Origin of the sequence: Paenibacillus sp. YIM B09110 (assembly GCF_037167145.1) — a bacterium.
GTDB lineage: Bacteria > Bacillota > Bacilli > Paenibacillales > Paenibacillaceae > Pristimantibacillus.
The window spans coordinates 57,672-115,342 of the sequence record NZ_JBANSP010000007.1 but is presented as its reverse complement, the minus strand read 5'-3'; the positions used below and the strand labels follow the sequence as shown (position 1 = coordinate 115,342).

General features: G+C 50.2%; 50 protein-coding genes (2 of these 50 cut by a window edge). 19 read left to right on the top strand and 31 right to left on the bottom strand.

All coding sequences use genetic code 11. The features are described from left to right. A protein-coding gene (locus V8F51_RS12835; RefSeq protein ID WP_337100661.1) for a TetR/AcrR family transcriptional regulator crosses the window boundary here: on the top strand, positions 1–1,023 show its 3' portion. 153 nt of this gene lie to the left of the window's left edge; the window shows 1,023 of its 1,176 coding nt (coding positions 154–1,176); its start codon lies beyond the left edge, outside the window; its stop codon occupies positions 1,021–1,023. Between the two features lie 350 nt (positions 1,024–1,373). On the opposite strand, the gene V8F51_RS12830 is transcribed toward V8F51_RS12835, so the two are convergent. Next, on the bottom strand, positions 1,374–1,889 hold the full coding sequence (locus tag V8F51_RS12830) for a VOC family protein (protein ID WP_337100659.1): 516 nt from the start codon (positions 1,887–1,889) through the stop codon (positions 1,374–1,376). Positions 1,890–2,077: 188 nt separating this feature from the next. Here V8F51_RS12830 and V8F51_RS12825 point away from each other — a divergent pair, with 188 nt between their 5' ends. Then, positions 2,078–2,998 carry an aldo/keto reductase gene (locus V8F51_RS12825; RefSeq protein WP_337100657.1) on the top strand — a complete coding sequence of 307 codons (921 nt, stop codon included), beginning with the start codon at positions 2,078–2,080 and terminating at the stop codon, positions 2,996–2,998. Between the two features lie 77 nt (positions 2,999–3,075). Here the strand turns inward: V8F51_RS12825 and V8F51_RS12820 are convergent, their stop codons facing one another. The 5 genes from V8F51_RS12820 to V8F51_RS12800 form a co-directional block, all read right to left on the bottom strand. Beyond that, on the bottom strand, positions 3,076–3,618 hold the full coding sequence (locus tag V8F51_RS12820) for a GNAT family N-acetyltransferase (RefSeq protein WP_337100655.1): 543 nt from the start codon (positions 3,616–3,618) through the stop codon (positions 3,076–3,078). A 27-nt stretch (positions 3,619–3,645) separates the two neighbouring features. After that, on the bottom strand, positions 3,646–4,458 hold the full coding sequence (locus tag V8F51_RS12815) for an aminoglycoside N(3)-acetyltransferase (RefSeq protein ID WP_337100653.1): 813 nt from the start codon (positions 4,456–4,458) through the stop codon (positions 3,646–3,648). 241 nt (positions 4,459–4,699) lie between these two features. Then, positions 4,700–6,100, bottom strand: a complete 1,401-nt coding sequence (locus tag V8F51_RS12810; RefSeq protein ID WP_337100652.1) for a hypothetical protein — start codon at positions 6,098–6,100, stop codon at positions 4,700–4,702. 64 nt (positions 6,101–6,164) lie between these two features. Beyond that, positions 6,165–6,938: a DODA-type extradiol aromatic ring-opening family dioxygenase gene (locus tag V8F51_RS12805; protein ID WP_337100650.1), complete on the bottom strand. Its 774-nt coding sequence runs from the start codon at positions 6,936–6,938 to the stop codon at positions 6,165–6,167. 21 nt (positions 6,939–6,959) lie between these two features. Then, entirely contained in the window at positions 6,960–7,622 is a 663-nt protein-coding gene (locus V8F51_RS12800; RefSeq protein WP_337100649.1) for an alpha/beta hydrolase, read from the bottom strand. Positions 7,623–7,790: 168 nt separating this feature from the next. On the opposite strand from V8F51_RS12800, the gene V8F51_RS12795 reads away from it, so the two are divergent. Further along, complete coding sequence (locus V8F51_RS12795) at positions 7,791–8,339, top strand: helix-turn-helix domain-containing protein (protein WP_337100647.1); 549 nt, start codon at positions 7,791–7,793, stop codon at positions 8,337–8,339. A 66-nt stretch (positions 8,340–8,405) separates the two neighbouring features. Here the strand turns inward: V8F51_RS12795 and V8F51_RS12790 are convergent, their stop codons facing one another. Continuing rightward, entirely contained in the window at positions 8,406–9,167 is a 762-nt protein-coding gene (locus V8F51_RS12790) for an SDR family NAD(P)-dependent oxidoreductase (RefSeq protein ID WP_337100646.1), read from the bottom strand. A 204-nt stretch (positions 9,168–9,371) separates the two neighbouring features. Here V8F51_RS12790 and V8F51_RS12785 point away from each other — a divergent pair, with 204 nt between their 5' ends. Beyond that, positions 9,372–9,980, top strand: coding sequence for a TetR/AcrR family transcriptional regulator (locus V8F51_RS12785; protein WP_337100645.1), 609 nt, complete (start codon positions 9,372–9,374; stop codon positions 9,978–9,980). A gap of 65 nt (positions 9,981–10,045) precedes the next feature. Here V8F51_RS12785 and bglX read toward each other — a convergent pair whose 3' ends face one another. Both bglX and V8F51_RS12775 read right to left on the bottom strand, forming a co-directional pair. Next, entirely contained in the window at positions 10,046–12,256 is a 2,211-nt protein-coding gene (gene bglX / locus V8F51_RS12780; RefSeq protein ID WP_337100644.1) for a beta-glucosidase BglX, read from the bottom strand. A 17-nt stretch (positions 12,257–12,273) separates the two neighbouring features. Beyond that, a complete protein-coding gene (locus V8F51_RS12775) occupies positions 12,274–13,626 on the bottom strand; it encodes a glycoside hydrolase family 30 protein (RefSeq protein WP_337100642.1) in 1,353 nt (450 codons plus the stop codon). A 140-nt stretch (positions 13,627–13,766) separates the two neighbouring features. Between V8F51_RS12775 and V8F51_RS12770 the strand changes: the two genes are divergently transcribed. Continuing rightward, complete coding sequence (locus V8F51_RS12770) at positions 13,767–14,555, top strand: AraC family transcriptional regulator (RefSeq protein WP_337100641.1); 789 nt, start codon at positions 13,767–13,769, stop codon at positions 14,553–14,555. Between the two features lie 68 nt (positions 14,556–14,623). Here the strand turns inward: V8F51_RS12770 and V8F51_RS12765 are convergent, their stop codons facing one another. Beyond that, positions 14,624–14,980 carry a nucleotide excision repair endonuclease gene (locus V8F51_RS12765; RefSeq protein ID WP_337100640.1) on the bottom strand — a complete coding sequence of 119 codons (357 nt, stop codon included), beginning with the start codon at positions 14,978–14,980 and terminating at the stop codon, positions 14,624–14,626. A 160-nt stretch (positions 14,981–15,140) separates the two neighbouring features. On the opposite strand from V8F51_RS12765, the gene V8F51_RS12760 reads away from it, so the two are divergent. The 4 genes from V8F51_RS12760 (at position 15,141) to V8F51_RS12745 (ending at position 18,802) form a co-directional block, all read left to right on the top strand. Next, on the top strand, positions 15,141–15,596 hold the full coding sequence (locus tag V8F51_RS12760) for a MarR family winged helix-turn-helix transcriptional regulator (RefSeq protein WP_337100639.1): 456 nt from the start codon (positions 15,141–15,143) through the stop codon (positions 15,594–15,596). Between the two features lie 63 nt (positions 15,597–15,659). Further along, positions 15,660–16,733: a saccharopine dehydrogenase family protein gene (locus tag V8F51_RS12755; protein WP_337100638.1), complete on the top strand. Its 1,074-nt coding sequence runs from the start codon at positions 15,660–15,662 to the stop codon at positions 16,731–16,733. Positions 16,734–16,836: 103 nt separating this feature from the next. Further along, positions 16,837–17,115, top strand: coding sequence for a phasin family protein (locus V8F51_RS12750; RefSeq protein ID WP_337100637.1), 279 nt, complete (start codon positions 16,837–16,839; stop codon positions 17,113–17,115). After that, positions 17,108–18,802: an ABC1 kinase family protein gene (locus V8F51_RS12745; RefSeq protein WP_337100636.1), complete on the top strand. Its 1,695-nt coding sequence runs from the start codon at positions 17,108–17,110 to the stop codon at positions 18,800–18,802. The genes V8F51_RS12750 and V8F51_RS12745 overlap by 8 nt, the downstream gene beginning before the upstream one ends. Positions 18,803–18,833: 31 nt before the next feature. On the opposite strand, the gene V8F51_RS12740 is transcribed toward V8F51_RS12745, so the two are convergent. The 3 genes from V8F51_RS12740 to V8F51_RS12730 form a co-directional block, all read right to left on the bottom strand. Further along, positions 18,834–19,733 carry a 3-hydroxyacyl-CoA dehydrogenase gene (locus V8F51_RS12740; RefSeq protein WP_337100634.1) on the bottom strand — a complete coding sequence of 300 codons (900 nt, stop codon included), beginning with the start codon at positions 19,731–19,733 and terminating at the stop codon, positions 18,834–18,836. Positions 19,734–20,167: 434 nt separating this feature from the next. Beyond that, a complete protein-coding gene (locus V8F51_RS12735; RefSeq protein ID WP_337100633.1) occupies positions 20,168–21,649 on the bottom strand; it encodes a protein adenylyltransferase SelO in 1,482 nt (493 codons plus the stop codon). A 20-nt stretch (positions 21,650–21,669) separates the two neighbouring features. After that, on the bottom strand, positions 21,670–22,131 hold the full coding sequence (locus V8F51_RS12730) for an SRPBCC family protein (RefSeq protein WP_337100632.1): 462 nt from the start codon (positions 22,129–22,131) through the stop codon (positions 21,670–21,672). 192 nt (positions 22,132–22,323) lie between these two features. On the opposite strand from V8F51_RS12730, the gene V8F51_RS12725 reads away from it, so the two are divergent. Beyond that, complete coding sequence (locus tag V8F51_RS12725; RefSeq protein ID WP_337100630.1) at positions 22,324–23,769, top strand: DEAD/DEAH box helicase; 1,446 nt, start codon at positions 22,324–22,326, stop codon at positions 23,767–23,769. A gap of 442 nt (positions 23,770–24,211) precedes the next feature. Here the strand turns inward: V8F51_RS12725 and V8F51_RS12720 are convergent, their stop codons facing one another. The 3 genes from V8F51_RS12720 to V8F51_RS12710 are packed head-to-tail and all read right to left on the bottom strand — an operon-like array spanning position 24,212 to position 27,428. Beyond that, positions 24,212–25,978 (bottom strand): carbohydrate-binding domain-containing protein, encoded by a 1,767-nt coding sequence (locus tag V8F51_RS12720; RefSeq protein WP_337100629.1) that lies wholly within the window; start codon positions 25,976–25,978, stop codon positions 24,212–24,214. 29 nt (positions 25,979–26,007) lie between these two features. Beyond that, positions 26,008–26,685, bottom strand: a complete 678-nt coding sequence (locus V8F51_RS12715; RefSeq protein WP_337100627.1) for a DUF4956 domain-containing protein — start codon at positions 26,683–26,685, stop codon at positions 26,008–26,010. After that, a complete protein-coding gene (locus V8F51_RS12710; protein WP_337100625.1) occupies positions 26,682–27,428 on the bottom strand; it encodes a polyphosphate polymerase domain-containing protein in 747 nt (248 codons plus the stop codon). Before V8F51_RS12710 ends, V8F51_RS12715 begins: the two co-directional genes overlap by 4 nt. A gap of 202 nt (positions 27,429–27,630) precedes the next feature. Between V8F51_RS12710 and V8F51_RS12705 the strand changes: the two genes are divergently transcribed. Together V8F51_RS12705 and V8F51_RS12700 are read left to right on the top strand one after the other, a co-directional pair. Then, positions 27,631–28,308, top strand: coding sequence for a response regulator transcription factor (locus V8F51_RS12705; RefSeq protein WP_337100624.1), 678 nt, complete (start codon positions 27,631–27,633; stop codon positions 28,306–28,308). After that, positions 28,308–29,576 (top strand): sensor histidine kinase, encoded by a 1,269-nt coding sequence (locus V8F51_RS12700; protein WP_337100623.1) that lies wholly within the window; start codon positions 28,308–28,310, stop codon positions 29,574–29,576. Before V8F51_RS12705 ends, V8F51_RS12700 begins: the two co-directional genes overlap by 1 nt. Positions 29,577–29,629: 53 nt before the next feature. Here V8F51_RS12700 and V8F51_RS12695 read toward each other — a convergent pair whose 3' ends face one another. Next, entirely contained in the window at positions 29,630–30,481 is an 852-nt protein-coding gene (locus V8F51_RS12695; RefSeq protein ID WP_337100622.1) for a helix-turn-helix domain-containing protein, read from the bottom strand. A 180-nt stretch (positions 30,482–30,661) separates the two neighbouring features. On the opposite strand from V8F51_RS12695, the gene V8F51_RS12690 reads away from it, so the two are divergent. Continuing rightward, entirely contained in the window at positions 30,662–33,049 is a 2,388-nt protein-coding gene (locus V8F51_RS12690; RefSeq protein ID WP_337100620.1) for a glycoside hydrolase family 2 TIM barrel-domain containing protein, read from the top strand. 61 nt (positions 33,050–33,110) lie between these two features. Here V8F51_RS12690 and V8F51_RS12685 read toward each other — a convergent pair whose 3' ends face one another. Continuing rightward, the gene (locus V8F51_RS12685; protein WP_337100618.1) at positions 33,111–34,736 is read right to left on the bottom strand and encodes an S-layer homology domain-containing protein; all 1,626 of its coding nucleotides are present in this window, start codon (positions 34,734–34,736) and stop codon (positions 33,111–33,113) included. A gap of 70 nt (positions 34,737–34,806) precedes the next feature. After that, positions 34,807–35,523, bottom strand: a complete 717-nt coding sequence (locus tag V8F51_RS12680) for a tautomerase family protein (RefSeq protein WP_337100617.1) — start codon at positions 35,521–35,523, stop codon at positions 34,807–34,809. Positions 35,524–35,634: 111 nt separating this feature from the next. On the opposite strand from V8F51_RS12680, the gene V8F51_RS12675 reads away from it, so the two are divergent. Continuing rightward, complete coding sequence (locus V8F51_RS12675) at positions 35,635–36,510, top strand: LysR family transcriptional regulator (protein ID WP_337100616.1); 876 nt, start codon at positions 35,635–35,637, stop codon at positions 36,508–36,510. Here V8F51_RS12675 and V8F51_RS12670 read toward each other — a convergent pair. Beyond that, a complete protein-coding gene (locus tag V8F51_RS12670) occupies positions 36,502–37,110 on the bottom strand; it encodes a TetR/AcrR family transcriptional regulator (protein ID WP_337100615.1) in 609 nt (202 codons plus the stop codon). The genes V8F51_RS12675 and V8F51_RS12670 overlap by 9 nt on opposite strands. A 146-nt stretch (positions 37,111–37,256) precedes the next feature. On the opposite strand from V8F51_RS12670, the gene V8F51_RS12665 reads away from it, so the two are divergent. From V8F51_RS12665 to V8F51_RS12655, 3 genes are all read left to right on the top strand, one after another. Next, complete coding sequence (locus V8F51_RS12665) at positions 37,257–37,901, top strand: peroxiredoxin-like family protein (protein ID WP_337100614.1); 645 nt, start codon at positions 37,257–37,259, stop codon at positions 37,899–37,901. Positions 37,902–37,955: 54 nt separating this feature from the next. After that, on the top strand, positions 37,956–38,228 hold the full coding sequence (locus V8F51_RS12660; protein WP_442956425.1) for an alpha/beta-type small acid-soluble spore protein: 273 nt from the start codon (positions 37,956–37,958) through the stop codon (positions 38,226–38,228). 300 nt (positions 38,229–38,528) lie between these two features. Next, positions 38,529–39,887, top strand: coding sequence for a catalase (locus V8F51_RS12655; protein WP_337100612.1), 1,359 nt, complete (start codon positions 38,529–38,531; stop codon positions 39,885–39,887). Between the two features lie 52 nt (positions 39,888–39,939). On the opposite strand, the gene V8F51_RS12650 is transcribed toward V8F51_RS12655, so the two are convergent. Then, positions 39,940–41,115 carry an ATP-grasp domain-containing protein gene (locus tag V8F51_RS12650; protein ID WP_337100611.1) on the bottom strand — a complete coding sequence of 392 codons (1,176 nt, stop codon included), beginning with the start codon at positions 41,113–41,115 and terminating at the stop codon, positions 39,940–39,942. A 162-nt stretch (positions 41,116–41,277) separates the two neighbouring features. On the opposite strand from V8F51_RS12650, the gene V8F51_RS12645 reads away from it, so the two are divergent. Then, positions 41,278–42,027: a YheC/YheD family protein gene (locus tag V8F51_RS12645; RefSeq protein ID WP_337100609.1), complete on the top strand. Its 750-nt coding sequence runs from the start codon at positions 41,278–41,280 to the stop codon at positions 42,025–42,027. A gap of 49 nt (positions 42,028–42,076) precedes the next feature. Here the strand turns inward: V8F51_RS12645 and V8F51_RS12640 are convergent, their stop codons facing one another. The 10 genes from V8F51_RS12640 to helD all read right to left on the bottom strand — a co-directional run bounded on the left by V8F51_RS12640 (position 42,077) and on the right by helD (position 57,091). Beyond that, positions 42,077–42,577 (bottom strand): hypothetical protein, encoded by a 501-nt coding sequence (locus tag V8F51_RS12640; RefSeq protein WP_337100608.1) that lies wholly within the window; start codon positions 42,575–42,577, stop codon positions 42,077–42,079. After that, complete coding sequence (locus V8F51_RS12635; RefSeq protein ID WP_337100607.1) at positions 42,567–44,327, bottom strand: sensor histidine kinase; 1,761 nt, start codon at positions 44,325–44,327, stop codon at positions 42,567–42,569. Before V8F51_RS12635 ends, V8F51_RS12640 begins: the two co-directional genes overlap by 11 nt. After that, positions 44,324–45,004 carry a response regulator transcription factor gene (locus V8F51_RS12630; RefSeq protein ID WP_337100606.1) on the bottom strand — a complete coding sequence of 227 codons (681 nt, stop codon included), beginning with the start codon at positions 45,002–45,004 and terminating at the stop codon, positions 44,324–44,326. The genes V8F51_RS12635 and V8F51_RS12630 overlap by 4 nt, the downstream gene beginning before the upstream one ends. Positions 45,005–45,192: 188 nt before the next feature. Next, entirely contained in the window at positions 45,193–46,329 is a 1,137-nt protein-coding gene (locus V8F51_RS12625) for a response regulator (protein WP_337100605.1), read from the bottom strand. Beyond that, on the bottom strand, positions 46,326–48,128 hold the full coding sequence (locus tag V8F51_RS12620; protein ID WP_337100604.1) for a sensor histidine kinase: 1,803 nt from the start codon (positions 48,126–48,128) through the stop codon (positions 46,326–46,328). The genes V8F51_RS12625 and V8F51_RS12620 overlap by 4 nt, the downstream gene beginning before the upstream one ends. 129 nt (positions 48,129–48,257) lie before the next feature. Then, complete coding sequence (locus tag V8F51_RS12615; RefSeq protein WP_337100603.1) at positions 48,258–49,964, bottom strand: S-layer homology domain-containing protein; 1,707 nt, start codon at positions 49,962–49,964, stop codon at positions 48,258–48,260. Between the two features lie 22 nt (positions 49,965–49,986). After that, on the bottom strand, positions 49,987–52,428 hold the full coding sequence (locus V8F51_RS12610; protein WP_337100602.1) for a hemoblobin-interacting domain-containing protein: 2,442 nt from the start codon (positions 52,426–52,428) through the stop codon (positions 49,987–49,989). A gap of 190 nt (positions 52,429–52,618) precedes the next feature. Next, positions 52,619–54,169, bottom strand: coding sequence for a tetratricopeptide repeat protein (locus V8F51_RS12605; RefSeq protein WP_337100601.1), 1,551 nt, complete (start codon positions 54,167–54,169; stop codon positions 52,619–52,621). Between the two features lie 5 nt (positions 54,170–54,174). Continuing rightward, the gene (locus V8F51_RS12600) at positions 54,175–54,513 is read right to left on the bottom strand and encodes a transcriptional regulator (protein ID WP_337100599.1); all 339 of its coding nucleotides are present in this window, start codon (positions 54,511–54,513) and stop codon (positions 54,175–54,177) included. 154 nt (positions 54,514–54,667) lie between these two features. Further along, on the bottom strand, positions 54,668–57,091 hold the full coding sequence (gene helD / locus V8F51_RS12595; RefSeq protein ID WP_337100853.1) for an RNA polymerase recycling motor HelD: 2,424 nt from the start codon (positions 57,089–57,091) through the stop codon (positions 54,668–54,670). A 327-nt stretch (positions 57,092–57,418) separates the two neighbouring features. On the opposite strand from helD, the gene V8F51_RS12590 reads away from it, so the two are divergent. After that, on the top strand, positions 57,419–57,671 hold the 5' portion of the coding sequence (locus tag V8F51_RS12590) for a TetR/AcrR family transcriptional regulator (protein WP_337100598.1). It continues 335 nt past the right edge of the window; the window shows 253 of its 588 coding nt (coding positions 1–253); its start codon is at positions 57,419–57,421; its stop codon lies beyond the right edge, outside the window.

Here is a 57,671-nt window from a genome sequence, read left to right as displayed (position 1 = left end):
CTATTGCAGGATTTAATTGACGATATGCAGGACGGATTTCTGCATGCGGTCAAAGTTTCCTTCGACAAATCCAATCGCGTCGATTTCAGCGCCTATCCGTCTATGCTTCCCGTCTTTCATTTCGTAGAGGAGAACGCCGCTTTTTTCGATTACTTGTTCAGTCCGAATGCTAACCCGAAGGCTTTAATCGACTTCTACACCTTCCTGTCATCCAGCTATACGAGCGATATCCGCTTCACTCCCGAGACGAGCAATCGAATCGACGCTACCGATTCGGCTCAATATCTCGCTTTGGCGTCCCTGTCCTTTATTGGGTACTGGGTCAATAGCCGATACCGGCTCTCCGCCTCGGAGATGGACGAGCAACTACAGCGGCTGCATCGGGAAAAAGGAGCGGAGTGGTACTTCACGTTGTCTGCAACCGCTTCGGATAAGCAAGGCCGCCGTTCAGGTAACAGCAATCCTGAGGACCGCCGCATCGCGCGCACCCGGAGCGCAATTAAGGAAGGACTTCTTGGGCTGCTAAGAGACGGTATCGCCATCGAGAGTATAACCGTTAAGGAAATAACCGATCGCGCCAATATCCGTAGAGCCACCTTCTATGGCCATTATCGAAACAAGACGCATTTGGTGGAGCAGATGATCGACGATTTTGGCGGTCAGCTTATTGGGCGGCTGTTCTGCGGATCAAGCTCCGAGCCGCTGCAAAATGCCATCCAAGCCTGCGACCGGGCGTTCGATCAGATTTTTGAGAACAGTGTTTTTCTGCGCATACTGAATAACCCAAGATTCAGCTTGCTGTTTACGACACGAATGCTCCGTCTCCTGCGAAAGCATTACAGGGCATCGAGCGCTCCTATCTCCTTTGATCGGGAACTATACGTACACTACGTGTCCGGTGTCATGCTGGAGCTGGTTCTTACCAAGGCTGGCGTTATCGAGAAGCCCCCTACCGAGAGGCTGACCGCCGAGAAGCTGGTGCGGCTTATTAACCAGAAGGAATATCGTTTCACAATACTGTAACCGCTACGGCAGCGTGCGCAATATTATTTCAGAAGTGGCCAATCTCACTGGCCGGAGGAATCGCCTTTGTTCCGAATCATGGTCATTGTCGAGGTGATTGGATTTTATACAGGTTAATGAGCTAAATGACTTTTACAAAGCAGTTTGGGTGGATTTCCTGCAGGCAAATGAGGCAAATTGGGAGGAATCGTGCTAAAGCGACGAATTAGACTGTATGATTTCCACTCAAAGGCACTTGTTCCTTCTACAACAAGCTATTTGGTTGGACGAATTCCGTTCAAAATAATCAACGACTAGACTAAGGACCTCATACATTCCACTGTAAAGTGAAATGCAGAGGTCCTTAGCCCTTATTCGCGGCAGATCATCACTTTGTTACCGTCGGGATCCTTCACGACGAACCAATGGTCGTGCTCGATTTCCGTTACAAGCTCCACCCCAAGCTCCTTCATGAAGTCGAGCGAGCCTTGCAAGTCATCGGTCATGAGCATGAAAGCCGGCGTTTGAATCGAAGGAGCACCTTCAGGCTGGTCGCCTCCCCACATCGGCATCGTGTCGAGAATGACGCCGACGCCGTCCATCGGAAGCGGACACAGATGTCCGCCCATGATGGCGCAGTCTTCCTCACGCAGCCCCATAACGCGACAATACCAACTGCGAGACTTTTCGATATCACGTACAGGCACGAAAATCGATCCTACCTTGTTTTTGATCGGGCTCGTTGACGGATGGCTTTCAACGGTATGCTGTTGATCGGTCATTGTTTTCCCTCCATGGATCATTTTAAGCGCTTTCGGCGCTAGGAACGGTCGATAGCCTTCCGGCTTCTCGTCTGGCTGCTGGATAGGATTGGGCAATTGGCTCATGATCGTGGTTGTCCCTCCCCATTTCTCTTGTTACACCAATAATACCAAATCAAGCCTGCGAAGGAGCATATTTTCTTATCATGATTAACCGGCTTCATCCTGCCTAATAGGATTGAAACGTCCGTTGCCCTGTGCAACAATAGAGGGGATGGGCCTTGCGCCAGCCAAACCTATGGAGGTATATGAGCATGAAAACAATGAAGCTTGGAAGCAGCAACTTAGAAGTACCCGTTATCGCAGTAGGCTGCATGCGACTTCCGTCACTGGACAAGCAGCAGGCTGAACGTTTCGTACAAACTGCGCTTGATGAAGGCGCTAACTTCTTCGAGCACGCCGATATTTACGGTGCGGGCAAAGCCGAGGAGCTATTCGCAGAGGCGGTACATATGAGCCCGAGCGTTCGGGAGAAGCTTATTCTTCAATCGAAATGCGGCATCGTGCCGGGCGTCATGTTCGACTTTTCGAAAGAGCATATTTTGAACTCGGTTGACAACATTCTGCAGCGTCTCAATACGGATTACTTGGACACGCTGCTGCTGCACCGCCCGGATACGCTCGTCGAGCCGGAAGAGGTAGCGGAAGCGTTCGACCTGCTGGAGAGCTCCGGCAAGGTGCGCCACTTCGGCGTCTCCAACCAAAATCCGATGCAAATTCAACTGTTGAAAAAATACGTGAAGCAGCCGCTTATCGCGAACCAGCTCCAACTCAGCATCACGAATGCGACAATGATCTCCCAAGGCTTCAACGTCAATATGGAGAACGGCGCAGCAGTTAACCGCGACGGAAGCATTCTCGACTTCTGCAGATTGCACGACATTACGATTCAGCCTTGGTCTCCGTTCCAATACGGCTTCTTCGAAGGCGTATTCCTGGGCAACGAGAAGTTCCCTGAGCTGAACAAGAAGATTGACGAAGTCGCCGCCAAATACGAAGTTACGAACACGACGATCGCTGTCGCTTGGCTGCTTCGTCACCCGGCGAATATGCAACCGGTCATCGGCACGATGAATATCGATCGCCTTAAGGATTGCATCAAGGCGGCCGAGATCCGCCTTACTCGCGAAGAGTGGTACTCGATCTTCCTTGCGGCCGGCAATATCCTTCCTTAATACGAACGGAAGATATAACAAGGACACCCTTTGGCTGCAAAGGGTGTCCTTGTTGATTTATTTGTCAGCCACGCCTACTAACGTGTTTCATCCGACGTTATGGCGAACAAGTGATGATCCTCCCATACGCCGTTAATGTTAATATACCGCTCCGCCAACCCCTCAAGCCGAAAACCCGCCTTCTCCAGCACGCGCCTCGAGCGCATATTTCTAGGCATCACGCCGGCCTGCACACGGTGCAGACCGAGCTCATCGAACGCTTTGGCTACGCATAGAGATACCGCTAACGTCGCATACCCTTTGCCGTTATGACGCTGATCAATGAAGTAACCAACATTAGCATGCTGAGCTGGTCCGCGTGCAATGCCGGTTAATGCAATTCGTCCGACCAGCTCGTCCGTCTCTGCGGCGAATACGCCGTAAATGTAAGCCTTATCGTCGATAGCATCACGTATGTTGACTGCAATCTCGCTCTGCTGCCCTTCAAGCGTGAAGTGCTTTTCCTCTCTGATTGGCTCGAATGGCTGCAGAAAACTGCGGTTTCTCAATCTTAAATCATGTAACGAGGCGGCGTCCTCCGCCTTGATGTTTCTTAAGTAGATAGGATTGCTGTTGCTCATGTTGATCCGCGCCTTCCTCTCCGCTAATTAGTTCATAGCCCGATTATTCGCCAACCACTCTACCGCAAAGTCAACCGCTTCCTCCATGTCGAACAAGAAGCAATCGGCATTGCCCACTCTGCCAAACCTTTTAGCGCACTCCCTACCGAACTGCTTGCCAAGCTGATCGAAATCACCGGAATCATAAGCGAAGTCGGTGAACCACTTCCATGTCCGCTCGCCGTCCTCCATGATCGCCGTACCCATCTTCTTAGTTGGCATGTCCGGTATGATAGCTTCAGCCAGATGGAAGCTCGTGCACGAATCGTACCCCACGCCGAGCAGCAGTACCTTGGCGCCTCCGCGATACAGCTTCCCGAGCGGTGAATCCATCCCGAATTGCGGCGTCAGCGGGTGACCGTATACGATCTCCGCTGCCTGCCTCCCATTCGCACAGAAGGAAACCTGCGGATGCGTTGATCTCACTGTTCCAGGCACAGTTCGGAACAACTCGGCAATCCGCCCCATTCCCCTTGTCGGCGTAATACTCGGATCGAAAGCCGGCAACTCGTTATAGATAATCTCGATCCACTCCTCGGGCACTGGCGGGTTCCCCCACTCTGAGGGATCGCTCCAGTCTCCGCTCTGCGCCGGCATAATGAGCGTACCCCCTTCGCCAACCGCTTGAAGCAGCGCCTGCACGACCGCTTGCGCCCCGCCGCACACCCACCCCAAAGCAGATAACGAGGAATGGACGAGCAGCATATCTCCTTCGTGAACGCCAAGCATTCTCAATTGTTCCACAATCGTCTTTACCGTAATCGGCAGCTTCGTACGATCGATAATATTTTGTTCACTCATGGTGCATCACTCTTTTCATAGCCGTTACCGTAACGGCCTTCTAGGAATGCAAACATTATATCGCGTGGGTGAGGGGCGAGCAAACGAAGAACGCCTTAAGCGCCATTACGAATGAGGCAGGGTGCAAATGAGCAGCATGTTGCCTTCCGGATCGTAGACGCGGCGGCCGCGCATTGCCATCTTTCAAACAACAAACGGCTGGTCCGCCTTCGACAAGGCGGCACAGCCGTTCTTTCTAAGTCTAGATCCGTATCACAAGTATAAACAAAAGGAGCAGCACCGCCATGCAAGCGGCGTACTTGTAATTGGGCGAGGCCATCTCGAACACGGGTTTCTTGAACAATCCGGCCAATAAATTGTTGACCGCCGAGGCCGGAGAAATCGGGTTGGATAATGCCCAGCCGCCGAGCAGCAGGATGGCATAATCGTTCGCGCTCATCTGAATGGCCCCAGGGTCGATGCCTGTCGCGAATATCGTGACAAGCACGATTGGATGCAGACCGATAAGTGCGGAAATAATCATAAGAATGACGACCATAACCGAGAATGACAGCCAAATCGGAATCGGTATGCCAGCAAGCAGCTCAGGCAAAGAATCGCCTATCCCCGTCGCACCGATCGATCCGCTGAAGAAACCTGCCGCTAGAAATAACGTGATTTCCTTCTTCAACGATGGCAGCGTCACCTGCATATGGTTCACGAGGCCTTGCCGGTAAACGGAGCCTTGCCCTTGCGCCAAGCACCAGAGGAGCGGAACAACGACAGCTGTCATGCAAGTGATCAGAACCATCGGCAGATCAACGATCGATTCCAATATCAGAATGACCGCAATCGCCGTAGCGAGATATATCCCGAGCCCGATCGGGAATCCGCCGCCTCCTTGCCGATCTTCCGCCTCTGCTTCCGATATTACGGAACTTTCGCCAGGCTCGCCCTGTTGATCACTCAACGGAGCAGCCTCTTTCTTCACTTCGCGCTCCGGATCAAGCAGCTTCCGCAAGTCTATCCCCACGCTCACTAGAAAGCTAAGCAACGACAATACAATTAAGTACGGAAGCAGCTCCGACCACCGTACCCCAAGCGCCGAGGTGATTAGCGCCATCGCCGCAAAATAAGGCGACCAGACAATCGCCCCGGCAAATCCGCGATTCAGCGCATTCGCAAGCAGCTTCGAAATGCCGGCTGGCCGCGGCTTCACGAAAGCCAAATGATACACGACGGATATAGAGCCTACGTTGATAAATGCGCCCATGATCTGCGTCAGCAGCTGCGTCCCTGCATATAAGACGATACCGCTCTGCACCTTCGTCTCGTAGAAACGCCGCAGCGCCGCCACGTACTTCGGCAGCCTCACGGGAATACCGAATAACGGCGCGAACGCAAACAAAGTGACGATCGTCGCATTCATGCCGGCAGCGCTCCACCACATGCGGGCATCCGCCTTCTGAACGAGCATGAGCACAACACCGCCGACTACGAAGGCGGATGTCAGCAGAAGCGTGACTCCTTTTAAGCGTGGAAGCAGTATCGCAATTGCAACAAACACCAGAACGCCAAGCACGGCGGTAAGCATCTCCCAGCGCGTAAACTGCTGCAAGATGAAAACCGCCGCTAAAAGTAAAATAATCGATTGATCCAGCATGGTTCGGTAAGCAGATTTGATGCTAACCGCCTTCTTTCCTTATGTCTAATTCGTCTCCGAACCCTTAGCTGAACTGCCAGCAGCTTAAGCTAAGATTACCATATTGATAGCTGCGATGGAGCAATTTCGCCTCGCGCGCGCGATCTCCCGCCCCCATTGCCAGCAGCAGCGGAATGAAATGCTCGTTCGTCGGCACAGCCTCCTGCCCGTATGGCGCTAGCTCTCTATATCGGAACAGCGCTTCGGTATCCCAAGCCTCAAGCTTGTCTTGAAGCCAGTTATCGAAAGCTTCGGCCCAACTGTCCGCTGCCTCGGCGCCCCAATTGACTCTGCGCAAATTATGAACCGTTCCCCCGCTGCCAATAATAAGAACGTCCTGCTCGCGCAGCTCCGCTAATGCTTTGCCGATCTCGTATTGCTGCTCGTTGGTCAAATAACGGTTGACGGATAAAGCGACGACCGGAATGTCCGCATCCGGATACACCAGCTTCAGCACAGCCCAAGCGCCGTGATCGAGACCTCTTTGCTCATCCCGAACGCTGTCAATTCCGTGCTTGCGGAACAATGCTTGAATTTGCTCAGTTACAGCGTGATCCCCGCTGGCCGGATAAGTCATTTGGTACAGCTCAGGCTGGAAGCCGCCAAAGTCATAGATCGTGCTGTACGTGTTAACATCGCTTACCGTCTGCGTGTTCTCTTCCCAATGCGCCGAGAACAATACGATCGCTTTCGGTTTTACAGGCATGCTTTGGGCAAATTTTTTCAAGAAACGGGTGTAATCCACTTCATCAAGAACGAGGGACGGGGCGCCATGAGCCATAAAATAGGAAGGTATCATCTTGTCATTCACTCCTTATTATTATTGGATTGATCGCAGGTTCGCGTCTTCTAAAAGCCATTCCATAAAATCACGTTGGTTCTCTTCCATTACGCCATGGTCGGAAGGATACGTCTTGAACTTCAGCTTCGGCGTTAAGCTCTCGAAATAAGCCGATGTTTCATTCCCAATACGTATTGGGAAAACGGAGTCGAACTCGCCGTGAGAGACAAATACCGAGACGTCCTCCACGCTCTTCAGCGGATATTCCGTCTTTACGAATTCCGGTACATAGCCGTTCAGCGCGACGATTCCCTTCAGTTGATCGCCCATCGTGAGCGCCAGCGTCATCGACAAGATCGCGCCTTGGCTGAAGCCAAGCAAGTAACGTCTGTCCGGGTCGACTGCATATTTGTCAGTTGCGTAGTCGATGAACGACTCAAGCTGCCGTACGGCACGGTCGAACGTTTCGCGGAGCGGATTGCCGAGGCTTTTCAGCTCATAATATTGATAGCCTGCCCCCAGCAACAGATCGCCTCGAATGCCGATAATGATGAACGATTCCGATAAAGGAGCGACTAAACCGAGCATATTGTGCTCATTCGAGCCTTTGCCATGCAGAGTGAAGATCGTCGCGTATTTCTTGTTCGCATCAAAAGTAGGTGGAAAGTGAATGTCATACGCATAGGCTGGATTTGGATTCATCGTTGCACGCCTCCACTGAATTTATAGGGTTTTGATCTCTTTAGTTATTTGAAATAAGTATATAACTTTTGTATAGCTAATATTATTCCGAAAAGAGTAGCGTGTCAACTAGTTTATTGTTAATATGAATTTATATTCTGTATTACAAATATTTCGAGGTGAAATCGAATGGACATCGGTTCGAATATACGCGCTATCCGCAAGCGCAAAAACATTACGATCGCACAGATCTGCGAGGAAACAGGCTTGTCGCAAGGGTTCATGAGCCAAGTTGAGACGAACAAAACTTCGCCTTCGATCGCAACGCTGGAAAGCATTGCAGGCGCATTGAAAGTCCCGCTTGCCTACCTGCTTCTTAAGAAGGAAGACCGCATGCATATTGTGCGCAAGAACGATCGGAAAATAACGACAAGCGGAATACATCAGTTGAAGGTAGCGCATCTAAGCGCCACTAAAAACGTTCGCATGGTGCTTGTTGAGCTCCCTCCCGGAGCTTCCACAGGAGAAGCCCACGCGCATGAGGGCGAGGAAGTGCATGTCGTGCTCCAGGGCACGATATACGCCGAGCAAGGAGAGGATGCCGCCGAGTTCCATGAGGGAGACTCCTTCAGCTGGAACGCCTGTACGCCGCACTTGGTCAAGAACATTGGCGAGGAGCTGGCGATCGTGCTTATCTCTATCTATACAGAAACGGAGCATGCCCCGAACTATCAGTGAATGGAACAAAAAAAAGACACTTCCTCAACACAGGCGGTTGCAAGGAGTGTCTCTTCATTATTCGGATTACTTCGTAATAGCCCCGCCATCGATCACAAGCTCTTCGCCTGTTACGAACTTCGACTCATCGGAAGCCAAATATAGAACGCCGTATGCAATGTCCTCCGGATCACCGGCATGCGGAGGAAGCGGCACGGCATTTTTGTAAATATCGCCGGCGATCTTCGCGAATTCGCCCATAATCGGCGTCTTGATCGGACCCGGATGAATGGAATTTACACGAATATTGTCTTTTGCGAATGACTGCGCCGCATGCTTCGTCAAGGAGCGAACTGCGCCTTTGGAGGCGCTGTATGCCGCACCGTTACCGTCCGCGTTCTCTCCGCCGACAATGGCTGCGATGGATGAAATATTAACGATCGAGCCTTTGCCGTTTTTCTGCATTTCCGGAATAACCGATTTCATGCCGAGGAATACGCCCGTTGTATTAATCGCCATCACTTTGTTCCAATCGTCGATATCAGCCTCTAGAATCGTTTTGGCTATATGAATACCCGCATTGTTGACGAGAATATCGATTTTGCCATATTTCTCTACGGTAAGATCAACGACTTGCTTCCAGCCTTCCGGCGAGGAAACGTCCAGCTTTACCGCTACTGCGTCTCCGCCGTTGGCATTAATTGCGTCTACTCCTTGCTGCAGCAGTTCGAACTGTACGTCCGTTGCGACAACCTTCGCTCCTTCTTTGGCGAACAATTGCGCATCCGCCAAGCCCATTCCGCCAGCAGCTCCTGTAATGATCGCTACTTTGCCTAATAATCTACCCATATTTATCATCCCTTCGCTCATAGTTGTCACGCGTGAAGCGCTCTCACAAACAATGACCAAGAGCATGTCATACGCTCTACGAAGTAGTATAATCAGGGGAGATAGGGTCAACAATATTCAACCTTTCACGGTTTTGTTCATTATCCAACAGTCTAACAGCTGTATGTTCAATTACATTTCATTAATCAACAGAGGAGGACCACGATGCATAATGAGTCTTCTGATCGAAGAATTAAGAAGTCCAAGTCCGCCTTGAAGGACGCCTTGCTGACGCTGATGGAGCATAAGGAATTCGACGAGATTGCTATAACCGACATCGTCAAGCTGGCGGAGCTGAATCGCGGCACTTTCTATAAGCACTATCCTTACAAGGAAGAGCTGCTGGACGAGATCCTTGAGGATATTACGGCCGATCTGATCGCATCCTACAGAGCGCCTTATCAGCATCATCACACCTTCGAGGTCAAGAGCTTGCCTTCGGCAACCATTAAGCTGTTCGACCACGTCGAGCATTATGCGAAATTTTATAAGCTGCTGGTCAAGACGAACGCATTAGCCGATTTTCAAAATAAGCTGCATCTTGTGCTCAAAAAGCTGTTTCTCGATGATCTCACCGATATGACTCCCAACCCGCAGATTGATCAGGAGCTGCTGGCAGGCTATCGCGCTCACGGTCTTCTCGGCATGATCATCGACTGGATCAAGGGAGATTTCAAATATAGCTCGGCCTATATGGCTAAGCAATCGCTGGAATTCGTGCGCGCCAATCAAGAAAATAACGTATATATGTCGAATCTTACAAACAAAGATTAGCAAGGAGCTTTCATGAAAAAAACCTTATTAGACGCAGCGAGCGTTCATAAGGTTTTTTCGATTTTTTAAATGACTTTGATCGTTATCGTCTGCCCCGCGCTTGCATTCGGCCCGATCCATACGGTGAAGTCGCCTGGCTCCGTCGTGAGCTTCATGTCTTTGTCCAATATAGCGAGGGAATCGCCGTGCACGTTCAACGTTACGATTACCGATTCTCCGGGCTGCAGGCTAATCTTGCGGAAGCCGATCAGCTTCTTAAGCGGCTGAGTGACGCTCGCCACCTCGTCTCGGATATAGCACTGTACGACTTCTACGCCTTCGCGGTCTCCGGTATTCGTGACGGTCACGGTCAATTCAACATTTCCGTCCGCACTCATAGATGTTTGGTCTGCCGAAATGGAGCTGTACTCGAAGCTCGTATAGCTAAGTCCGTAGCCGAATGGATATAGCGGCTCTGTTGTCGAATCAATGTAGTAAGAAGAATAGACACCCGCAGGAGGGCGACCGGTCTTCTTGCGATAGTAGTAGATCGGCACCTGTCCGACGTTGTGCGGGAACGTAACCGACAGACGGCCGCTCGGGTTGTAGTCGCCGAACAGCACATCGGCGATCGCATGACCGCTTTGCACGCCGAGATGCCAAGCCTGGACGATCGCGGCAGCATGCTCTTGTAGCCAAGGCAGCGCAAGCGGTCTACCGCTCAGTACCACGGCTACGACTGGCTTGCCCAGCGCGGCGACGGCTTGCGCTAGCTTGCGCTGCGCGCCCGGCAGATCAAGCGATGTCCGGGAGCGCGATTCGCCGCTCATCTCAAGCGCTTCGCCCAGCGCCAGTACGACGACATCCGCTTGGCGCGCCGCTTCCAGCGCGGCTTCGAAGCCGTCTTCGCCGTCTGCGTCGATGGCGCAGCCTTCCGCATAATGGATGGCTGCCCCCGCTTCTGCGCTTGCCGCTTGGCGGATGCCCTCGAGCAGGCTGATCACGTCAGCCGGATGGCCGTCCATTGCCCAGCAGCCGAGCGGGTCTTTGCTATTGTCCGCAAGCGGCCCGATCACGGCGATTGATACGCCTTCCTTGCGCAGCGGCAGCACTTGCCCTTCGTTGCGCAGCAGAACGATCGATTCTCTCGCCGCCTCGCGAGCGAGCTCGGTGAAAGAAGCGCGTGCCTCGGCAGCCGCTTCGGCAGATGGAATGGCGACGTACGGCTGCTCGAACAAGCCCAGTTTAATCTTAACCGCGAGAATACGCAGCACGGATTCGTCGATAAGACGTTCCGGCACGCGGCCTTCGCGGACGAGCTTCGGCAGATGGCGCATATAGAAGCCGGAATGCATGTCCATGTCGCAGCCCGCTAGGATGCTGCGTTCAACCGCTTCTTCCTCACTGCCTGCGACGCCGTGCACGATGAGCTCTTGCAGCGCATTGTAATCGCTCGCTACAATGCCTTCGAAGCCCCATTCGTCGCGAAGAATCGTCTTCAATAAGTATGGATTGGCGCATACCGGTATGCCGTTCACTTCATTGAACGATGCCATGATGCTAAGTGCGCCTGCATCAACCGCTTCGCGGAACGGCGGCAGTATCACTTCGCGCAGCACGCGGTCGGACAGATCAACCGTGTTGTAATCGCGTCCCGCTTCCGCAAGTCCGTAACCGGCAAAATGCTTCGGACAGCTAGCTGTCGCCTGGCCTGCTCCATCATCAATCTGTGAGCCCTCTACCCATGCTTTGGCGTACTGCGATGTTAGCAGCGGATCTTCGCCGATGCTCTCGGCGATACGTCCCCACCTGGGATCGCGGCTCACGTCGATCATCGGCGCGAACACCCATGCGACGCCATCTGCAAGCGATTCGCGTGATGCGGCTTCCGCCGTGCGCCGCGCCAAGTCCGGATTCCATGCCGACGCCTGCGCCAGCGGAATCGGGAACACCGTCTTATAGCCGTGGATGACATCGCGGCCGATCAGCAATGGAATCTGCTGTGAGGTATGCTCTTGAATGACCCGTTGCAGCTCGTTCGCTTCCTCTGCGCCGGACAGGTTAAAGATCGAACCTACTCGCCCTTGGCGAATTTCCTCCAGCAGCAGATCGCGCTGAGATACGCCCGTCTCGGGGTTAATCGGGTTGAAGCCCCAGTCGTACTGTGTCATCTGGCCGACCTTGTCCTCAAGCGACATGCGGGACAACAGCTGTTCCGCCTGACGAACAATGTCCGGGGTCATCCATTTGCGCGGATTAGAGGTTTGTGATTTTATTGGCGTTAGTGGCTCTTTCATTTTCGAGATGCCTCCTCTTACAAGCTTGGGAAAATCAGCGTTTGGATAGAATGCGCCGGAATGCTGCCCTCGGCGATTTGTTCGCGGTTGCGAAGCACGTAAGGCAGTTGCTCGTCCGAACGGTTCAGGACAACGACAACGAGATCGCCATTCGTATTCTTGAACGCGGTCGTCTGCAACGCTTCCGTATACTTCGTGCAGCCGACGCGAATCGCACCCGGACGGATATATTTGCTGAAGTGGCCGATGTAATAATACGACGACTGGAACGTAAGCGAATCGGACTTCGTATCGGCAATGATCGGCGCGTCGCAGTAGTTGCCGACGTGGTTCGGGCCGCCTTGCTCGTCAAGCACGATGTTCCAGTCCGTCCAGCCGGACATGCCGTTGTTCAGATTGCCCATAATATCATGCGCGTAGCGCTCGCCGCTCTTCCACGAGCCGAGCTGAACGCCGCCTTCATGGCAGCCTTCCGTGAACATAAGCGCTTTGTCCGGGTAGCGGCGGGATACGGCATCAAGCGCCTCGAAGTGATCGCCGGAGTACCAATGGAAGCCAATGCCCCAGATATACTTGGAAGCTTCGGCGTCATCGAATGCCGTCTTCGCGCGATCATATACGCGCTCCTTGTTATGGTCCCAAATCATGACCTTCACGTCTTTGCGCCCAGCCTTGTGCAGCTCAGGTCCAAGATAATCGCGCACGAAGTCGCGTTCTTCCTCGGCCGTGTAAATGCAGGAATCCCAGACTTGGACAGCCTTCGCTTCGTTCTGAACGGTAAGCCCCCATACCGGCAATCCTTCCGCCTCGTAGGCCTCGATGAACTTCAAGTAATAACGCGCCCATACGTCGCGATATTCAGGCTTCAGCTTGCCGCCGTTGTTCATCTCCCCGTTCGTCTTCATCCATGCCGGAGGACTCCATGGGGATGCGTAAAAGGTGAAGCTATTCCCTGCAAGCTCTCTCGCCTGGCGAATATATGGAATGATGACTTCGCGGTCATGACTAATGTCGAAGGTGCTTAGCTCTGTATCGCCATCTTGCACGTAGGAGTAGTTGCCCAGCGCAAAGTCGCAGCTATTGATATGAGTGCGGCAGATCGTATAACCGATACCGTCTTTCTCGTCATAGTAAGCGTTCAGAATACGCTTGCTATTCTCGTCGCTCAGCTTCGCCGCCGTAACGGCCGACGCCTCGGTAATCGCGCCTCCGAAACCGATGATCGATTGATATTCGACATCCTCGTAAACATTAATGATCTGATTCTCTACGCCAGCTGTATCTTCGCGCAGCTCAAGCGGCGCGATCTCCGTCAATCGGTCTTGATTGCCTTGCGAGGTTTGGATTGTTCTAATCGTACGAGTAGACATATGGAGTTATACTCCCCTTTCGTAATTCTTAATGCTTTTATTATAATAGGAGTCAGACCCGCTCTTGAAGAAACAATATGGTCCAATATATCAACAATCTGATTGAATTTATCTCTATTCTCTGGAGAGGGGAGCAAACGATGAATGTGATTAACGTCCAATTAAGCGAATATTCCAAGCATGTAGAACCGTTCCGCCAAACTTACAGCAACGGTCTGGACACCTATATTATTCGGCTTCAAATTGAAGGAATATGTGAAGCGCTCATCGACGGACAGATGAGGGAAATACGCCCGGGCCATCTCATGCTGTGCAAGCCCGGCGATATCTACGATCTGCGCATAGGCTTCGGAGCAGGAGGAGCACAGCTGGCAAGCGACTACTATGTGATGGGCAACGGACCGGGCATGCACGAGTGGTGGGAACAGCGCATGCGTCCGACATTGTCCATGATCGCCGAGGACAGCAGACTGAAGGCGATCTGGCATCAGATCGTTCTCGAGAAACGTCGGCTGGACGGCGGACAACCGGACATTGTCGACTCTCTTGTCTGGTCGCTGCTTATGCTGATCGACCGCGCCCTCGACGAAGCGCCGGACATTCCGTCTCCGCTTGCCTCTCATGCGCTGCGCATGCGGCAATATATCGAGGAGCATACAGCCGAGGAAATTACCCTCGCGCAGGTCGCCCATCATACCGGACTTAGCGTGTCTCGCGCCGTCCATCTGTTCAAAGCGCACTTCGGCGTATCGATCATCGGCTATGCACAGCAGCTAAGGCTCAGCCACGCCGTGAAGCTGCTCGATCATAGCCAACTGTCCTTGGAGCAGATCGCGGCGGAAGCCGGCCTCGGCAGCTACGCTTACTTCCATCGGCTGTTCCGAGAACGCTACGGCATCTCGCCAGGCGCTTATCGGAAGAAGCAATAGGACAGCGAAATCACAAAAAAACCAGAAGCGCCCCGCGCTCCTGGTTCCCATTGCTTTGTCCGCAAACCTTATTTGTAATAAACCTTGTCCTCATTGTACTTCGCTCTGAATTCATTAATCGCATACGTCTCGTAGATGTCCCGATCTACTGCGCTTTCCACGACGTAAACCTCGATCTTGTGGACCTCGTCCCTATGCTTCTTCATCGGTGACACGGAGTCCTCGAAGTGCTTCTTAATTCGCGGTCTTATTTTCCTAGCCTTGCCCACGAACAGCAGCTCGTCCTTATCGTTGTAGAACATGAAGAAACCGCCCAGCTCTCTCGTAATGAGATGAAATTGAGTGAATCCGTAAATGTTGCTTTCCTGCGGGTTGTCTTGCTTGAAAATCGTCACGTCCGGCGTTGGCAGCGTAATGTTGATCATATCGGTTCATTCCTCTCTATATGGATATCACGGTTATAACCCTTGTCCCATGCATTCTATCTTACCACATGCGTGCAAGCAACGTGTACGCTACAGCAGGACTGCAGCAACAATTTCCCCATACTTGACAATCAATAAGTTTAGATACTAAACTATCCACATGGATAAATATAAGGATTCACCTGCCGTAGATTCTAGAAAAGGCGCCCGGGCTTTAGGCAAAATGATTTTGCAGCTGCGCCGGCTTGAGCGCCATCCGCATACGTTCGCCGGCGCGGGAACGCTCACGCCAAGCGAGATTCATACGATTGAAGCGATCGGCTGCGAAGGAGCCATTCTCATGAACGAGCTGGCCGCCCGTCTCGAGGTGACGAAGGGAGCCGTTTCACAGCTGGTCGTGCGTCTGGAAGCCAAACAGCTCGTCGAACGCAAGACATACCCGCATGATTCGCGAGGCGTATTGATTTCATTAACCGAGAAAGGAAAAGAAGCGTACACCGCCCATGACGAGGTTCACATCCGATTCTACGAAGAGCTTCGCTCCGGGCTAAGCGAGCAGGAGATCGAAATATTCGAAACCTTCATCGAAAAATTAAATGAAATGCTAAAGAGATAATTTTTTTGCCATATAGTTTAGTATCTATACTAATTTTAAACGGAAATGCAAAGGAGAATACCTATGAGAGATCACATACTAGTCATTGGCGGATATGGCCATGTAGGCCAAACGATATGCAAGAGACTCGGTGAACAATATCCCGGCAAGGTATATGCCGCAGGCAGGAGCTGGGAACGGGCGGAGGCGTTCAGCCGCACGACGGACCAGAAGGTATTGCCGCTCGCGTTCGATATCGCTCAAGGTCTGGACCCCAGCCTGGTGAACCAAGTGAAGCTTGTCGTAATGTGTCTGGATCAGACCGATACCGCTTTTTTGCGATTCTGTCTGGAGCATTCGATTCATTACGTGGACGTGTCGGCCAGCTTCTCCTACCTGGAGCAGGCGGAACGTCTGCACGGCGAGGCTTCGGCGAACCGGGCAACGGCCGTATTAAGCGTGGGACTTGCGCCCGGCATGAGCAATCTGTTGGCCCGGCATGCGAAGCAGCAGCTCGATGTTGCCGATGAGATCGATATTTCCATTTTGCTCGGAATGGGCGATCGTCATGGAAAGGCAGCCATCGAATGGACGGTCGATAACCTGGGCACCCGCTTCCATGTCGTTCGTAAAGGCCGCACAACGGAGGTCAGCAGCTTCACCGACGGCAAGAAAACGAATATGGGAGCAAGCTTAGGCGAAAGAGCCGCATACCGGTTCAATTTCTCCGATCAGCACACGCTGCCGCATACGCTAGGCGTCCCATCCGTATCCACCCGCTTATGCTTCGATTCTAGGTCCTCTACGCAATTATTGGCCCTGCTCAGAAAAATAGGCTTCTTCAACCTATTGAAGCTGAAGCCGGTTCGCTCGGCCGCCGTTTGGCTGTTCGGCCGACTGCGCTTCGGTACGGATATATTCGCCGTGAAGATCGATGCTTGGGGCAAGAGAGGCAAGAAGACGATGCGTATCGAGAGCTTGCTGCAAGGCAACAACGAGGCCGACATGACCGCCCAAATCGCCGCTTCCGTGGCAACTATTTTATACGGCACCGAACTGCCGCCAGGCGTCTATCACATTGACCAATTGTTTGATCTGGACACCGTCACCCGGCCTCTCGGACTCCGGACCGTGACGATCGAAACCGTAATTCCATAACCGATCGAATCATTGTCTACCGATGCTGGCATTTTTTTATATTTCTCGCCGATATGAGAATACTATCCCCAAACTCAGATTTTAGGCAGGGAGATGGGATGAAATGAAAGACACGATTGAAAAAATGTTTTCGCTAGGATTGGGCGTCGTCGTTGCCGGCAAAGAACAGGTTGAAAAGACGGTTGAGGAGTTAGTAAAAAAGGGAGAGGTCAATCGGGCAGAGTCCAAAGAGTTGATTGACCGGCTTGTGAAGAAAGGTGAAGAAGCTCGCCAGCAGATGGAAACGGCGACGGCGGATCGGCAATGGGCTACGCGGGAGGACATTGAGCGGATTCACGAGAGATTGGACGCTCTAGAGCGCAGGGACCGCAAGGATGAGTAACGGTTTGCCCCGTATCGGCATTAGCAAACGAATTCGGCAGTTGAAGCGCTACCGGACGATTGCATCAGCTTTTGCCCGCAACGGATTAGGGTACATTTTCCACGATATCGGACTTCATGAGAAGTTCTCTTTATTCGGGCACGGCAAGCGCAAAGGAATCGAGGCCAAAAGCATCGGTGAGCGCATCCGGCTCATCCTCGAGGAATTGGGTCCAACGTTCGTGAAGCTGGGGCAAATCGCCAGCACGCGTCCCGACTTGATTCCACCGGGCATCTTATCCGAGCTGGAGCGGCTCCAAGATCATGTGCCCGCATTCTCCTACCGGGAAGCCGCTCGCATCATAGAAGAGGAGCTCGGAGATGAGCTCGGCAGACTATTCCTCGAATTCGCGGAAGAGCCAATGGCTGCCGCCTCAATCGGACAGGTGCATCGCGCCGTATTGAAAGATGGAACAGTGGTCGCCGTTAAAGTGCAGCGCCCCGGCATTCATGCGCGGATCGAAACCGATCTGGACATCTTGGCCGATGTCGCGCGAGTAGCCGAATCCCGACTCGAATGGGCTGGCGCCTATCGGCTCGGCAGCATGGTCGAAGAGCTCGGCAAGGCGCTTCGATCCGAACTTGACTATACCGTTGAAGCAAGGAACGCGGAGCGATTCGCAAGCCAAAGCAAAGCTTTAGGGGACGTAAGAGTTCCTAAGGTATGGCGTGACTATAGCTCGAGACGGGTATTAACGACGACCTATATGGAAGGAATTAAGCTATCCGATAAGGAGCAGCTTATACAAGCCGGAATTGACCTGCGCGTGCTGGCGGAGCGATTCACTGCGATTATTTTGCATCAGGTGCTGATCGACGGTTTCTTCCATGGCGACCCACATCCCGGCAATGTGCTCGCGCAGAAGAACGGCTCGCTTGTCATGCTGGACTTCGGCATGGTGGGAAGGCTGACCCCGGAAGCGAAGAAACATTTTGCCTCCTTCGTCATTGCTCTCAGGAATCAGAGCACAAGAGGCGTTATTCGCGCTATAAGCCGAATGGGAGTGGTGCCGGAGGATGTGAACAAGGATGAATTCCACCTCGATGTGGATGCTCTGAGGGATAAATATTACGACGTACCCTTTAACCAGATTAGTATGGGAGAGGCGGTGCAGGATTTGTTCGCGGTCGCGCTTCGGCATCGCATCCGAATTCCCGCCGAGCTGACGCTGCTGGGCAAGACGCTGCTCACGATGGAGGGCGTCGTGTTGTCTCTAGATCCGACATTCAGCGTGTTCAACGTAGCTGAGCCTTTCGGCAGGAAGCTGCTGTTCGAGCAGATCAACCCTGCCCAGAAGCTGAAGTCGTGGATAGAAGAAGTTCCTGAATATGTGGATTTGGTGCAGGACATTCCGATCGCAGTGAAGGAACTAGTAGCTTCGATGCGTCAAGGACGGCTGAAGGTGGAGGTTGCGATCCCCCAGGTGGACAGCTTGATGAAACGAATGGATCGGATCAGCAATCGCCTATCGTTCAGCATCGTGCTGCTCGCCCTTAGCATCGTAATGGTCGGTTTAATCATCAGCGCGGCCTTGAATCATGCGCAGACGTTATTCTGGGGCATTCCCATCATTGAGATTGGCTTCGTCATCGCGCTGCTCATGTTCTTGTGGCTGATCTTCGCTATACTCCGTTCCGGCCGATTCTAGCCTGACAGCTGTTCGGCCGGCCCCCTACCGATTAACCGCGAAGAAAATCCGGGCTCAGGAAGCTCGGATTCGGGTACGTATAGAAGCCCTCTCCCGTCTCCCTCCCTAGCTTGCCCTTATCGATATACACTGACTTCAGCAAATCAGCTGCTTTCTGATCATGCTCATTACCGGTTTCCTTCGCTTTTGCGAGTCCAATATTGTAGGCTGTGTTGATGCCTACGACGTCAAGAATCGCGAACGGACCCAGCGGCGCTCCCGTCGCTACCATCCATGTTTTGTCGATCGTCTCTACGTCCGCGATCTCCTTAACCAGCAGCAGCTGCGCCGCTTCCAGCAGCGGTACAAGCAGCGAATTCAAGATGTAGCCCGGCTGCTCCTTTTGCAGAGGCAGCGCAACCATCCCAATCGCCTTAGCGAAGGCGATGACGTCGCCGAACACGCTCTCGTCCGTTCCCGGATGCTTCATAATCTCCGCCGTATTGTTCCTCCATATTTCATTGGCGAAGTGCAGCGCTAGAAATTGTCCCGGCCGCCCCGTTGCCTCAGCGAATTGACTAGGCAGCAGCGTCGAGGAGTTCGTGGCGAACACGGTCTTCCGCGGAGCGGCCGCTCCTAACTGCTTATAGAAATCGGTCTTAATTTGTACGACCTCCGGGATCGCTTCAATGACGAGATCCGCTTCCGCTACCGCCTGCTTCAGATCGCTGTTGAAGGACATTCGGCCATACGCCGCCTCTACGTCCTCCTTCGTCGCTCCAAGATCCTCCTGATAGCGAGGCTTTAGGCCCTCGATTCTTTCTTTGGCACGTTCCAAAGCTTCGTCATTAATGTCGTAGACGGTGACCTCGAAACCTTTGAAGGACGTTTGGAAAGCGATCTGGCTGCCTAGAACGCCGCTGCCGGCGACCGTAATTTTACGATAATCCATTGTGACCAAGCTCCCTTCATGTCTTAATGATCTTCATGCTAACTACTGTAAAATTCCCTTATCCCCGTCATGACATGCAATGTTTTTCGCAAAATTATATAGAGACTGAAGTCTGGAAGAGCGGCTCGCAACGAAAAGGCTGCAAGCTTGTTTCTCGTTTACTAATCGGAGGTGAGTGGATTTTATACAGGCTAATGGGCTGAATGGCATCATATTAGAAGTTTGAATGGATTTCCTACAGGCAAATGAGGAAAGCAGGCGGAAATGTTCAAATAAGGTGAATTAGGCTGTATGTTTTCCAATCAAAGTTACTTGTTCCGTCTGAGTGCGGCTATTTGGTTGGACGATTTCCACTCAAAAATAGACGAAAGACCTCAGGCATTCCACTGAAAAGTGGAAGCTGAGGTCCTTATTCTCGTCAGTATAGCCCTTTATTAGGTGCCGCAGAACGTTTGGTAGCCGCCCGATGATTGGTCGGGCAACGAGCAATACGCTTCCTGTTCAGGCGAGTACGTATAAGGCGTTGAGAGGGCTTGAAGCAGTCGCTCCATTACACTATAGTCTCCTAGCTTCACAGCGGCATCAAGCGCTTCCTCGACACGATGATTGCGCGGGATAACAGCCGGATTGCTGCTGCGCATTAATACGTAGCTTTCGTCTATCGTCTGCTCCTGCTTGCCGAGCCTCGTCTGCCAGCGCTCCAGCCACTGGTCGAAATCGGAGCTGCCAGACAGTCCGGTCACAGCCTCCGGCTTATCCGCCGAAAGTGAGCGGAATGTGTTCGTATAGTCCGCACCCGTCTCCTTCATTATGGCGAGAAGGTCCAAGATTAGCAACTCGTCCTCCTGCTCCTCCGTGAAGAGGCCAAGCTTGGCCCGCATTCCTGCAAGCCAGTAGCTTTCATATAACGGAGCAAACTGCTCTAACGCTTCTTGCGCAATCGGGATAGCCTGCTCCTGATCTTCGTGCAGCAGCGGTAGAAGCGTCTCGGCGAATCGACTCAAGTTCCATACGGCAATGTTCGGCTGATTTCCATATGCATATCGACCATGAGTATCGATCGAGCTGAATACGGTCGCCGGATCGTATGCATCCATGAAGGCGCAAGGGCCGTAATCAATCGTCTCGCCGCTGATAGCCATATTGTCCGTATTCATAACGCCGTGAATGAAACCAACGAGCTGCCACTTGGCTATTAGCGAAGCTTGGCGCTTAATAACTTCCTGCAGCAGATGCAGATAGCGATCGTCAGATTCACCGTCGATAGCTTGATAATGCCTTTGCATCGTGTAGTCCGCAAGCGTCCGAATCTCCTCGATCGTTCCCCGATAAGCCGCATACTGGAATGTGCCGACGCGCAAATGGCTGGCTGCCACGCGAGTCAGCACCGCACCCGGAAGCATCCGTTCGCGGATGATCGATTCGCCCGTCGTTACTACCGCAAGGCTGCGTGTCGTCGGAATGCCCAGCGCATGCATCGCTTCGCTAATGATGTACTCGCGCAGCATTGGACCAAGCGCGGCGCGGCCGTCGCCGCGACGTGAATACGGCGTTGGACCGGAGCCTTTCAACTGAATATCAACCCGCTCGCCCGACGGCGTAATCTGTTCGCCGATCAGCAGCGCGCGACCGTCGCCAAGCACATTGAAATGGCCGAATTGATGGCCTGCATAAGCTTGGGCAAGCGGCAATGCGCCTTCGGGCACTTCGTTACCGGCAAGCACCGCAACGCTCTCCTCGCTCCTCAGCGCCTCGGCATTCAGACCTAATGCTGCCGCAAGCGGCTCGTTGAGGATGCTGATCTCTGGAGCGCTCACTTCAGATGCGTTAAGCCTTGTATAAAATAATTCCGGCAAACGGGCATAGCTGTTGTCGAAGTTCCAGCCTGCTTCTAGCGATGATTTATGTATCGTCATGGGTATCTCCTTCGCGCGAATTAGCGCTCAATGTGAGCGTAAGGGGCTTTGTCCGCTACAAGATTCAAGCGAATACCGTGCTCTAGCCATGCTTTTAATCCGCATAATACGATTGTGAAGCCTTCTGTCGAGCCGATGGCTAGTCCCACGATCTCGTCCGCTTCCCCTTGGAAGCCCGTATCTGCTATCGTGACGAACGTCTCTGTCTCGGATTTCGGAGTGAAGCTAAATTCAACAAAGGTACCCCAGTCGATCACGATTCGTTGATTAGGCTCCAGCTCAATTACTTCTACGCGGGCCGAAGCGCCGTACATTTCCCAATCCCACTGGACGGTCTTCCCGGCTTCCAATCTCCCGCTTCCCTTAGTGAACCAAAACTGCGTCGTAATCGCCGGATCAATGAAAGCCTCATACACCTCTGAAACCGGCTTTCTTATAAGCATTTCCGCTTTAGCCACTGGCGCGTTAAGCAACGTTGCCATCGCCATCTCTCCTTTATCCGAAATCTGAAATCCGAGTATATGTGGCCCAAGTATAATCGAAACGGATTTAAATTACAAAACGGTTCGCAAACTTCTCAAGATGAATTCGGAGTATAATAGTAACGTATGCGCTAAACACAAGTGGAAGCCTGTAGAAATGGGCATTCAAATATGATGTAGAAGAGGTTGGCAATGAGCGAGAAACAGTTTTCGGATTACCAGTTAAGTGAGGAAATTATGAGAGCGCTGAATGGCCTCGGCTACGAGAAGCCTACGGAGGTGCAGTCGGAGGTTATCCCCGTTGCGCTGGAAAAAAAGGACCTTGTGGTCAAATCGCAGACCGGCAGCGGCAAGACAGCGGCATACGGCATTCCGCTCTGCGAGCTCGTCGATTGGAACGAGAATAAGCCGCAGGCGTTAATTCTGACGCCAACCCGGGAGCTGGCGGTGCAGGTTAACGAGGACTTGACCAATATCGGCCGATTCAAGCGAATTAAATCAACGCCTCTGTTCGGGAAACATCCGTTCCATATGCAGAAGGCGGAGCTCAGACAAAGAACGCATATGGTTGTCGGCACGCCGGGGCGCGTGCTGGATCATATTGAACGCGGCTCACTGTCGCTCGATCGAATCGCCTATCTCGTTATCGATGAAGCGGATGAAATGCTGAATATGGGCTTCATCGAGCAGGTTCAATCGATTATCGGGGCATTGCCCAGGGAGAGAGTCACAATGCTGTTCTCCGCTACTTTCCCTGAGGATGTAGCCAAGCTGTCGCGCAAATATATGAGCGATCCTGCCCAAATCGAGATCAAAGCAAGCGGTCTCACGACAGCAACAATCGAGCACGCCCTTATTCAGGTGATGGAAGCGGACAAGCTGGCTGTGCTTCAAAATCTGCTTATCGTCGAGAACCCCGACAGCTGCATCGTTTTTTGCCGTACGCAGGAGCATGTGGATCAATTATTCCGCGAAATGGCCGAGCTTGATTACCCATGCGACCGCATTCACGGAGGAATGGAGCAAGAAGAGCGCTTCGAGGTCATGAACGCGTTCAGAAGAGGGCAATTCCGTTATTTGATTGCGACGGACGTAGCTGCTAGAGGGATCGACATTACGAACATTACGCATGTCATTAACTATGATATACCGCTCGAGAAGGAAAGCTACGTCCACCGCACAGGTCGTACCGGACGCGCCGGCAAGACCGGCAAAGCGATTACGTTCGTCACGCCTAGAGATTACAATCGATTAGCTGACATCGAAGCTTATATCGGTTTCGAGATTTCGAAAGTGAAACCTCCGTCCGAAGAAGCGGTGGAGCGGCGCAGAGATGAATTCGAGCAGAAGATCAATATCGGACCGGAGCTCAAAAAGGATAAGCGTGAGCAACTGAGCAAGCAGATCATGAAGCTTAACTTCAACGGCGGCAAAAAGAAAAAGCTTCGCGCCGTCGACTTTGTCGGAACGATCGCCAAGCTTGACGGTGTGTCTGCCGACGATATCGGGATCATTACGATTCTCGATCATGTATCAGACGTGGAAATTCTCAACGGCAAAGGCCCTCTCGTGCTTGAGCTGATGAAGGATACAACCGTTAAGGGCAAGCTGCTTAAAGTCCGTAGAGGCAAGAAGTAGGCAGCTCGTATTGATGTATACGGGAGATAGTGGAGCTGATCGTAACTTTGCGGTTGTCTTCGCTGTCGCTCACTACATACTCGTGTTTTGCCGTAGTAATGAGAAGGGGTACACAGCTTATGATTGAGTCATACGACGACGGGAACGGCGCGGGCGGTGTTGGAGGCACAATAAGCTGAGGAATCCAGCTTATTCGCACAAACTTTGGTTACCTGGGTAGCATTAAGCTGGGAAACGCAGCTTAATGTTGGGGAAAACGACGACGGAAACGGTACGGGCGGCGTTAGAGGCACAATAAGATTGGGAATCCGGCTTATTCGCATAAACTTTGGTTACCTGAGTAAGCATTAAGATGGGAAACGCAGCTTATGGTTAATCAGCCGTAGAAAAAAGCCCTTCACCTCGCCATTAAGGCTGGTAAAGGGCTTTTCGTATTTCCTTTTTACTGAGCTGAAGCGTCCTGTGGAGGTTCTCCGCCCTCCGGAATCGTGCCATCCTGCGGCATTTCGCCGTCTGGAGGCATCCGATCTCCGCCTCCTTCGCCGCGTTGTCCACCGCCATCGCCGCCAAAGCCACCGCCTCTTCCGCCAGGGCCGCCCATCCCGCTTTGCGCTTCGGTAACACCTGATTCATTCACCCAAGTAACAACCGTTGCATTCTCGAAGGATACGACCTTCGTTCCCCCTTCGTATGTGCCGCCTTCGTACAGACCGTTCGTTTCGGTGCCTGTCGATGTGCCGCCGGAATAGATCGTATACGAGCTGTTTTGCTTCAAATCGGGGGAGCTGACGAATACCGCTTGATACGATTTGGCCGGGGCAAATGTCATAATTGCTTTGCCTTCGCTATCTTCCAAATGAACCAGTGTGCCAGCTTGCTGTGCAGCTGTAAACGTCATTAGGATGCCTGGCTGCGTCGAAGTATCAGCCGTTGCCTGCACCATGCCGGAGCTGCCGGCAGAGATAAGGTAGCCGCCCGTCATGACGAAAGAACCGTCGTAATCCAAGGAGCCGTTGCCGTTATTGGTCGGGCCGTTGACGATAACTGTACCCCCGCTCATCTGAACAGAGCCGTTAGAATCGAGTCCGTCGCCAGCAGCATCAACGCTCAGGTAGCCGCCGCTAATGACCAGCATGTTCGAAGAAGAAGCTCCCGATCCCGGAACACCTCCGACAGCCCCTCCGCCTTCGGCTGTCGTTTCTGAGTCTCCGCCCGCTACGTTAATGCCGTCATCGGTCGAGACTACGCTTGTCTCACCGCCCGAGATTGCAATCGTCGGAGCTTCGATGCCTTCATTGCTTTGAACAATATCAATCATGCCGCCTGCAATCGCAATTGCGGTCTCGGAGTGAATGCCGTCATCGCCGGCATCGATACTGAATGAGCCGCCTTCAATAACGATATAACCTTTTGTTGTATCGGTATCGTACGTCGTCTTAACGGCATCGCCTTCCGACTTAATCGTGATCGAGCCGTCCTTCACAGCAACGAGATCACGGCCCATGAGTCCGTCATCGGCAGCAGTAATGTCAATCGTGCCGCCCGTAATTTTCAACTTATCCTTGCTCGTGATGCCGTTATTGAAGTTTCCTTGGACCGTGAGCTTGCCCGTACCGTTAATCGTCAGATCATCATGGCTGAACAGCGCCGCATTCGGTTCGTCCGTCGTTGCGTCCGGGTATACATACGCCTCGCCATCCGACAACGTATTCTCCGTACCCTCCTGAAGCGAAATGATCGTCTTGCCCGCCTCTTCAACGTAGATGGCCGAGCTGCTGCTGTTGTGAATGTCGACTCCGTTCAGGACGAGACGAACAACGCCTTTATCCTGCACATTAACGACAAGCTGCCCTTCTTCAAGCTTGCCGCTAACCACGTAAGTGCCCGCGGCCGTAATCGTAATTTTACCGCCGTCGACCGTTGCTCCCTCACCGCTAATCGTCGCGCCTGTTCCAGTCAACGCAATGGCTACAGAGTCGCTCGCCGTCCAGTCCGTATAAGCGTCATCCTCCTCGTACTCAACCTGCGCCGTCAGATCGACACCGGCCAGTTCAGCCGCGGCGGTATCGCCGGACCCCGTCGTTGCGGTCACCGCTGAACCTCCGGTTCCGTCATTAGCTGCGTTGCCCGTTGTATTGTTGCTGCATGAAGCGAGCAGCGCCGCGCATAATAAGAGTGTTCCCAGCTTTATTTTCCATGAATGTGTCATTGTTCATCTTCCTCTCTCTTGGTTGCGTTCTAGTAATCCGATACGATCGGAGCCATCGTTAACGTCACGTCCAAATTGCCGTTCCTGCTTCTGACTGCGTCAAGGAACTCCTTCTGATTCATAAGGTGATCGATCGTCACCGCGTATACAAGCTCATAAAGGCTGCCCAGCTCCGTTGTTCTCACTTTGCGAAGCTCATAAGGAATGTCGAACATATGGAACAGCTCCTCGAACGCTTCCTCGTACCCTAGATCCTCCGGGATCGTAACTTTAAGCAGCTTCTGCGACGATTTTTTGGCGCCGAATTTGACCGCCTTAAGGACGAACATCAGGACGCACATAACGACCGTGAACAGGACCGCGTAAGCAAATGATCCGACACCGCAGGCGAGACCGGCAGCCATCGTGAATAAGACAAAGGCGATATCCTTCGGATCGCCAGGCGCGCTTCGGAACCGAATAATGGAGAACGCTCCGGCCAAGCTGAAGGCGCGGGCAATGTTGCTGCCGATCAGAAGAATAATGATAGCGACGATAATAGGCAGAACGATCAGCGTCAAAGCAAAATTTTGCGTATAGCCCGTTTGCGTTTTCATATAGGTAACACTGATCATCGTACCTAAAACGATGGAAATAAATATCGTAAGCAAAGCGTCAGTTAACGTTAATTCCGTTGCCGTCGAAGCAGCGAAGAGGGATTCGATCATAGTGAAACAGTCTCCTTTGTCATTTGTCTTGTTCCGTATCTTACCGTTTTCTTATATTCGTTGCCGTACTTGGAGAAGCTTGTTCGATACATACCCAGCTCGGACAGCAATTGGGACAGCCAGAGCGGAATCGTTTTCTCCGCCTTCACTTCCATCAGCCATTGCCCCTGCTCCATCAGCTGTTCGCCGTAATCTCCCGCTTCCAGCCTCACATCGTAACGTCTTGACCGAATATTCGTGTCGAACGTGATGCGGAGATCGCGGCTGTTTTTGCAAAAAAGGGCGAGTCGGTCATAAGCTAAGTACACTTTGGGCTGCAGATCGTAACGCCGCAGGAAATATTCGATCTCCATCAAAACCTGCTTATTCATGTACGGCTGAAGCTCAGGCACAGCGCCCGTTCCGGCGAATGCATATGCCTCGTTCAGCCTCAGCGAAGTCCTTCGCTTGTTTACCAAGCCGAACACCTTTTTCTTCAGCTCCAGATATACCTTTGCATTAGCCTCCGGTACGCCGTATGCTCTAATTCTGAGCTTCTCCTTGTACTTCGGCTTCGACAGGCTGTTGCGGATAAGCGTATCGTGCTTGGTATCGTAATAAATGTTGCTGATTGAATAAAATCTTTCGTTTTTGTTGTGTTCATCAGGTTCCATATATTCGAGCAAACGGTTATAAATCATTTGAAAAGCTTGGCTATCCATTAGGTACTTGCTCTCATAACGGTTGAACACCTCAATCGCCATCGGCCCGCACGCTCCTCTCTTTCTTGTGGCGAATGCATCGCCACTTCCATGACTGTATCTTAGAAAACGAACCTTTAATGAATCTTAAACATTTCTTAACAATCGACCTGTGGTACGATTAAGGTTAATTAAAGGTTCGCTTCCTATAGTAAAGACATAACGCTGCTGGTCAGCTTTCATAGAGGTTAAGGGGGAAACAACAATGCGTTTATTAATAGTAGAAGATGAAGTTCATCTGGCGGAGGCGCTGTCCCAAATATTGAAGAAAAACAATTACTCCGTCGATGTCGTGCATGACGGCGAATCGGGACTCGACAATGCGCTAAGCGGAATATACGATTTGCTGCTGCTCGACATTATGCTTCCGGAAATGGACGGCATTACGATATTGAAGACGATTCGGGAAAAGGGGCTGGCGACGCCCGTGATTCTGCTGACCGCCAAGGGAGAAACGTCCGATAAGATCGCCGGACTCGATTACGGGGCCGATGACTATGTCGCCAAGCCGTTCTCAACGGAGGAGCTGCTGGCAAGAATAAGGGCAGCTCTAAGGAGGAAGGGCGAGGTCGTGCCCGATGATGCGATTAAATTCGGCGATATCGAATTAAATACGGCGACCTTGAAGGTATCTTGCAAGAACAAAGAGCTTAAGCTTATTTTGAAGGAAAGCGAGCTGCTGGAATTGCTGGTATCGAGGAAAAGCGCAATTACCTCCAAAGAGCAGATTATCGAGAAGCTTTGGGGCTTCGACTCGGAGGTTGAACATAATAACGTGGAGGTGTACGTCTCGTTTCTGAGGAAGAAGCTTAACTTCCTTCAATCGACGGTGAAGATCAATACGATCCGGGGCGTAGGCTACGTGCTTGAGGTGACGTCCTAATGTTCAATCGACTGCGCAATCGATTCCTTATCGTGAATATGGCCATCATTACGATTATTATGCTCATCGCCTTTGCTTCGATCTACACGATCACGTACCGGAACGTGCACAATGATATCACGATGGATCTGAATCGGGTATCCGAATTCTTCAAGCCGTCAGACGGTATGATGGGCGGCGAGCCGCGCGAGGACGGCGACGGCGGGCCTCCCCATGGAGGCAAAAACAAAGATATGATGTGGCAGCCGGATCGCACAGTCTCCTTCTCGCTTCAAACAGACGAGGAGTGGAACATGACCGCAACGGATTCGCGTTTCGATATGGATGAAGCTTTCTATACAGATGCGATTAATAAAGTCAAAGCTTCCAGCTCGGATCGAGGCCAATTCAGCTTGGATGGCAACGAGTGGGCCTTCTCGGTGCAGAATACAATGACCGGCTATAACATCGTATTTCTAGATGTCACTGCCCAGCAGACGATCTTGATGAATCTGATTTATACATTCCTTGCGGTTGCGCTGGTGATGCTCATCGTCATTTACTTCACAAGCCGTTATTTCGCCAACCGTTCCATTGCCCCGGTGAAGGAGGCGTTCGACAAGCAGAAGCGCTTCATCGCCGACGCCTCCCATGAATTGAAGACGCCGCTTGCGGTTATTAACACGAATGCGGATGTCCTGCTCGCCAATCGGGACGACACGATACGCGAGCAGGCGAAGTGGCTACACCATATTAAGTCGGAGACGGAACGTATGAAGACGTTGACCAATGATCTTCTCTATTTGACGGAAATCGACGATACAAGGGAGAAAATGCTTTACGCGCCGTTCAACTTGAGTGAGGCTGTAGAGAGCGTAATCTTAACGATGGAAGCCGTTATTTTCGAAAAAAATATAGAGCTCAGCTATGAGATTGACCCGGAGCTTGTGATGAACGGCAACGGCGAGCAGATTAAGCAGGTCGTTATGATATTGCTCGATAATGCGATCAAGTATGCCGGCAGCCAAGGCTTGATCATACTGGCGCTCAAGAAGCGCGCCACCGATATTCAACTGGCGGTGACCAATACCGGCGAAGGGATTGCTCCCGAGCATCTGGATCGCATCTTCGACCGTTTCTACCGTGTCGACCGTTCGAGATCCCGCAAGCAAGGCGGTTACGGCCTTGGGCTAGCTATTGCGAAGTCGATCGTCGAGCAGCACAAGGGCAAAATCCACGCGAAGAGCGTACTGGGCAAGACGACAACGTTCTACGTGCAGCTTGTATAGTTGAAATACAACAAAGACCAGCAAATGATCGATCATATGCTGGTCTTTGTTCACTATTGGAACTGTTTCTTATATTCGCTGGGCGGAATACCTACCGTGCTTCGGAAAATCCTGCTGAAGTAGAGCGGATTGTCGTACCCGACAATGGATGCTACTTCCCGCACATGAAGAGAAGACTCCGACAGCAGCTTCTTCGCTTCATTCATGCGGATATCGGTCACATATTTAAGCGGCGTCGAACCCGTTACAGCTTTGAACTTATGGATGAACCGGAATGGACTAAGGCTAATCTGCCTCGCCAGATCGGCGATGACGAGCTGCTGGCTGTATCTCTCGTGCATAACGCCAATAATCATCGTAATATCCGCATGCTGTCTCCCCTTGTGATTCTCCTCCGCATGTTGAAGCTTCCTCCCTAGCAGCGCAAGCAGCTCCAGAAGATAGGCCGTTGTCACATGGCCGCTAAGCGGCTTATTCGTATTCAGCTCGTAGATGATTTTGTTATACAAAGCGACGATCTCATCCATCATGCCTATTTCATGAATGGGCCCGCCGAGCAGCCCGAACTGCTCCAAATAATCGTGAACCGCATGCCCGCTGAAATGAATCCAATAGACCTCCGTCGTATCTTCGGCATAATAACAATAATTTTGCGGCTCGCCCGGCGCATAGAAGACCATATGTCCGCCGCCCACCTCGATCGCGTCTTCGCCGAAGCGAAACACAGCCTTACCTCTGACGATGTAGATGAGCTGATAATCTGCTCTGCCTTGATCGCGATTGCGCTCCAACTTTTTTGTCATCAGCTTCTGGTAGCCGCAGCAGTTCACGGTTAGAAAAGTATCCGTATTCGCCACTCCGAACTCATGCCACTCTCTCATCGCATTACCCGATATACTGATCATGCTTCATCCTCCGACAACAATTTTGTCTATGTTTATAGCAATATGTGATATTCTCCAATGCTCATTATAACCTTATAATGAAAGCGCAGCCATCACAAAGAACTGTTTATGAAGCGCAATTTTGTGAATGTCCTAAATATAAGAGTTCCTACAGCTTAGGGAGCGAAAAGGAGACTGACGATGAGCAAAGGAAGACGCATTGAACGGATGAATCTGGATTGGATGTTCCACAGAGGCGACGAGCCTGGCGCATGGTACAAAGGCTTCGACGACGCAAGCTGGCGGAATGTGACTCTGCCACATGACTGGTCCGTCGAAGAACCATTTTCCGAGGAGCATTCCAGCGGAACCGGCTACCTGCCCGGCGGTATCGGATGGTATCGAAAAAGGTTCGATTTGCCGCAAGATCTGCAAGGAAAGCGCGTGTATATCACCTTCGAGGGCATCTATAACAACGCCCAGGTATGGTGCAACAGCTATTATTTGGGGAAGAGACCTTACGGGTACAGCACGTTTACGTATGATATTACGGACTGTGTGTCCATTGGAGATATCAACAATGTCCTTTCGGTGAAGGTAGATCACAAGGACATCGCTGATTCCAGATGGTTCACCGGCTCAGGTATCTACAGGGACGTCTATCTAACCGTTACGGATCAGATTCACATCGATCAATACGGCGTATTCGCAACGACGCCGGAAGTATCCTCGGAGCAAGCGACGGTGGCCGTTCAGGTTCGACTGTCTAATGAGACCCTCCAGGACGAGACGATACAAGTGACGAATGTGCTAGTGGACGGTGACGGCGAAATCATCGGGCAAGCGACCGATGCATGGACCGTACTCGCCGAATCGGGAGCGGAAAGTAACGCGACTATTGTTGTCGCTAATCCGAAGCTATGGTCGCCGGATAGCCCTTCCTTGTATACGTTGCGTACGGAGCTAAGCAAAGAAGGCGTGCTGATTGACGAGGTACAGACCGTTGTCGGTATTCGCTCAATCCAGTTCGATGCTAACAAGGGTTTCTTCCTGAATGGCGTCAATATGAAAATGAGAGGCGTATGCGTGCACCATGACGCAGGCGGCCTCGGAGCTGCAGTGCCCGCGAAAGTATGGGTTCGCAGACTTACGGCCCTGAAAGAGATGGGCTGCAATGCGATTCGCATGAGCCATAACCCGCCCGCGCCGAATTTGCTTGATTTATGCGACGTCATGGGTTTCCTCGTCATCGACGAAGCGTTCGACGAATGGGAAGGCGTGAAGAACAAGTGGTCGACCGGCCACAATGTGTATCCGCCTAAGCATTTTGGCTATTACGAGGACTTTCCGCAGTGGGGCGAAGCGGACTTGAAGGAGATGGTGCTGAGGGACCGCAACCATCCTTCCATCATTATGTGGAGCATCGGCAATGAAGTCGATTATCCGAATGATCCGTATTGCCATCCATACTTCGAGACGATGACCGGCAATAACGATGCCAACAAGCCGGCAGCGGAAAGACAATACGATCCGAATAAACCGAACGCCGATAGGCTTGCAACGATTGCGAGACGCCTCGCGAAGTACGTCAAAGAATGCGACACGACAAGGCCTGTGACGGCAGCGCTTGCGTTTCCCGAGCTGTCCAATCTGACCGGCTATGCGGATGCCCTCGATGTAGTAGGCTACAATTACAAAGAGCAGTTCTACGAGGAGGATCATCAGAAATATCCGGACAGAGTAACCCTCGGGAGCGAGAACAGCTCCAGCTTCGAAGCGTGGCTAGCCGTCAGGGACAATGACTATATAAGCGCCCAATTCATATGGACCGGAATCGATTATTTGGGAGAAGCAAAGGGATGGCCCGTTAGAGTCGCTCAAGCCGGATTCATGGATTTAGCCGGGTTTAAAAAATCGAATTATTACTATCGTCAAAGTCTATGGAGCGACAAACCAATGGTCCACCTTACTTCAATGAAAGTGGATAATTCCGAGCATGGAGCACGCGGAAGGTGGGCAGGCGGCGTTCCCCATTGGAACTGGGCGGAAGGCGAGCAGCTTAAGATCGCCTGCCATACGAACTGCGAAGAAGTCGAGCTCTTCCTAAATGGCCGTTCGCTCGGCGCAAAACATCTTATCGATGCTCCGAAGCTTTACTTGACGTGGGAAGTCGCCTATGAAGAGGGTATCTTAGAAGCTGTTGCCAAAGGCGCTGACGGTAATCCATATACGTGTGTGCTTCGTACCGTCTCGAAGCCGGAGCAGATCGCGATGCATGTGGATAGTCCGGACCTGAAGGCAGACGGTGAAGATATTGCCCATGTCGAAATCCAGGTTACCGACAGCGAAGGTCGTTTTGTATATGGATCTGATGATTTGATCGAGCTGTCTGTCGAAGGGCCGGGAGAAATCATCGGCATCGAGAACGGGGATAGTCAGGACCTCACGCCGTATAGCTCCAAATCCAGAAAAGCGTTCAACGGCAAGCTTCTTGCCTACATTCGAACGCAACAGGCGCCGGGACGAATCGTTGTGAAAGCGGCGTCTCGCGGACTGCAGCCTGCGCAAGTGGAGATTACGACCGTATAAAAGCAAAAAGCACGTTCGACGCTTAAGGGCGCTGAACGTGCTTTTCCGTTATGGAGCAGCTTCAATTGGAGCTGTCGAAGTTATAGTCTTCATATTTCTCCGCGTTTCTGAGGCTGGCCCATATATCCGAACTTTCACCGCCGATATGCCAGTAGGCAACGCCTGCTAATCCGTTCTGCACGACCAATCGATACTTCGCGATCAGGGAGCGTCCGTCCTCAATCCATATCGTATGCTTAATCGATCCCTTCGTATAGCTGGCCACATATTGCCCCAAAGTCGAATTCCATACCGGCTTCATCGCATAGCTGGACAATAATTGGTTCTGTTCGGTCAACGAAACGTAAGCGGAGGACGCAACCGTGCCATTCGAGTTTAACGACCAATCGCGGTTATAGAACGGAAACGCCAGTATGACCTTCTTGCTGGACACAACTTTCGTCAGCGTCTTAATTGCGCTTCGATCATACGGAAGAGAAGCATTCGGACCGGGATATACGCTGCCGCCGTAATGCTCATCGTAGCCCATTAATACGATGTAATCCGCTTGCTTCCCGAGCGCGGCATAATCGAATGCTTCGGTCCAGTCGGTTCCTAGATCGGGCGAGACGTCAACGGAAAGCACAGCGCCCAGGGCATGAAGCTTAACTGCTAATTGCGTCACGAACGTTGTGAAATACGCGCGGTCAGCCGGAGCTACGTTTTCGAAATCGATATTAAGCCCATCCAGCCCATACTTGATTACAAGGGCGGCCAGCGCGTCAACCGCCTTCGTTCTTGCAGAAGCGCTGGACAATAATTGATGAGTAGCCTCTTGATCGGAACGGTTGCCGACCATGGCCCATACCTTCTTGGCGTTCTTCTTCGCCCATGTTACAAGCGCGGCATCCGTCCCATCCGATACAGCACCCGTACTCCCCACAAAATACCAACGAGGGGACAGCGTGTTCACATTCGACTTTAGTATATTACTCTGGTACTGCGCAGTCGTCTGTCCATACTGCCACCCCAATACAATGCGCTCGTCAAGCTTAGTCTCAAGCTCCGATGCCCAACTCGCCTGCTTCAGCACGCGAGCCAGAAGGACGGCCGTTTCCTGCCTCGTAATCGGATTCGAAGGCCGGAAGCTGCCGGTTTCATCGCCTTTCATTAAACCTAGCCCGCTCACCGAAGCTACAGCTTCGCTTGCCCATCCGGCAATTTGGTCTTGGTCCTTGTAAGAGGAACTGGACGCGGCTTCAGTTTCTGTCTGCTTGAGCCCCCTTGCAATCATGACAGCCGCCTCCTGACGTGTGACAGGCTTCGTCGGAGCGAACGCCGTAGCCGACGTGCCGCTTGCAAGCTCAAGCTGAACAGCCGCTTGTATCCAGCCGTAATACCAAGCACTCTTCGCGACATCGGTGTAAGGAGACACCGGACTTGTCACGGGTTCAAGCTTCAGCAGACGATCCAGAACGGTTATAAACTCAGCTCTCGTAATCGACTTCTTGGGAGAAAAGCTCGTAGCTGATGTACCGGTAATAATCTTCTTATTATATAAGTCTATGATTTCATCGCGTGCATAGCTCGTACTAATATCATCAAACGGCAGCGTCTTCGCGGCGGCAGATACTGCCTGCGGCAACATGTTTACCGCTAGGCAACCAGCGATTGCCACGGTTACGATTTTCCTTACAATAAGCTTCACGAGATTTGTAAGTCCTCCTCGGATTATTCCAATCGTGGAATTATACCAAGGATACTACTATTAATCATCGTTAAAATACTGGTAGAGTAGGGAACACATTTTTCGCTGTCTCCAAGGCAGATGCCGCGCGCGGCCAGCCTGCATAATAGGCAAGATGCGTAATCGCTTCGATGATCTCCTCCTGAGTCAATCCATGATTGATCGCTAATCGAAGATGATACGGTAGCTGTTCGGTCTGCCCGTTAGCAACTAATGCCGATATCGTAACGAAACTGCGGTCCCGCAGCGACAGCTCCTCTCTCTTCCATAAATCTCCGAAAAGTACATTTTCCGAATAGTCGACGAATGCAGGTGCAAGTTCTCCTAACGATGCGCGGACGTTCGTTGTAGCCATTTTTTTGCGCTCAAGCATCTGGGCTTGGCCGTTGCCAAACGACCAATCTTCGAATTCCGTACCGACAAGGACAACGAATACATCTTCTTTCCTAATGCCAATGGCATCCGATAATTGCTTTGCCAGTAAAGCATAGAAGCTCGTTTTCTGTTGAATCGTTCTTCCTGATTTAAGCGTGATTTGGATATAGAGCAGCCCGTCGCTTCTTTCGATGTCCAAATAGTTCGTGTCATAGACGAATTCACTGCTCTTATGCGCATGAAACACCTGAAAACAATCATCTGCCGGCACATGGAAATGCTGAATGAGCGCGTTCATAATCGTTTTGCTTATCGATTCAAGCTGCTTTGATTGGTATTGATTTTCATGGTAACTGACTCTGATGAATGGCATGAATACCCCTCCCCCAAGCTGATGTCACCATTGTAATCCTCGCATCTTCATTTGTATAATTGAATAAAATAATAAACTCATTCAATAATATCGATATAGGTGGTGCGAACAGTGGACTTAAAGGAACTAACTGCCTTCAGAACGATCCTTCAAGAAGGCAATTTCACTCGTGCAGCGGAGAAATTGAATTATGCGCAGTCAACCATAACGAATCAGATCCAGCGACTGGAGAAGGAGCTCGGCTTAAAGCTTTTCAAACGGGGATGGGATATGGAGCTTACGGATGCGGGTAAAGTGTTAGCAGAAGAGATCGATGGACTTATTGCCCATTGGAACTACGTATCTGAACAAGCAAAGGCGCTGTCGGACGAGGAGATCGGCGAAGTGCGGATTGGAGCGCTAGAAGGTTTGATGACCTCCGTGCTCCCAAATGCTTTTCGTGAATATCAAACCCTTAAACCAAACATAACCTGTCATCTCGTCATGGGAAATACCGACTCCCTCTCGCAGTCCATTCTGCAAGATGAGCTGGATTTCGCGCTCTGCGGCGAGCCGTCCGACCCGACTCCGTTCCGCTTCGAACCGCTTTATAATGAGTATATTGCGTTTGTTGTGGACAGCGGCCATCCCTTAAGCGATAGAAACAGCATTCCTTTCGAGGAGCTTCTGAACTATTCAATCGTTATCGGAGGCCGTACCTGTCTATACCACCTGCGGATAGCGAAGCAATTATCCCGTTACACGAGGTCTTCCGCTCTAAGCACGGTCAATCAAATCTCCGCCATCCCTTATTTTATAAGACAAACGGCTGCTGTTGGGGTCGTCCTCGACTCGACGCTCCTACCACCCGATGTTGTGAAGGTTGAAGTAGAGATGGACGATTCCACCATTCAGGTCGGCCTGCTTCAGCTGCGCAAAGATGAATATATATCTGCCTCGAAGAAGCTTCTGATGAAGCTCATAACGGAACAATTCCAATTACATTGAAGGTTGACTGCGTAAGCACATTCCCTTCAAGTAGGCCGATAAGCTTTCGATGTTCATGCGGACATGCCGATTGTCGCCCTCCAGCTTGCTGAGCATGATGCCCCCTTCCATTACGGACAACGTGAAGGTCGCTAGAGCCTCAATGTCCAGGTCCGCCTTGAACTCTCCCGATTCAACACCTTCCGAAATGATCCTTTTCATCGCATCCAACGTGTTATCCATTCCCTGACGCGCCCTCGCCCGCAAGACCGGATGGCTGTCATCGCTCTCCGTAGCTAGGTTGAGCAACGGACATCCGCCTACAAAAGGCGGATCTTCCACTACGTTCGCATACACCTTTAGATACACGAGCAGCTTGCCCATCGCCGTCGATTGTTCATCAAGCGCCTCATTGATGGTGCGGCTCACGATACTTCCTGCATATTGATAAGCCTCTATGGCGATTTCGTCCTTGCTGGCGAAGTAGCGGTAAATACCGCCTTTCTTGATGCCCGTCAGCTCTGTAATATCCGACAAGGAAGAGCCTGCATAACCCTTTTGGTTAAACAGCTCGGCCGACTTCGCGATAATATGTTTGCGGGTGTTTTCTCCCTTAAGCATGTCCAATCCCCTTTGCGCATGCAAATCCTAATTAGCTTCATTATACCAAAGGAAAATATGCTTGCGTGACAGGAAGCTGCTATGCTAATGTAAAAATACCGATAGGTATCTTTTTTCGAAATGAATGTACAGGAGGAGAATAGCCTATGTTACTCAGCGAGATGCTGGACGAAGCCAAAAAACAGTTTTCAGTTAAAGTGCCCGCGGACGTTCAGGATGAAATCTATCGCCTAATGGTCGAGCAGAAGCAATCGGGAACGGTTTACGGCTTGCAGGAAGGGCAGCAAGCACTAGATTTTACGCTTAACAATGCGCAAGGTGCAGCAGTAAACCTGTATGAACAGCTTGAACAAGGTCCCGTCGTATTAACCTTTTACCGCGGAGGCTGGTGTCCTTTCTGCAATCTGCAGCTTCGAGCTTATCAGAGCATTCTGCCCGATATCGAAGCACTGGGCGCTCAATTAATTGCCTTAAGTCCGCAAAGCCCTGACAACACGTTGTCGCAGCAGCAGAAAGAGAACCTTCGTTTCCACGTCCTCAGCGATACGAACGGCATAGCAGCCGACCGTTATCGCGTATTATTCGATGTACCTTCTGATTTGCAGCATAAGATGGCAAATACACTCAAAGTGAATCTCGCCGAATATAATGCAACCGACCGCTGGATTCTCCCCATTCCTTCCATATTCATCATCGATACGACCGGCCTCATCCGCTTCGCTTATGCGAATCCCGATTTCATGCAGCGGCTTGAACCTCACGCCATTGTCGATCAATTGCACAAGCTTTAATCAACTTCCGATCATAAGGGCACACTACAAGCAAAATGAAAGGAAGTGTCCATATTGGCTAGAAGAAGATATACAGTACCTGGTGCGGAGCAAGCCATGCAAGCGTTCAAAGCCGATGTAATGAAGCGCGAAGGCTACGCCGTTAATCCGAATCGACCGGACGATGTAAAATTCGAGGTTGCCAAGGAGCTCGGCATCCCGCTCCAGTCAGGCTACAACGGCGAATTATCAACCGAAGATGCAGGACATATCGGAGGCAAAATCGGCGGCTCGATGGTTCGAGAAATGATTCGGCTTGCGCAAGATAAACTGTCTAAGCAGGATTAACGCTACTCCGGATCTCGATTTTGTATAATTTTTCACACAAGACCAGATAAACAAGATGTACATTGTCAAAACGTATACGATTTATCAATTTATCATACAAAAGTCGTTAATCCATCCACGCAGCCGATGATTTTGTACGATTTTTCGATCAAAACCCTTAATTAGAATTATCTGTAAGGTTGGTTTATACGATATTTCGAACAGCTCTAATTTCATTCCCCTTATCTTGTACTAATAGATGCCATCCGAGAATAGGATAGCAAGGATTAGGGGATTGAATTTTTTTGGGAGGTTCGGATCATGGAAGACAATCATAAAGCTTCTCCATCGGCGGGAGTTATACCAGCCGCCTATCACTCGCAGACGGTCGGAGACCGAGGACCCGTGCTGGAGCAGGATAATATTTTACACGAGACGCTCGAAACCTTTGTACATACGAAAATTACGGAAAGACCGGTGCACGTCAAAGGTTATGGCGCTTTCGGGTACTTTCAAACCGTTCATTCCATGGCCCCGTATACGAAGCTTTGCTTTTTGCAGCAGCCTGGACAGCAGGTTCCCGTTACGGTACGGTTTTCCCTTGCCGTAAGCAACAAAGGTACTCCGGATACTTCTCGCAATGTGCGCGGATTTTCCACGAAGTTTTATACCGAGCACGGCGTTTTTGATTTGCTTTGCAATCATATTCCCGTTTTTCTAGTACGTGACGCGATACGCTTTCCCGAGTCGATCAAAGCCTTCTTGCCATCGCCCGTTAACAACCTGATGGATCCCGAACGATTTTGGAGTTTCATAGCCAGAGCCCCAGAGGCGACCAACTTTCTCGTATGGCTCTACTCGGATAGAGGAACGGTCAAAAGTCTCCGCCACATCCCGGGCCACAGTGTAAATACGTACGTATGGCGAAATGATCAAGGTGTGCGCTCCTACGTAAAGTATCACTGGATTCCGATGGCAGGCGTCCAATATATCGATCGTCATGAGGCTGGGCGGATCGCTTGCGACAATCCCGATTACGCGGGCAAAGATCTGTATGACACGCTTGCAGCGGGAACACCCGTTGAATACGGACTTTATGTACAGCTTATGGACCCTCAGGATGAAGCTGCACTCCCTTATGATCCGCTCGATGATACGAAGATCTGGGATGAACAACAATACCCTTTGCTCCCGGTTGGCCGTCTCGTATTGAACCGTAATCCCGAAAACTATATGGAACAAGTTGAAAAAATCGCTTTCTCCCCTTCTAACCTGCTGGAAGGCGCCGAGTTATCGAATGATAAGATGCTGCAGGGCCGCGCCAATATTTACGGGGACTCGCAGCGCTATAGAATGGGACCCGACTACCGCAAAGTTCCGATCAACCATCAACAACATTGGACTCCCGCTTCCCTTGTGACCAGCGGTAACGGCGAACATGTCCAAGGGCGTCTTACGCGTTCCGAAATACCCAAACCAGATAACTTCACGCAAGCTGGCCAATTTTATCGCGCTTTGGATTCGGTGCAGCAAGACCACCTGGTAAGCAACCTTTCAACTGATCTCGCCGGCATCTCTCCCGAAACGCAAAATATCGTCTTAGGATATCTGCACCAAGCATCGGCAGAGCTAGGAGCGCGGGTAACCGAGCAAATTCAATCCCACAATAAAGGCTTATAAAAATAATACAGCCCCCGCCTTAATAACAAGTCGGGGGCTGCTTCATGCGGCCTTATTCGAATCCCAGCGTTAGCATATACCGTTCCGTTTCCAACACATCCGTTTTGGACTTGCCCACGACTGCCCCTGACAAGAATATCGGCTTATCTGCAGTCTGCATCGCCGGGTTATAGATACATAACGGCAGCAGCCGTTTCTCCGCTATCAACGCTCGAGCATGCAGCTCGAATTCATCGTAACTTAGATTCGACTTCCATTTCCTCGCTTTCATCACCGTCGCCCCCCACTCCTCTGCGACACTATTCTGAAAGAGAAGCGCCACCGTCGACCCGTTCTGCCGGAAGTTCAGATCGATGATATAAATGTCATTATTCTCCGTAATAACCGTATCAATGCCGGCGAATCCATAGTAACCTAGCTCTGCCGCTTTGCGCATTACCTGCTTGCATAGATCGATCGCTTCGGCAGGCGGCTGGTCATGCACATCCATCCAGTTTCCCGAATATTTCCCCTGTTTATTTATAATCTGCTCGGCCGAGCCCAAATACACCAGTTCCCCATCAACCGTTTGCGCGAACTGGATGCAAAAATTTTTGCGGATATCGAGATACTGCTCCATAACAACGTAAGAACAGGAGGCGAAAAGCTCCTTGGCCTGATCCAAATCCGCAGGCGAATAACAAATAACAACCTCGATTCCCCCGCCGTTAGGCTGATCAGTAGCTGCCTTGACTACATAGGGATAATCAAAAGCATATCGGTCCTTGTTCAAAAATTGTTCTATCGATAATAGTACGCGGCTTGGAACATGTCGCCCTGGAACGAGCTCAGACAAATTCCGCTTATTGTTGAGAAATAATAATAGCTCCCTCGGGGTCCAATATTGTTCCGCCTCGAATTCATTCGGCAGATGCGCGTAATTGAATATGACGTTTTTGCCGTCTTGCTGCAATTCATTCAACCGTGCATAGTAGCTGTCAGCATTCGTGTACTTAAGCAGATTCGCCCCGACACGGTGGCCGGCGGCTTGGAGCAATTCGAGACAGCAGTCTCTCCCGACATCCGTATGACAGAACATCGGTATGTCTCCGGCTACCGTCAGCAAGCTGCCGGAGGATGAATCCTGGCTAAGCTCACCAGGAAGCCACTGGCTGTTATGATACGAGCCTCTGCCATTCATGACACATCCACGGCCGAAAATTTGTTCAAGCGTAAGAAGCGGCTCCAATTCTACCATTCCCTTCGATTCACAGTACTCAAAAGCTAGTGTATTCGCTCTAGCAGAAATGAACCGTAGGTTATAATCTATTTTCTAACAATCGGGCGAACGACCAGTCATGCGCGATCGCTCTCTCGTATAGTAAATAGACTATGGAGCGAGGGTGTGGTTATGATAGCAAGCGAATTGCGAAGGAATAAGTGGTATAAGCATCAGCTATTAATGAACAGTCCAGCGTTGGTCAGATTTCTACCTAAATCATACAGATACTCGTCCGAAAATCTATGGAAATTGCTGAATCTTTATCCGGATATTATTTTGAAGCCGGTTGTCGGCTCCGGCGGCGTCGGCATCATTAAAGTGTCGACAGTAAGGGACGGGGTTTACCATGTACAGACTTCGGGGGTTAATGAAAAAGCCGCCGGACGTGACGCACTGATCGCCTTAATTACTAGATTAAAGGGGAAGCGGACGCTCATTATCCAATATTGCATCCAGCTCGCTAGCGTCGATGGAAAGCTGATCGATTTCCGCTACATCGTACAGCGCGAGAAAGGCGAATCCAAATGGATCATTACAGGCAAGCATGCCAAGATCGGCAAGAAAGGCTCAGTCGTCACGAACCTCCAGCAAGGGGCGAATGTCGAAACGGTTCGAAGAGCGCTCCAGCAAGCTCATATCAAAAACATCGGGAAAACGATGGCCGACCTCGATTATTTGTCGCTCAAAGCTTCCAAAGTATTCTCTCGTACCTTCAAGGCACAGACGATCTGGGGCTACGACCTCGCAGTCGATGTGAACGGCCGCGTATGGATGATTGAAGCCAACTGCACACCGATGGTAGGCGGCTTCCGCTACTTGAAGGATCGCAGCATGTATCGAACGATTCGAAGATACCAGGCAATGAATCGAAAGCAATAGCGAATACAGCGAAAGGCACCCGTCCTCCAGGTGCCTTAGTTGTGTTATATCAGTTCAACGTGATCTCTTTCTTCCAAGTCAGCTCCTTGCCCGCTTCATTTCTGAAGATGAACATAACCTCGCCCTTCTCGCCCTTCATCGTATCCGGATAGAAGAAGCCCATGAATTGTCCGTCTCCGCTAATATAAAATCCGTCTTCTCCGTTGCCTCCATGGGCAATTGCATCCTGGATCGAATTAACGATTTTGTTAGACCCGGAAACCCACTGCATTTCTGCTAGAGCATATCCTGAAGGAAGCTGCTTCACTGTAAAATCGAAGCTATTCCCTTCGATTGGCTTCTGGGTCTGATCAATGATGATCAAAATCTCGTTATCTGCGTCTGCCTTATCATCGTCGGCTGGTTTATCGGTATTCGCCGGACTGGAAGCCTCCGGCTTCGACGTTGCTGCATCCGCAGGCGCTTCGGCGCCCGTTTTCGTGCCGCATGCACTGGCTAGAAGCAGCACAAGCATAGTGAATACGAGAAACATATATTTTTTAGTTTTCATTGGGATCTTCCCTGCTTTCGTTTAAGTTAAAAGAAAAGGCAACGCCTGATATCGTGTTCGTCGCACCGTACTCGCTCTCGTGCAGCTCTAGAATATGCTTCACAATGGCAAGTCCAAGACCCGTCCCGCCGGATTTTCGATCCCGGGAACGCTCAGCCCGATAGAATTGATCCCATATTCGGCTCAAATCTTCTTCGGCAATGGGCGATCCTATATTTTCGATCGTTGTCGCTACTTTACCTTCGCATGTTCGTCTTACGCTGATTGTAATGATACTATTCTGCGCCGCATGACGAATGGCGTTGCTCAGTAAATTTAATACGACCTGCTCCATCCTTCTAGCGTCCGCCGTAACGAACAACTGGCCCTCTTCATCCACGACGAATCGAATGGCTAGCTGCCTGCTCTCCAACTGTCGGTCGAACGAATCAGCCGCCTTCTGAATAAGGGCCGTCAGCAATAGTCGTCTAGGCTGCAGCTGGACAGCCTTCACCTCGAATTTGGAAAGCTCCAGCATATCCATAATGAGCGCATTCATCCGATCCGTCTCATTTACGATTAAGGCAAGATATCGGTCTCTCTTGTCGCTTGCCACCTCATCCTGCAGCCCTTCGGCAAACCCTTTGACAATACCAAGCGGAGTCTTGAGCTCATGGGATATGTTCGCGATCAGCTCTTTGCGAAGCTCCTCAGACTTTTCTTTCTCTCTCATATCCTGCTGCATCTGCGTATTGGCAAGCGTAAGCTCCTGCAAAGCGCTATCCAGATTTCTGGATAATAAGGTCATATTGCGCGATAGCTCGCCGAACTCATCCTTCGTATGGATTAATGGCTGCTCGGTAAAGTCCAGCCGAGCGAGTCGCTCTGCAGAATGGCTTAGCTGCACGAGCGGCCGCGAGACGATTTTCGAATAGATCATGGACAGAAGAATGACGAGCACGACGATGATTGGCGCGATATAGAAGACATATTGCTTTAAGATCCCGACCGCTTCCCCGACAGGCTGGAGGGAGGTCATCGCAATAAAGTAACGTGCTCCATGGCTGTCCTCCGGCAATGCTCGGATGAGCACGGCATACTCGACTCCGCTCCATTCATCCCTCCAATCCATCTGTATGACTGAGCCGCTTTGCAGACGAGTAAGGAAGGAACCCGCTTCCGGTACCCAATCGCTAAGCGCATCGTCAATTATCGCATCTTGATACAGAGGGTTGTAAGAGCGTTTCTCAGGCAGCAGCACATCGGCAATTTCCCCTGTCACGCGTACCATTCCGACTTCTGGCTCGGGGCTTGTCGGGCTTATAACGACCGGATGCAGTACGGTATCCTTCTCATCCATGAAGATTCCGTCGACCGCCAGCTCATCGCCGGGCTGAAGCCCTTGCGGGATCGCATCCATCGTCATCCCTGCTGTCGGAATCAGGATCGTAACGATCTTGCCTTCCGTCTCCAGCTTCATATAATAGGGGTTTAAAGTTAAACGTTCGAACCGGCTATTCAAGACAGCCGTACTCGCATCGTTCTCATTCATGAATGTGCCTAGCAGCGGCGAGACAAGACGTTCGCTCTCCTCGGATTGCCGGAATCGTTCGGCGAATTGATTCATATTCCGCTCAAGGGCATCCGTCTTGGAAGCGCGGTAGAACCGTTCGAAGAACAAGCCTTCCGCAAGCATGACTAAGGAAAAAACAAGTAAGATCAGAACGGACGTAACAACGAACAGCTTACGAACGACACTATGCTTTCTCATGCTTCCAGCTCGAACTTATAGCCCGCACGAATGACGGTGCGAATGTAGCGGCCTTCATCTCCGAGCTTGGCTCTAAGCTTCTTAACATGCGTATCTACGGTACGCAAGTCGCCATAATAATCGTAGCCCCATACCGCATCCAAAATATATTCGCGGGACACTACCTTCCCGTAATGCTTGGTGAGGAAGAGCAGCAATTCGTACTCCTTCGGCGACAAATTAATCGCCGTTCCGGCTACGGCTACCGTATGAGCCATTCGGTTGACGAGCAGACCGCCATAGCTGAGCATGTCGCCATGCTGTCCCATCGTCCCCTCTTTTCTTTTCATTAAAGCGGTTGCCCGGGCGACCAGCACTCTCGGACTTAAAGGCTTCGTCACATATTCATCCGCTCCAAGCTCGAATCCCGTCATTTGATCATCGTCCTCCGACCTCGCCGTAATGATGATGATCGGGACATCGGATTTCTCTCGAATGCGCCTGCATAACGACCAACCGTCCATTTCCGGCATCATAATGTCCAGGACGACAAGGTCGACGGAAGTTTGTTCGAATAATTCCAGCCCGACTCTCCCATTCTCCGCCTCGTATACCTGCCACTGTTCCTTTTTGAAATAGTCCGTTATAAATTCACGCATAAGCACATCGTCTTCGACTAATAATATCTTTCGATTCAAGGCTGAGCACTCCGCATCTACACGCTATCTTTTTGTTCCATAATGTAAGCCCGGACAGCAATTCTTATACCCTCACCTCCGTATGCCCTTCTAATTGTAAATATAGAGTACTGCTGTGTACATCGTGTGTACGTTGCAAGAAATTTGGATGGACAACCAAAAAGGCCACCTTGCGGTGACCCCCTCTCTTACACATCCATATTGACCAACAACTGCTCGTAGAGCATCGTAACTTCATTTGATGGTTCTATCCCTATGTCTTGTTGCAGCGTTTGTGCGAATTGACGGTAATGCTGTATAACAGCTTCTTTGTTTTTGTGCTTAGCCAAAGCGCTCAAAAGCTGCATAATCGTTTCTTCATCTATCGGATTACGCCTCTTGAGCTTCAGCAGGAGCCGAACGGCTGTATCCACATCTCCGCTCTCGCACAAAGCTTCACATAATCGCCGGCAGAAGGAATGATACATTAACGATACCCGCTCCACTTCGTTTAATGCCCAATTAAAAGCATACTCCCCGAAGAGTTCTCCCGTAAACGACTGTTCGAGCTGCAGCGCCTGATCGATATTCGCTTCATTCACAATAGCCATCTTCCTAATATCTTCTTCAAAGATATGAACATCGACACGCACACGGCTAAGATTAAGCGCGTAATGACTAATATCCGAATGAAGGATTTCCTTTAACCCGTACAGGTCCAGCACCTTCCTCAGCTTATATACCGTTGTATTTAAGTATATTTCTGCGTTTTTCTGCTCCATGCCGCTGAATATATCGTCGATCAGCCTCGCCCTGGATACAAGCCTGCCTTTGTGCATAAGCAAATAACCGAATAGCTCTGCGCTTTTACTTGATTTCCATTTGACCCTGTCACCCTGCGCACTCCGAATATCAATTCCGCCCAAGCAATTAAAAAATACGGTCTCGGATATCTGCTTCGAATCAGCATGGACCATACGCTCAGAATCGCACTCCGCCAAAGCCCTTTGAACGGTTTTGTAAAGTCTTTCCTGTACAACAGGCTTCACAATATAATCAAAGGCGTATACGTCGAAAGCGTGAAGCGCATAATCCTTGTGAGAGGTTATAAATACGAGTTTGGTTTGCTTGCCGCTCTCCCGCAGCCTCTCAGCAAACTCTAAACCACTTTCCCTTGGCATGCTAATATCCAGGAAAATGACGTCTACCTCATGATTTAACATATACGCAAACGCCGTTGCCGTCTCCAGAAAGCAACCGGTTATTTCAACGCCTTCCATCTTGCTTAGCATCCGCTTCAGAATCAAGTGCATCGCCTTCTCATCGTCGATCACAATTACCTTCATACGGCTTCTCCTCCAATCCGCAATGCTCGTGCCGGCAGTGATTCAGTCGAAGCTGGAATGGAGAAATAAAACGTGCTTCCCTGCTCAGGAGCACTGTCGAACCATATTTCGCCGCCATTCAGACGGACGAACTCTCTGCACAAGGCTAGCCCCAAGCCCACGCCCCGCTCTCCAGCTGTTCCCACGGAAGAGCTCGGATACGGTTCCTTAAGCAACGTTCGGGCTTGATCAGGGGATATCCCTTCTCCTGTATCGCTTATAGCTACGATCATTTGATTGCCCTTCATGCTTGCTTCCAGCGTAATTCTGCCGCCGAAATCTGTAAATTTAATCGCATTGGACAGCAGGTTTCGAATAATTAAATCAAGCATTTCCTTATCGGCATACACGTACGAGCGGTCTGGTATGTCAGATACGATTTGGATGTGCTTTCCTTCGCTGCGAACATGCAGTAAGCGCAAGTTTTGCTGCACCACATGACCTAAATCCCTTTCCATGGGGTGAAAAACAAAACCCTTTTGTTGACTACGAAACCAATCCAGCAAGCTCTCCACTAAAATGAACGTGTTCTCGATTTGCTGTTTCATCTCCAATACGATTTCATCCGGGCTTTCTCCCTGTGCATGGATTTCTTCCTCCATTAATTCCATCAAGTTGATGAGTACGGCGAGAGGATCCCGGATATCATGGGCGACAACATTGAACATTTTATCTTTGAACGTATTCAGCTCACTCAGCTTTCTTGCATTCTCCAGCACTTTCTCCTCGGAGATCACCATTTCCGTCACATCGCTTAATAGAAGCGCTTTGCCGACCGGCTTTTGATTTTTATTATTGAAATAGAATAGATGAACATTATAAAAGGCAGCAGCCTCCGAAACTAAGAGGCGCACTCTGCTTTCTACAGAAGGGTTTTGAATCGTTTTGGCTAGCAACTCGGGGTATTGGGTTAATATTCGGTCAGCAGGCTGGCCGATCAACGATTTGTTCAATCCTCCGATTATACGTTCCGCCGACTGATTATAGCTTGTTAAGATATTGTCCATATCCAATATGATAACCGCGTCCTGCATCGACTCGAATACCTTCTGAGAGGCAAGCGGAGCTAGTCTCAGCATGTTGAATTGATAGATACCCCACATATAGAATACGCCCGATAACACAAATCCGAAGGGCGATAGATCTATAGGCATATCGGACAATCCGCTTAAGTAAACAAGGGTGAACCCATAAGGACCCCATGATCCAATAATCATAAAGGCAATTTGTTTTTTCATGCGAGGCGTAGCTTTCATGAACATTTGGATCAGCATAAGCATGCCGATTACAAATATGGAGTAAGCAAAAACAACATGAATATAGTATAAAGGCCCTTTCACCAAGACAACCAAAGGCATACCTCTCCACTCTTCGATTGTCATGCTCGTATAAAACAAATGATGCCACTCGTTCGTCAAATGAGCGATATAGGTAATCGTAGGGCTGACCATCAGCCATGCAACAACTTTTCTGCTCAACCATGCTTGCCGCCCCGTATACTGCAAGACCATTATTCCCCAAAATACAGTAGCGAAAGAAATGCCTATGTATTCTATCCGAAGCCAGAAACGGATATGCTCCAAATTGGCGCTAATGATCTCAAAGGCGTATCCGATCGAATAAAACGCGCTGACCAGCATACCGAGTCCATAGCTTCTTGCAATGGGAACCTCTCTCTTATTCCAGGACAGGTAGGAAATAATTAATGTACAGCAGGTAGCTGCAATGAGTAGAGCAGATAAATACAAATTATATTGCACCGATACCCGCTCCCGACAAAATATGTGATGTTTCGCTATGCAACTAATGTTAACAGAATATAGAATTTAATCTACAAAAAAGAGCGCTAACCAAAGGTTAGCACTCCCTTTCTTCGAACCTTTTGCCGTTTAGTTTATAAAGGCTGCATATTGCAATAACCGCTTCAGCATAACAACCGCTTCCGCACGAGTCGCATTTGCCGATGGGGCAAACGATCCGTCAGTCCGGCCTGTAATGATCTTCGCTTCTATGGATTGCGCTACAGACTTCTGCGCCCAGCTGCTGATGTCCGCATGGTCTGTGAATGCAGCCAATGATTGATTGTTCTGCTCTTCGACATGGACCGATTTGCCTGCTGCTGTTATAGCTCTTGCCACCATAACAGCCATTTGCTCACGAGTAATCGTATCATTCGGCTTGAAGCTGTTATCGTTATAGCCTTCAACCAGCTTCGCTTTCACAGCTGCGCCGATGGCGCCAGCGAACCAATCGTCCGTGCTTACATCCTTGAAATTAGAAGAAGAAGCCGTATCCACCGACAAGCCCAGGGAACGGACTAATAACGCTGCGAATTCCGCTCTCGTAATTGACTTGTTCGGAGCAAACTCGTTATCCGAAACGCCATTCACGATTAGCTTGGAAGCTAGCAGCTCAATATCCTTGTTGGCCCAATGGCTGCTGATATCATTAAATGTTCTCGTCAAGGAAAGGGCCGTATATATACTGTTGCCGTTCCGCTTGAATGTGATCTTCGTTGAGCCGTCTTTCTGCTTGCCGAATGTAGCCGGTACGAAGGAGAATTGACCGGTCAACGGATCGTACAGGACAACGGTTGAGTGAGCAACATCAGCAGAGCTGCCCAATACGATATTACGATCGACATAGATAGAACCGAATTGGTTCAACTCGATTGATTTCCCGTTGCCTGCTACTGTAATCGTGAATTGAATAGCGACTCCAAGCTGGGAAGCGTCCAAATCAAGCGCCTTCTCTTTGATCTCGGCATTGATGTCTGCGGCTACTGTCGAAATGTTTACTTGGATACTAACCTTATCCAGTGTTGTGCCCAAGCTTTGCGCAAGCGCGGCAAAGTCTATAATACTTAGAGGCAATGAATACTCCCCATCCATCGTTTGCAAGGAAACAATCGTGTCCGGCGCGCCTTGTGCAGCAGCAGCCAGGATTGCTGCCGATAGATTGAACTGAACGCCCTCTCCTGGTTTATTGCTGTAAGCAATATAAACAATCGGAGCATCACCATGGTTATCCTGACGTGCCGCTTCGGCGAGGGCAGCAGCAAGAGCAGCATCGTCTTGCTTAACGATGTTTGTTACTCGACCATTCGCATCCTTTGAAGGATCGACAACATTGTTGCTAGTATCAACGACAACCGGATTGGCATTCGTTTCACCCGGCGTTACAGGATGTCTCGTATCAGGTGTTGTTTCAGGAGGCGTAATCGTTCCTATTGGCTCACCGCCACCACCGGTGCTAGCCGATTTAACAACAAAGTCCACCGTATCGACCTGGTCTGCTTGTCCAGCAACGACCTTATAAGTCCCTTTAGCCTCGCTGCCGGCAAGAGTAAACGAAACGGAAAATTGTCCGCCACTTGCTTGTACGATATCGTAAAACAAAACGCTGTTGCTAGGACGCAGCACTTTAACAATGACTTCAGTCAGCGTAGTCGTACCGGAAATAACAACGGAGTCGCCCTGCTCAACTGCTGCAATCGGATTTAACTCGATTTCAGAGCTGCTCGCATAAGCCGAAACAGGCACAAGAGATAGACAAAGCATGAGAGCCAGCAGGATGCTTAGCTTGCGAAATTTCACTTGTTGATTCCTCCTTTTCCAATTAATATTCATTGTTATTTTCTAACGCTTGGATAAGAGCCAGATCAAATTCGCTTTGCGTTTTCACCGTAGCTAGATTTAATCCGACATTATTTGGATCATTGTTATAATGGCTGACTACATAGGCTTTGACCGTATAATCTGAATTTGTACCCGCATCCTTAACATTGAAATTGGCGGAATACGTACCCGTTCCGATTTTCAAATCTGCTGCTACGATGCTAACCGGCGTTTGTCCATCGAATAATGCAAATATAATCGATTGATTGCCGATCGTGTCGTCGTTATAAGCATTGCTCAGCAAATTTATGGTTGCCGTAATGCCGTTTGTTGCGGTCAATACAGGCGCCGTCATATAGAATAGTTCGGACGAACGATAGCTGTATCCGCTAATCTCTTTCTCGCTATAGCCCGCTGCATTAATACGAATATAATAGTAGCCACCCTCTTGGAAAACACCTTGCTTAACTATGAACTTACCCTCAGATAAAACATATTCCGAGCTGTTCAACTGTCTATATGTGTCGTAATTATTATCATAAATCATGACCGAGCCTACATTGGATCTCCAATCGGCATTATCCACGAATACGAATTCGCTTGCTGCGTTGCTAAGGAAAAATCCTGTCATATCAGGCGTGTTATGAGCAATCGCTTCATTCAATTCAGTATTGTTGTCTCCATATCCATGAATATCCCTTACTGTATTCGCAGCGATCTTGACTCTTATCGAGCCGCTTGTTTTCCGCTCGGCAAAAATAATCATGATTTTATTTCCTGCCAAAGTGACAACATCATCCGCTTCCATGGCCGAGAAGGTTAATCCGTTATCCGTTGATAGGGTAATACGATCTTTCAAGTGCGAGCCTTGTGAATTAAGAGTAAGATCGACTAATTCACCCGAGCGCGTGTTGATATCAATGCTTAAGAAACGGCCGTCTTTCGAGAAATATCCTTGATTAATATAAGGATGTATATAGCCGTCCACGTTAACCCACCGAGTCTCGATCTGACCATTGTAGATATTTCCAGCCATATCACTCACTACGTTCACTCCATAGAAGTAAAAAACACTGACACTACCGACTGGTAAAGTTGGGAAGTGAATATTTACGGTAGAACCGGAGATGGTCACCGTCGCATCCGTGGGAAGCCCGTAATAATATCCGTAGTAATTGTTATACAGCCTTACACTTTGTTTGAAATAAGCGATGTCTTCTTCATTGATCGTTACCTCTTCGTCAAAGATCAAAGCTAAATCATGCAAGGAATTGGTAAATAAATAATTCACAAGCTTAGGCGGAGTTTGATCGTCTTCCAGCTCATGAGCTTGAATCAAAGCCGATGCCCGGGAGCTATTCTGGACATTTCCAAAATCGTCCTTAAGCGTATTGCCCTGTATAATGATTTGATTGGAATCCCCGTACAACGCCGTTGCAAAGTGAATATGCAGTTGGTTGGAAACAATCGATACGGTATCACCTTGCGATAAGTTCTCGTAGTTTGAATTGACGTCTCTAACTAACTTAATATAGTCTTTTAAGTTGTTATTTGTATGGTCAAACACATTCTTATTGAAAGTAATCGTTACATCACGATTGTCGCTGCTAATTTCAACGCTTTCGATGACAGGAGGACTAACCTGTACATTCATTTCCGCATTCAAGTTGCCTGCCCCATCTTTCAAAGTGCCGGCTGCAATTTTGATAACTGTATTCGGGCCAGCAATAATGCTCACTTCGTTATCATAGGACAAGTAAATTTGGGCAGCATCCTCTTGATAGGCCTCGCCAGCTTGCGAAGTAAAGGGTACGAACGCCCCTCCCTCAGACGAAACACTAATTCTGCCTGCTAAGAAAGTATCGGCATTGCCCCCGTTAGGCACATTAATCGTAAAACTCTCATCAAAATTCAAATATACATAATCGCCATCGGATGATTCGGCGCCCACAAAAGCTGGCGGCGTAATATCATGTGCAGCGATATTGTTGACGGTTATGTCAGAAACTGAAGCGACGCTGACTCTGTTCATAACGGAGCCCGCCTTAACCGTAATGGCGTTGGACGTTCCCTCGAGCGCCGTATCCAGCGTAATCACCAATTGGCTGACTTCCTCTTCTTCATCCTCTACCATGCTGATTTCATTATCCTCATCGTCCGTTAGAAGACTAACAGGTGTATCGGAATCCGAACGTTCGATTTCAATATTCGACATCAAATCAACCAAAGAAACCGTTGGAGTCGCATACGTATTAAACGTAACGGTTATCGTCGTGTTGTCGCTGCTTACTGCCGCTGTTGCAGAAGCAACAGAATCAACAACCGTTGCGTGGCTTACGCCAGGAAAAACCGTAAGTACCGTAGTCGCAGCCAATACAACTGCCATCCATTGCGACATCATTCGCTTAAAGCTTGTCTTGCTTTTCCCATCTCTTATTACCATGTCTTTTCTTCACTCCTACATTGTAAAATAGTTTCTAATCCAAGATTTAGACAAGTATATTCCTCCCCGATGACTGCAAAATGACAAACTCCGACATAAAACCATGAAACAGGACAAAAAAACGATCTTCCGCATTTTGCTTAGCGGGAGATCGCCGTATTGTTAATTAATTAGCTTATGCAACTGATCTCTAAACCAAACGATTCAACAATGCCAATCCCTCATCATGATCAGGTTCAAGCTTCAACAATTCTCTCGTGTAACGCGAAGCCTCTTCATCCAGCTCAAGCTCCAAACAACAAATAGCCAAATAATAATATAAGGTTGATATGCGCTCTGCCTGGTCTTCATGGACCGATTCCTTCAAGAAAAACATGGCATCTTCGTACATTTCCATCTCGAACAGCATCATCCCGGCATTGAGCGCCAGATCGTTACGATGCTCGATGTCATAATACGATGACCACATGAGCTGTATGCCTCTCCATATATCCTGCATTTCTTCATCGTTCGCATCCGGCAACAGACGAGAGAGCTGCTTTTTACTCTGAATGAAAAATTCCGCATCATAGCCGCCCAAGCGCCAAAAGCTCAATAGCTGCTGGATACCGATCCGATCTAGATGAAGATCTACCCATTCCTTCATGCTAAAAAATTCGTCCGGGCCAAATCGTTCGATCGACCGTCGGTAAGCTAATCTGGTATTGAAATAATCTGTCGGCGAATCGATATGGATCACACAACCGACATTAATATTTTTATAATGATGCGGGGGAAACAAAACGGCAGCTCCCCGTTGTTCGAATACATGGTTAATTGCATGGTAGTTGGCGGTAAGCGAGAAGCTTCCATGTACGACCAACTCAGGCGGATCCGCGAACTTCCAGTTATCAAGCAAGTGATCGCCTTTGTCCGCCGTCAGCAACAGAAAGCCCTCACGGGAAAGCAAATTCATTCTTTCCAAACAAGTGAGTCCAACCTCGGGAAATAAAATATGCGAGTCCTCCAGCTGTTCCTGGTAAACGGCAATCACATCGCGGTATGGATAATCCTCTGCTTCGTATTCCGGTGTTCGTCTATGCTCATAATGCAGCTCTATTTGATCCAATAGCTGTGTCGGCGTAAGAGACTCTCTATCCTCTGGGTATTCAACAAACACATCCGCCTCATAAATCTGGCCGTCACCGACATAAAGCAGCTCTTGCGGAATGCTGTCAAAGAAGTAGTTGGCAACGATAACTAACGGTTGCTGCAGATCGCCCTCACTAACGGTTGTGCCGGACATCACGAGGTTTAATTCGGTATCGTGAACCGCATCGAAACGAGCAAAGTCGAGCAGCCCTTCGGTAATAAAAGCTTGCAGAGCAGGATGCTCCTTCCAAGCCATCACGTTGTGCATCGCCAAATCCGTCATAATATAGCGGAACGAGGGCAATGAAATGTCCGCGTAGTCCCTTAATTGACATAGCTCATGCAGCACATGGTAAGCAAGACGTCCCGCTCCCGCTCCAAGCTCCACAATAAGAACTGGCTCTGAACGATATCCTTTAGCAGCCCGGTCTTGAAGAAAGCCAAATATCATTTCTGCATAAGCAGCAGCGATCATCGGATTACTCGTTATATATTGAGGCACCTGATCATTATTCCATGCCTCTATTCCTTTTTGCTCATAGTAGCTCCGCTGTATCTCCCATATAGGCGCTTCACTAAAGCGGTAACGCTGTTGTTTCTCAATTGTCATATACACTAACCCTCTTTATACTTTTCTTTCAATACGCCGGAACCAATCCCCGCACCGATCATCAAGATCAACGGCCCAAAGTTCCAAATAAACCACCCGCCGTACAACTCCAAATTGAAGCCCGCCAATTTATTCAGTATGACAACCGCCAGCTTAATAATCAACAGAACGACGCCAATCAGAAATAAAACATCAAATAAAAATTTCAGCCTTGGATAAGCTAATTGCTTCCCGTCATGAATCACTTTTTTCGTCAACTCCTCATCGCTCCTTAATAGCTCGTCAATGGCCACTCCGAATAGATCGCTTACTTTAATAATGATTTCAATATCAGCTATCACCATCCCGCAATCTGTACCCCATTATTGTAAAATCCGATCCCAAAAGTAAAGCTACCTTTCGTTGCCGCCCTCCGCAACCTGCAGTTGCTATCAAGAAAAAAGCCTATTTGTGGGCTCTCCTTCGAGGAAAGCCTTGCAAATAGACTCATTACTTCATTTATGATTCCATCTCATACAGAGACGGATTCAATGCTGCGATGTAAGGTGTCCAATCTCCTGTCGTGTAAAGCAGAAGACGATGCATCGCTCGCGTACATGCCGTATAGAAGAGTTTCCGCTGGCTCTCCCGTTGGTACGACTCGGATGAGGCATCGTAGATCAGCACCGCGTCGAACTCGACTCCTTTGGCTAGATACGCAGGAATAACCATAACGCCCTTCTCAAAGGTAAGAGTCTCCTTCGTAATGAGCCGCAGCTCCCCACCGCCCTGTGCCTTCAATGCTTCATGAGCTTCACGACTTTCCGCTGCAGTCTTCGTAATGATAGCGATGGAGTCGAAGCCTTCAGCCTGCAGTGCCGCAAGATCTTCATTGATTCGCGCAGCCCTCCTTGCATCATCGGGAGCCTTCAAGAGGTACGGCTTCGCACCGCTCCGCTCGAAAGGCACAATCTCTTCGCCAGGCAGCAGCGCCTTCGTGAACATTACAATCTCGAAGGTTGAACGATAGCTCCGAACAAGACGGATCAAGCTCGTGTCCTCTTCGCCGTAAAGCCGAATCAATGGCGAGTCCGTCTCGTGCGGATTCGTGGCTTGAGGGAAGATCGCCTGACCGAAATCGCCGAGCACCGTCATACTGGCCCGAGGAAACAGCTGCTTGAGGAACGAGAATTGGAATGACGAATAGTCCTGACCTTCGTCGATAAATAGATGCCGAACCTCCATATTCATGCGAGTGCCCTCTACGAGCTCTTTCAGATACAAGAATGGGGTCGCATCCTCATAAAACAGTTCGTTCCGCCCCAGTTTCTCCTTCGTTTGCTTGCAGATTTCCGGCCAATACTGTGGAATTTCGTTCCCGTTCGTCATCTCCTGATAAGCGGCAGCATCATGGAACAACTGATTGTACAGCCCGATCACATCGATGAAGACTAGCCGCTTCACGTCCCGTCTGAGCGGCTTGAAGGACTCCTTCACGATCATTCGGAGAAGCAGCTCCTCTTCCTCATCCTGCATTCGAAAGTCCGATTCATCGTCTTCATCCGCCTGCATCGCCTCCAGCATCTCCCTATACTGTTCGTCGAAAGGAAGAACCACCGCTTCTTGCCCATGCTTCTTGCGCAGTTTGCTGTAAGATTCGGCATATTGGTCGTTGTCTAGATAGTTCAGCTCATCCTGAACCCAGTAGGCATCCCGCTCTTTGCGTTCGAGTGACCGCAGCTCACTCAGCAGCCATTCTTGCAGCAGAGATACACGATTAGCCAGTCGAATCGAACTGTCGTAGCTGTAGAACTGCAACTCGATTTGCTCCGCCGTAATCAGCTCCCGATCTCGAAGGCTAATGCTGCGGAACAACATGCCCTTCTTGCTAAGCCACAGCGCATAGCTTTGGAGTGCAGTCAGGAAAGCTTCGGACGTCTTATATCGGATTCCGCTAAGCCGTGCGTCATAGCCCTCAGAACCTGGCCAGCTCAGTACATATTCCATCTGCTCGAATGGGCTTTCTAGATTAAACGCAGCCCCCAACCAATGATCGAGATATTCCTGGAACGTCGTCTGCTGCATATTCTCTTCTCCGAGCTCCGGCAGAACCGTGGATACATAGCTGTTAAACATCGGATTAGGCGAGAAGAGAACAATTTGATCCGCCTTGAGCCTATTACGGTATTTATATAATAAGTAGGCTACCCGCTGCAGTGCCGCCGACGTCTTTCCGCTGCCGGCTGCCCCTTGTACGATGAGCATTCGGCTTTTCACGTTGCGGATGATGGCATTCTGCTCCCTTTGGATGGTTGCTACGATGCTTTTCATTTGATTATCGGCGCTCTTGCCAAGCACCTGCTGGAGCAACTCGTCGCCGATCGTTATGCTCGTGTCGAACACATTGCGCAACTGCCCGCCTTGGATCTGGTATTGCCGCTTCAGCGTCATCGTCCCCGAGATGGTGCCGCCCGGCGTTTCGTAGGTAGCCGCCCCCGGTGAATGATCATAATACATACTTGCAATAGGTGTTCGCCAGTCATACACCAGGAAGTCGACGCCGTCTGCGTCAACGAAGGATGCAACACCGATATAGATAGGCTCGCTGAAACTTAATCCATCCTCATGAAAATCAATCCGGCCGAAATAAGGTGTCGGCAGCAGCCGCTTCATGCTCTTCCAGCGCAGCAGCCGTTGTCGATGACTGCGCTCCCGCTCCGTCAATATTGCTTCTTGCTGCTTAATACTGTAGAAGCTGTCTTCGAAATCCTCATACGTACTCGTGTTGATCGTAACTTCTTCCCAGAACCGCTTGCGAATGTCAGCTACCTGATTCCGAAGGCCTGTTATCTCCGGCTCCAATTCGGCGATTGCCGATCGCAGCTTCTCCGTAACCAGATCCAGCCGCTCCTGCTCTTGCTGCCAATCGTTCTCGTTTACCATGTTCACGACCACGCTCCTTGCTTAAGTAGAATGAAGAAAATAACGTTTGACAAACAACGAATCCACATGCTACAATTATATTGTAGTTATGATGCAATAAATCTATTTTGTTTTAAAAAATGAGGCAATCGTTTTGTAATCATATCACGTTATTCGTTAACGTGCAATCTATATATATGAGTGAAGAATCGGCAGACGTTGCCGGTTCTTTTTTTGATTTATGCAAGACTTGTACGTTTCCGCGATGCCCCTTGACAGGTGGATATGACTGGTATACGATGATGTCAGTAGTCACTGACATTTACTTTTTTGAAAGGTACGGGGCATATGAATAACAGCAAGCTGGGGAGCAGCGACAGACTCTTATTGGCTGCGATCAATCTGATCTCCGAGAAGGGCTACAATGGTGTAACGACGCAGGAAATCGCCACAGCCGCAGGGCTGAGCGAGAAGACGTTGTTCCGCCATTTTCAGAGCAAGCAGAATCTCCTTGAGTCGGCCTTCGACCGGTATCATTACACCGAAGAGATGCGGAAGCTTTTCGAAGAGAAGCTGGTGTGGGAGCTGGAGGAAGACCTGC

Bases quoted from the DNA above. Each gene is read 5' to 3' on its own strand.
- V8F51_RS12755 (WP_337100638.1), top strand. From the start codon at position 15,660: ATGAGAGATCACATACTAGTCATTGGCGGATATGGCCATGTAGGCCAA.
- V8F51_RS12625 (WP_337100605.1), bottom strand. From the start codon at position 46,329: ATGAAGGTAATTGTGATCGACGATGAGAAGGCGATGCACTTGATTCTG.
- V8F51_RS12695 (WP_337100622.1), bottom strand. From the start codon at position 30,481: ATGATCAGTATATCGGGTAATGCGATGAGAGAGTGGCATGAGTTCGGA.
- V8F51_RS12640 (WP_337100608.1), bottom strand. From the start codon at position 42,577: ATGAAAACTAAAAAATATATGTTTCTCGTATTCACTATGCTTGTGCTG.
- V8F51_RS12680 (WP_337100617.1), bottom strand. From the start codon at position 35,523: ATGCCATTCATCAGAGTCAGTTACCATGAAAATCAATACCAATCAAAG.
- V8F51_RS12785 (WP_337100645.1), top strand. From the start codon at position 9,372: ATGCATAATGAGTCTTCTGATCGAAGAATTAAGAAGTCCAAGTCCGCC.
- V8F51_RS12810 (WP_337100652.1), bottom strand. From the start codon at position 6,100: ATGCTGGATCAATCGATTATTTTACTTTTAGCGGCGGTTTTCATCTTG.
- V8F51_RS12715 (WP_337100627.1), bottom strand. From the start codon at position 26,685: ATGATCGAATCCCTCTTCGCTGCTTCGACGGCAACGGAATTAACGTTA.
- V8F51_RS12740 (WP_337100634.1), bottom strand. From the start codon at position 19,733: ATGGATTATCGTAAAATTACGGTCGCCGGCAGCGGCGTTCTAGGCAGC.
- V8F51_RS12830 (WP_337100659.1), bottom strand. From the start codon at position 1,889: ATGAGCCAATTGCCCAATCCTATCCAGCAGCCAGACGAGAAGCCGGAA.
- V8F51_RS12775 (WP_337100642.1), bottom strand. From the start codon at position 13,626: ATGTCTACTCGTACGATTAGAACAATCCAAACCTCGCAAGGCAATCAA.
- V8F51_RS12670 (WP_337100615.1), bottom strand. From the start codon at position 37,110: ATGCTTAAGGGAGAAAACACCCGCAAACATATTATCGCGAAGTCGGCC.
- V8F51_RS12600 (WP_337100599.1), bottom strand. From the start codon at position 54,513: ATGGTGATAGCTGATATTGAAATCATTATTAAAGTAAGCGATCTATTC.
- V8F51_RS12720 (WP_337100629.1), bottom strand. From the start codon at position 25,978: ATGACACATTCATGGAAAATAAAGCTGGGAACACTCTTATTATGCGCG.
- V8F51_RS12770 (WP_337100641.1), top strand. From the start codon at position 13,767: ATGAATGTGATTAACGTCCAATTAAGCGAATATTCCAAGCATGTAGAA.
- V8F51_RS12825 (WP_337100657.1), top strand. From the start codon at position 2,078: ATGAAAACAATGAAGCTTGGAAGCAGCAACTTAGAAGTACCCGTTATC.
- V8F51_RS12765 (WP_337100640.1), bottom strand. From the start codon at position 14,980: ATGATCAACATTACGCTGCCAACGCCGGACGTGACGATTTTCAAGCAA.
- V8F51_RS12700 (WP_337100623.1), top strand. From the start codon at position 28,308: ATGTTCAATCGACTGCGCAATCGATTCCTTATCGTGAATATGGCCATC.
- V8F51_RS12760 (WP_337100639.1), top strand. From the start codon at position 15,141: ATGGATAAATATAAGGATTCACCTGCCGTAGATTCTAGAAAAGGCGCC.
- V8F51_RS12815 (WP_337100653.1), bottom strand. From the start codon at position 4,458: ATGAGTGAACAAAATATTATCGATCGTACGAAGCTGCCGATTACGGTA.
- V8F51_RS12730 (WP_337100632.1), bottom strand. From the start codon at position 22,131: ATGGCAACGTTGCTTAACGCGCCAGTGGCTAAAGCGGAAATGCTTATA.
- V8F51_RS12745 (WP_337100636.1), top strand. From the start codon at position 17,108: ATGAGTAACGGTTTGCCCCGTATCGGCATTAGCAAACGAATTCGGCAG.
- V8F51_RS12655 (WP_337100612.1), top strand. From the start codon at position 38,529: ATGGAAGACAATCATAAAGCTTCTCCATCGGCGGGAGTTATACCAGCC.
- bglX (WP_337100644.1), bottom strand. From the start codon at position 12,256: ATGAAAGAGCCACTAACGCCAATAAAATCACAAACCTCTAATCCGCGC.
- V8F51_RS12800 (WP_337100649.1), bottom strand. From the start codon at position 7,622: ATGAATCCAAATCCAGCCTATGCGTATGACATTCACTTTCCACCTACT.
- V8F51_RS12735 (WP_337100633.1), bottom strand. From the start codon at position 21,649: ATGACGATACATAAATCATCGCTAGAAGCAGGCTGGAACTTCGACAAC.
- V8F51_RS12795 (WP_337100647.1), top strand. From the start codon at position 7,791: ATGGACATCGGTTCGAATATACGCGCTATCCGCAAGCGCAAAAACATT.
- V8F51_RS12605 (WP_337100601.1), bottom strand. From the start codon at position 54,169: ATGACAATTGAGAAACAACAGCGTTACCGCTTTAGTGAAGCGCCTATA.
- V8F51_RS12645 (WP_337100609.1), top strand. From the start codon at position 41,278: ATGATAGCAAGCGAATTGCGAAGGAATAAGTGGTATAAGCATCAGCTA.
- V8F51_RS12635 (WP_337100607.1), bottom strand. From the start codon at position 44,327: ATGAGAAAGCATAGTGTCGTTCGTAAGCTGTTCGTTGTTACGTCCGTT.
- V8F51_RS12750 (WP_337100637.1), top strand. From the start codon at position 16,837: ATGAAAGACACGATTGAAAAAATGTTTTCGCTAGGATTGGGCGTCGTC.
- V8F51_RS12705 (WP_337100624.1), top strand. From the start codon at position 27,631: ATGCGTTTATTAATAGTAGAAGATGAAGTTCATCTGGCGGAGGCGCTG.
- V8F51_RS12690 (WP_337100620.1), top strand. From the start codon at position 30,662: ATGAGCAAAGGAAGACGCATTGAACGGATGAATCTGGATTGGATGTTC.
- V8F51_RS12725 (WP_337100630.1), top strand. From the start codon at position 22,324: ATGAGCGAGAAACAGTTTTCGGATTACCAGTTAAGTGAGGAAATTATG.
- V8F51_RS12665 (WP_337100614.1), top strand. From the start codon at position 37,257: ATGTTACTCAGCGAGATGCTGGACGAAGCCAAAAAACAGTTTTCAGTT.
- V8F51_RS12805 (WP_337100650.1), bottom strand. From the start codon at position 6,938: ATGATACCTTCCTATTTTATGGCTCATGGCGCCCCGTCCCTCGTTCTT.
- V8F51_RS12610 (WP_337100602.1), bottom strand. From the start codon at position 52,428: ATGGTAATAAGAGATGGGAAAAGCAAGACAAGCTTTAAGCGAATGATG.
- V8F51_RS12710 (WP_337100625.1), bottom strand. From the start codon at position 27,428: ATGGCGATTGAGGTGTTCAACCGTTATGAGAGCAAGTACCTAATGGAT.
- helD (WP_337100853.1), bottom strand. From the start codon at position 57,091: ATGGTAAACGAGAACGATTGGCAGCAAGAGCAGGAGCGGCTGGATCTG.
- V8F51_RS12820 (WP_337100655.1), bottom strand. From the start codon at position 3,618: ATGAGCAACAGCAATCCTATCTACTTAAGAAACATCAAGGCGGAGGAC.
- V8F51_RS12790 (WP_337100646.1), bottom strand. From the start codon at position 9,167: ATGGGTAGATTATTAGGCAAAGTAGCGATCATTACAGGAGCTGCTGGC.